The sequence below is a fragment of the Achromobacter sp. PD1 genome, assembly GCF_048541815.1.
Taxonomy (GTDB): domain Bacteria; phylum Pseudomonadota; class Gammaproteobacteria; order Burkholderiales; family Burkholderiaceae_B; genus Achromobacter; species Achromobacter bronchisepticus_A.
On sequence record NZ_CP183349.1, the window covers coordinates 1,015,556 to 1,072,316 of the forward strand.

Below are 56,761 nucleotides of genomic sequence, written 5' to 3' on the forward strand. Positions count from 1 at the left end.
GGTGCTTTCCTAGGGCTCGGTCGAGCCTTGCAAGTTGTTAGGGTCGCCAGCCGGGTGTCCGGTGTCCCGCCAGCCTGGTGAACCCGTCGACATGCGGATCGGGTTTGCCCAGCGGCCGGATACTCGTCGACTATTCCAGCCACGTATCCAAAAAGTAACCCCAAATTCTAGCATGGGAATTTTGGCCAGGCCAAGAGGAAAGGACTCGCCGCGTAGCGAGGCGGTCCTTGCCAGAAATTGGGGTCGGATTGTTTCGGCGCTTAGAGATCCGTGCGCAGCTTCCAGATCTCGGGGAACAGCACCACTTCCAGCATGCGCCTCAGGTAATCCACCCCCGACGTGCCGCCGGTGCCGCGCTTGAAGCCGATGACCCGTTCGACCGTGGTGACGTGGCGGAAGCGCCACAGGCGGAACGCGTCTTCCAGGTCGGTCAGCTTTTCTCCCAGCTGGTACAGGTCCCAGTAGCGGTCGGGCTGGCGGTAGACCGTCAGCCAGGCGGCTTCCACGCCAGCCGACGATTGGTAGGGCTGGGTCCAGTCGCGCTCGAGGTGGTCGGCCGGCACGTCCAGGCCGTGGCGCGCCAGCAGCCGCAGCGCCTCGTCGTACAGCGACGGGGCTTCATAGGCGCTGCGCACCTGGGCCAGCAGGTCCTCGCGGTGCGCGTGCGGCTTGAGCATCGCCGCGTTCTTGTTGCCCAGCAGGAATTCGACCTGGCGGTACTGATAGCTCTGGAATCCGCTGGAACGCGCCAGATAGGGGCGCAGCGCCGAATACTCGGGCGGCGTCATGGTCGCCAGCACGTCCCAGGCATGGACCAGCTGTTCCATGATCTTGCTGACGCGGGCCAGCATCTTGAAGGCGGGCTGCAGCCGGTCGGCGGCCACGTTGGCGATGGCGGCGCGCAGTTCGTGCAGCATCAGCTTCATCCAGAGTTCGCTGGTCTGATGCTGGATGATGAAAAGCATCTCGTTGTGCTCGGGCGACAGCGGATGCTGCGCGCCCAGCAGTTCGTCCAGATGCAGGTAATCGCCGTAGGTCATGTCGCGCGTGAAATCCAGCTGCGCTTTTTCCTGGCGGACGATGTCCTCGGGGCGTTCGGAGTGGCTCATGCGCGGCCTCCCTTGCAGGGCGGGGCGGCGCGGCGGGCCGAGGCGGGCAGGGCGCGCCACGAGGGCGCGTGGGGGCGGACGCAGGCAAGCGCCGCATGCAAATCGGAATGGTCTTTCATGGTCGTGCTTCCAGAACCGGCGGCCGACTTCGGATCGGCCGCCATGGCCAGCGGACCAGCCTACAGTTCGCGCAAGACGGCGCGAACCGGGCTGGCATCGGCCTGGACCAGCGCCAACGGCAGTGCGATCAACTCGTAATCGCCTTCCGGCACATCGTCGAGCACCAGGTTTTCCAGTACTCGCATGTCGTGCCGCAAGATCGTGTGGTGGCTGTCCAGGGTCTTGCTGGAGGCGGGGTCGATGCTGGCCGTATCCAGGCCGATCAGCATGACGCCGCGTTCGGCCAGCCATTCGATGGTCTGGGGCGCGTAGGCGGAGAAATCGTCGGTCCACCAGTCCTGCGCGGCGTGCTTGGCGGTGCGGACCAGCACGCGGGGCGGCAGGTTCAAGGCCGCATGGGCCAGGTGGTCCACCGTGATGAGGGGGCCGCAGTCGACGGCGTGGATGACGCGGCAGGGCCCGAGGAACGGTTCGAGGGACACCGCGCCGATGGCGGCGGCGCCGTTCTGGTAATGCAGGGGCGCGTCAGCATGCGCGCCGATGTGCGGCGACATGGTGATTTCGCTGACGTTGACCGGGCAGCCGGGCGCAAGCGACCATTTCCATTGCTGGCGGTACGGCGTGTCGCCAGGAAAGACTGGCGACGCCGTGGAGACGGGCGGGGAGATGTCCCACAAGCGTTTCATGTCAGGCGGGGTGGGTCGAGAGATGCGTTAAGCCTAAAACAATTGCGGGCGCTAGTCTAACGAATTCGGGCGCCGGCCGCAGCCCCTAAAGGCCGCCGAGTTCGGCCATGGACACGACGGTGCCGGCGGCCACGATCAGGTGGTCCACCAGCCGGATGTCCACCAGGGCGAGCGCCTGCTTCAGGTGCTGGGTGAATCCGCGGTCCGCGGCGCTGGGCTCGGCCAGGCCGGACGGATGGTTGTGGGCGATGATCAGGGCCGCCGCGTGGTGGCGCAGGGCTTCGCGCACGACCTCGCGGGGATAGACCGATGCCTGGGACAGGGTGCCGCGCGCCAGTTCGCCCGTGGCGATCAGGCGCAGGCGGTTGTCCAGGTAGAGCGCAATGCAGTGTTCCACCTGGCGGTGCCCCAGCGCCATCTTGCAATATTGTTTTACCTGCAGCGGATGATCCAGGTTGCTGTTGCGGGCCAGGTCTTCCTCGATGGCGCGGCGGGCCAGTTCCAGCAGGGCGGCCAGCATGCACGCCTTGGCGGTTCCCAGGCCGGGAACCGCGGTCAGCTCCTCGGGCGTCGTGCCCAGGAGGCCCCGCAGGCCGCCGAATCTGGCCAGCAGCCGGTTGCCCAATTCCACCACGTCCAGGCCGGGAACGCCGGTGCGCAGGGCGATGGCCAGCAGTTCCGAGTCCTGGAGCGCGGCGGCGCCGTGGCGCAGCAGTCGCTCCCTGGGACGCTCGTGTTTGGGCAGCCGGTCGGACAATTTCATAAGAGGCTCTAAAATCAAGGTTTATTCAATTGCATATACGGTGGCAGATCTTGAGCATCGCCTCTAATGAAGTGAACGTTTTGGTCCGTCCGGATTCCTACCTGACGCTGCACTACCGCATCACGCTGGCCTCGGGACCGGGCAAGGATTCCGTGTTCGCCGATACCTTCGACGGCCGTCCCGGCACGCTGCAGATGGGTAGCGGCCAATGGGCGCCCGGGCTGGAAGCCGCGCTGGTCGGCCGCGCTGAAGGCGAGCGCTTCAGCGTCACGGTGGAACCCGCCAATGCCTACGGCGAACGGAACCCCGAACTGATCCAGCGCGTCACGCGCGCCATGCTGGCCGAGCATGCCGGCGCCGACGCCGCCTTCGAGCCGGGCGACCTGGTGGAATTCACCGCGCCCAATGGCGGCCGCTATTCGGGCGTCCTGAAGGAAATCAACGACGAATCGGCCCTGTTCGATTTCAACCACCCGCTCGCGGGCATCAGCTTGCGGGTCGACGTGGCGCTCTTGGGAGTCCTCTGATGAGCCAGGTTGTCACCGCCGCCGACGCCGAAGTCCTGCTGGCGCAGCCGCGCGGCTTCTGTGCCGGCGTGGATCGCGCCATCGACATCGTCGAGCGCGCGCTTGAACTGCACGGCGCGCCCATCTATGTGCGCCACGAAATCGTCCATAACCGCTACGTGGTGGAAGACTTGCGCGCCAAGGGCGCCATCTTCATCGACGAGCTGGACGACGCGCCTGCCGGCGCCATCGTGGTGTTTTCGGCGCACGGCGTGTCCAAGGCGGTGCGGGCCGAAGCCGAAGCCCGCGGGCTGCGCGTGTTCGACGCCACCTGCCCGCTGGTCACCAAGGTCCACATCGAGGTGGCCCGCATGCGCGCCGCCGGCCGCGAGATCATCATGATCGGCCACAAGGGCCATCCCGAGGTCGAAGGCACGCTGGGCCAGGCCCAGGGCGGCATGTACCTGGTCGAGACCGTCGAGGACGTCGCCGGCCTGCAAGTGACCGATCCCGAGAACCTGGCCTACGTCACGCAGACCACCTTGTCGGTGGACGACGCGGCGGCCGTGTCGCGGGCGTTGAAAGAGCGCTTCCCCAATATCGTCGAGCCCAAGAAAAGCGATATCTGCTACGCCACCCAGAACCGCCAGGACGCGGTCAAGGTGATGGCGCCGGATTGCGACCTGGTGCTGGTGGTGGGCAGTCCCAACAGTTCCAACTCCAACCGGCTGCGCGAAGTGGCCGAACGCAAGGGCGTCGCTTCCTATCTGATCGACGGCGCACAATCGATCGACCCTGCCTGGCTGGTGGGCCGCAAGCGCATCGGCGTGACCGCGGGCGCGTCCGCGCCCGAGATCCTGGTGCAGCAGGTGATCGACCGCGTCAAGGAATTGGGCGCGGTCTCGGTACGCACCATGCCCGGCCTGGAAGAGAATGTGGCGTTCCCGCTGCCCAAGGGCCTGTCCCGCAAGTCGGCGCAGACGGAATCGCTGGAATAAGCAGGCGGACGCCGCGCGCATGCGCGGCGCCGCAACAGAAAATCAAGGAGACTTCATGCAGTTGTACAGCTACTTTCGCAGCTCGGCCGCGTACCGCGTGCGCATCGCCCTGAACCTGAAGGGCTTGCCCTACGAATACCTGCCCGTGCATCTGCTGAAGGACGGCGGCCAGCAACTGTCGGCGGATTACCGCAAGGTGAATCCGACCGCGCTGGTGCCCACGCTGGTCGATGGCGACGCCGTCATCGGCCAGTCGCTGGCCATCATCGAATACCTGGAAGAAACGCATCCCGAAGTGCCGTTGCTGCCGGCGGACGCGGTCGGCCGCGCGCGGGTGCGCGACCTGGCGCTGGGCATTGCCTGCGACACGCATCCCTTGAACAACCTGCGCGTGCTGAAGTACCTGAAGCACACCCTGGGCGTGGACGAGGCGGCCAAGACCGCCTGGTACAAGCACTGGGTGCATCAGGGCCTGGAAGCCCTGGAGGCGCAACTGGCGGGCTCTTCCGCCACCGGCCTCTTCTGCCACGGCGATACGCCCACGATCGCCGACCTGTGCCTGGTGCCTCAGGTGGCGAACGCCCAGCGTTTCGACTGCGACCTGTCGGCCATGCCCAACGTCGTGCGCATCGATGCCGCCTGCCGTGCGTTGCCGGCATTCGACGCGGCCGCGCCGGGCAAGCAGCCCGACGCGGAGTAGCGCCTAGCCGGGTGTGGACCGGCTCAGCCGATCTGCACCGGCACGAAGATCTTGTCTTCGCCGCGCTGCACCAGCAGGGCGACCGTCTTGCCCGCCTTGGACAGCGCGTCCTTCACCTGCGCGACGTTGTGCACCGGCACGCCGTTCAGCGACAGCAGCACGTCTCCCGGTTCGATCCCGGCCTTGGCGGCCGGTCCGATCGAGCGTTCGATCAGCAAGCCCTCGGTGCCCGCCGCCTGCTGCTCCTGCGGACTCAATGGCCGCAGCGCCAGGCCGAGCTGACCGCGCTGCACCTCCTGGTCGCCCGCCGAGGCCTGCGTCTTGTCCTTGGGCACGCCGCCCAGGGTGGCGACCAGCTCCTTCTGCGAGCCGTTGCGCCAGACGTCCAGCTTGATCTTCTCGCCCGGCGTGGCCAGCGTGATGGTGGAGGCCAGGTCGCCCGAGGACACGATGGTCTTGCCGTCGATCTTGCGCACCACGTCGCCGGGCTGCAGGCCGGCCTTGTCGGCGGCGCTGCCTTTCTCCACGCTGGAAACCAGCGCGCCCGAGGGCGTATCCAGCTTGAAGGAGTTGGCCAGGTCCTGGTTCACTTCCTGCACCGTCACGCCCAGCCTGGCGTGCTGCACCTTGCCGTGTTCCAGGATCTGGTCCTTGATCTTGTAGGCCACATCGATCGGGATCGAGAACGACAGGCCCTGGAATCCGCCGGTGCGGCTGTAGATCTGCGAATTGATGCCCACGACTTCGCCGCGGTCGTTGAACAGCGGGCCGCCCGAGTTGCCGGGGTTGACCGCCACGTCCGTCTGGATGAAAGGCACCGAGGTGTCGTCGGGCAGCGAGCGGCCCTTGGCGCTGACGATGCCGGCAGTGGCCGTGTTTTCCAGGCCGTAGGGCGAGCCGATGGCCAGCACCCATTCGCCCACCTGCAGCTGGTTGACGTCGCCCACCTTCACCACCGGCAGGTTCTTGGCGTCGATCTTGAGGACGGCCACGTCGGTCTGGGGATCCGAGCCCAGCACCTTGGCTTTGTATTCGCGGCGGTCGGTCAGCTTGACCGTGACTTCCTTGGCGTCCTGGACCACGTGCGCATTGGTCAGGATGATGCCGTCGGCGCTGACGATGAAGCCGGAGCCTTCGCCGCGCATGGGTACTTCACGCGCAGGCCGCTGGCCGCGCGCGCCGGGAATCTGGCCGAAGAACTGGGCGAAAGGATCGCCTTCGTCGGCCGACACCTTGCGCGTGCCGCTGACGCTGATGTTCACCACGGCCGGGCCGAAGTCGCGCGTGATCTGCGCGAAATTCGGTGGGCTGGACGTGCCCGGCGTTTGGATGGAGGAGGTGATGGCCGGCGCGTTGGCCGCCATCGAAACGCCGCCGGTGAAGGCGGTTGCGCCCGCGCCGCCTATGGCGCCGGCAGCCAGCAGCGCCAGCACCAGGCGCGAGGGTTTCATTTGGGTGGTCTTCATGTCGGCTCCTGCGTTCATGTTGAAGGACATGGCGCTATCTTCGGGCCTGACACTTAGGCGAGCCTTAAGTCGGAAAAACCACCTTCACGCGCAGGCCTGAGCCAGCCGGCGTGTCCTGCAGTTCTATGGTGGCGCCGTGCTGGTCGGCGATGCTGCGCGCGATCGCCAGCCCCAGGCCGCTGCCGTGCTGCGCATTGCCTTCGACGCGGTAAAAGCGGTCGAACACGCGCTCGCGTTCTTCAGGGGCGATACCCGGGCCTTCGTCGTCGATCAGCAGGGCGGCTTCAGCGGAAGTCTGTTCCAGATGGAGGTGGATGCGCTTGCCGGCGGGCGTGTATTTGATCGCGTTGTCGAGCAGATTGCGGACCAGCAGCGTCAGTGCGTCGCGGTGTCCCTGCACCCAGGCTTGCGGCGCGCCGTCCAGATCGATGCCGAGTGACTTGGCGTTGGCCTGGGGCAGCATTTCAGAGAGCGCCTGGCGCAGCACGTCGGCCAGGTCCACGGCTTCGGCGGGCGCCTGTTCTGCCGCGCTTTCGTGGCGCGCCAGGGAGAGCAGTTGCTCCACCAGGCGCGTGGCGCGGTCGATGCCCGCGGCCAGCCGTTGTTCGGCAAGCCGGCGCGCATCCGCATCGCCCGCGCGTTGCAGGGCCTGCAACTGCAGGCGCAGCGCCGTCAGGGGCGAACGCAGTTCGTGCGCCGCATCGCCGACGAACTGTTTCTGCTGCGCGAAGGCGCCGCGCATGCGTTCCAGCAGCAGGTTCAGTTCCAGCACCAGTGGCCGGATCTCATCGGGCAGGCCCTCCACGCTGACGGGCGACAGGTCTTCGGGCTGGCGCGCCGCAACCTGGGAGCGCGCGCGCTTTACCGGCCGTAGCGACCAACTGACCACGCACCAGACGATCAGCATGAGCAAGGGGGCTGCTGCGGCGATGGGGGCGATGGTGCGCAGCGCCAGCGCGCGCGCCATGCTGGTGCGCACGGCCATGTCCTGCGCCACCTGGATGACCTGGAAGGGCGTGGCCAGCGAATACACGCGATAGGTGCTGCCCTCCATCTTCGCGTCGGAGAAGCCGAGGATGATCTGGTCCGGCAACGGCCGGCGGGATCGGGAATTGAAGACGCGCACGCCGTCGGGTGTCCAGATCTGGATGATCAGGTCGTCCGCCACGGGCGATCCCGCGCCGCGCGCGTGCGCCGGGCCTGTGCTGAGCAGTCCGTCGCCCGTGCCCAGCGACAGGGCGGTGCGCTGCAGCAGCGAGTCGAAGATATCGTCGGCCTGCGCCAGGGTGCTGCGGTAGGCGATGGCGCCTTGCACCAGCGCGCCGACCATGATGGCGGCCAACAGGAAGAAAAGCAGCCTGGCTCTCAGTGAGTAGCTAAGCGGAATGCTCATGTTTTGGGGATGACATAGCCGACGCCTCTGACGTTCTGGATCAGGTTCTGACCCAGCTTCTTGCGCAGGCCATGAATATAAACCTCAACCGCGTTGCTGCTGATGCCGTCTTTCCAGCTATACAGCTTTTCTTCCAGCTGGGCGCGCGAAAAAATCATGCCCGGGCGCGCGATCAGCGGTTCCAGCACCGCCCATTCGCGCGCGGTCAGCGTGACCGGAGCGCCGTCCACCATGGCGGCGTGCGACTGGGGGTCGATGGTGATGCCCTCGTGCTCGAACACCGGTTCCGCGCGGCCCGCGCTGCGGCGGATCAGGGCGCGCATGCGGGCCAGCAGTTCATCCACGTCGTAGGGTTTGACCACGTAGTCGTCGGCGCCGGCGTCCAGTCCCGCGATCCGGTCGCTCACCGCGTCGCGGGCGGTGGCGATCAGCACCGGCGTGCGGTCCTTGCGCGTGCGCAGATCGCGCAGCAGCGACAGGCCGTCGCGCTTGGGCAGGCCCAGGTCCAGGAGTATGAGGTCGTAGGTATCGGTGCGCAGCGCGAGTTCCGCGGCATTGCCGTCCTTGACCCAGTCTACGGCGTAGTGCTCGGCGCGCAGGCAGTCCAGCACGCTCTCGCCTATCATGAGGTCGTCTTCGACTAGAAGGATGCGCATGGTGATGTCCGCCAGGATGGTCCAGCAGGTTGGACGCATGGCGGCGGGCGGGAGTTCCCGGGCGGAGCGGGGGAGGGGTGGTGCGCGAACCGGCACGGAAATGAAAAAAGCAGCCCGAGAGGGCTGCTTTTTGGAATCTGGTGCCGGCAATAGGAGTCGAACCTACGACCTTCGCATTACGAATGCGCTGCTCTACCAACTGAGCTATGCCGGCAAGACCATTTGCTCCGCTCTTCTCTTGTAAGAACCGCAAGCAAAACATCTTTGTTTTTTCCGGTCCGTCACCCTGTTTATGGGGGCCGATCTGGAAAGACCGAGATCATATCAGAGTTTTTTTGCGATGGGAAACCAAGCAGGCCAAACAGACGAAAAAATCAGCGATTTGCACAGTTCGAATTTTTAGTTCATAATCTCGTTTCTTAGCAGTTCCCCGATAGCTCAGTCGGTAGAGCGACGGACTGTTAATCCGCAGGTCGCTGGTTCGAGCCCAGCTCGGGGAGCCAAAGAATTCAGGGTCATTCACGCAAGTGAATGGCCCTTTTGGTTTTCTTCATCGGAATGGCTTGCATGGAAGGTCGGGTATGGACGACAAGCGCATAGGCGTGACGGTGATTTCCGGTTTCCTGGGCAGCGGCAAGACGTCGCTGCTCAACCGGTTGCTGCGGGATCCGTCGTACGCCGATAGCGTTGTCATCGTCAACGAATACGGCGAGGTGGGCGTCGACCATCACCTGGTGCGCCAGGCCCGCGACAACATCGTCCTGATCGAGGGCGGCTGCCTGTGCTGCGTCGTCAGCGGCGCGGTGGTCGAAGCCTTGCGCGAGTTATTCATGTTGGCGCTCAGCCGCAAGATCAAGCCCTTTCGTCGCGTGATCATCGAAACCAGCGGCTTGGCCGATCCCGCGCCCATCCTGTTCACCCTCAAGCACGACCGCTTCCTCGCCGAGCGCTATGCGTACCGGGGCGCGATCGTCCTGGCGGACGCGCGCGGCGGATCGGACCAATTGGAACGGCAGCCCGAAGCGTTGCGGCAACTGGCCCTGGCGGATGTCGTGGTGTTCAGCAAGCCCGATCTGGCGGACGCGGCGAGTCTGGATCTTCTGGAGCAGGCGGTGGTCGCCATCAATCCAGGGGCGCGGCGCTGCGTGCAATGGCCCGATGCGCCGCTTGCGGATCCGCTGCGCGCGGGTTTCGATCTGCAGGCCAGGCGCGATGGCGTCGCTCTGGCGAATTGGTTGCGGCCCTTCGCGCAGCCGCGGGGCGCCGTTCATGGGGATGTGGGCAGTTTCTCGCTGGTGCTGGCCGCTCCCGTCGGGCGGGCGGCGTTTCTTGCCGGCATGTCGCGGGTTCTGGAGCGCTATGGGCAGGGCTTGCTGCGCGTGAAGGGGCTGGTGTGCTTCGAGGGCGAGGCGCTGCCGTGCGAGGTGCATGGCGTGCATGGCGAGCTCTATCCGATCAATCAGCTGGAGCGATGGCCGGACGAGGAGCGGGCGTCGCGGCTGGTCTGCATCTTGCGGGGGCTTGAGGCGGGCGAGGTCCGTGCTGCCCTGAGCGTCGCGCTCGGGCAGCCGACCTCTTGAACGCCTGCGTCTGAACGTCTGGCCCGGTCGGGGTTCGCGGGCGGCGGTCTCGATTATGGTGTCGATGTTGCGCCGAAATACGGTATAACCGGAGCGGTCTGGTGCAAGAATCGAGACAATCATGGATCGTTTGAAAGCCATGCAGGTATTCGTGGAAGTCGCTGACAGGGGCAGCCTGTCGGCGGCGGCGATTCATCTGGACATGTCGCGCGCCATGGTGTCGCGCTATCTCGCGGAAATGGAGCAGTGGGTGGGGGTGCGCCTGTTGCATCGCACGACGCGGCGTCTGAGCCTGACGCCCGCTGGCGCCGAAACGCTGCCGCGCTGTCGGCAGATGCTGGACATGGTGGGGGATCTGCGCAATGCGGTATCGACCCCGGACGATACGCCCCGCGGCCTGCTGCGCATCACCACCAGCATGTCGTTCGGCTCGCGCCATCTGGCCAGCGCCATTACCGACTACGTCAAGCTGCATCCGGGCACCTCGGTCGACCTGATGTTGGTGGATCGCGCCGTCAATCTGGTGGAAGAGCGCGTGGATCTGGCTGTACGCATCACCAACGACCTGGATCCCAACCTGATTGCCCGCAAGCTGGCGGTCTGCCGCTCGGTGGTGTGCGCCTCGCCCGAGTATCTGCAGCGCGAAGGCGTGCCGGCGCGCATCGAAGACCTGTCCTTGCGCAACTGTCTGACCCATTCATATTTCGGCAAGAGCCTGTGGCGTTTCGAGCGCGATGGCGAGCCGGTGGATGTGCCCGTCAGCGGCAATATCAGCGCGAACGAGGTCTCGGTGTTGGCGCGCGCGGCGCTGGAGGGCGCGGGCATTGCGATGTTGCCGACCTACTATGCCGCGGACGACATCGCATCGGGCCGCCTGCGGGCCATCCTGACCCAAAGCAAGCCCCAGGAGTTGGGCATTTACGGCGTTTATGTCTCGCGTCGCCAGATGCCCCTGATCTTGAGATCCATGCTGGATTTTCTCGTGAGCCGCCTGGAGTCCACGCCATGGGACAAGCCTGCTCCGTAGTTTTTGCGCCGCGCAAGGCGCCGTGCGGGCTTGAGGGTGGGGTATATGGCGGTATAATGAAACAACTGCTTGAATATGTTGGGCGCGGTCGGCGGATGCCTGCTGTGTGTAGTTAGAAAACATCCAAGAATCGTGGTTGCGGCTCGGGTGAGCCGCGGCATCGCGGAACCGGTTTTTCGCGTGCGCCAGGGGAAACATATCGGGTTTGTGGGGTGCGGCGGTCTGTCCGTGGCGCCCGAGCCTCGATGATTCAGGTCCTTGATATCGATTGCCGCGGGAAAGCGGCGCCGGGTTGCCGGCGTGCTCCGCGGGCTGGCTGGCGATTTGTGCCGGCTTTTCCAGAATTTGCTTGAGTGTTTGCTGCGCTAGGCGCGGCAGGCATCCCGCTCAATCCCGATTGGCGCGGTCGTTTCGGCACATGTCCAGGGTACCTCTACCCGGGGCGCATGGCGGTAAACACAGGAATCCCGTGAGAACTACGCAAACCAATGCTGTCTGTTGCTGGCGAGCCGCCGAGGCTGCCGGCGCGGCGGCGGGTGTCTGCGCTGGCGCGCCGCGCGCGCTGGTGCGGTCGGGTTTGCCGGACTCGCTGATTTTTTCCGGCGCCGCAAATGAAAAAGGCCCGGCGAAATCGCCAGGCCTGAATCAATTTGGTTGCGGGGGCAGGATTTGAACCTACGACCTTCGGGTTATGAGCCCGACGAGCTGCCAGACTGCTCCACCCCGCGTCTGAGAAATGAATAGTAGCCTTATTTTCAACCTAGCGCAAGTTAGCCCTTTTTGAATTTGAATGTCGATGAACGATAGCGAGGCAATACTCGTGTTGGAAACCGCGCTGCTTTGCGCGGCGCAGCCGATGCAACTGTCCGATATGCGCAAGCTGTTCGGGGACGATGAACAATTCGACAACAGCGCATTGCGCGCGCTTCTGGAAACGCTGCAGGCCAATTGGGCCGATGGCGGGCTGGAGCTGGTGCAGTTGGCCACCGGATGGCGCTTTCAGAGCCGTCCGCGCATGCAGCGCTACCTTGAGCGCCTCAATCCGGAAAAGCCGCCCAAGTACTCGCGCGCCGTGATGGAGACGCTGGCCATCGTGGCCTGGCGCCAACCGGTGACGCGTGGCGACATCGAGGATATCCGCGGCGTCACCGTGTCTTCGCAGATCGTGAAGGCGCTGGAAGACCGCGGTTGGATCGAGGTCATCGGTCACCGCGACGCGCCGGGCCGTCCGGCGCTGTTCGGCACGACACGCCAGTTTCTCGATGACCTGGGCCTGCGCGCCCTGGACGAATTGCCGGCGCTGGAATCCGCGCAGGCCGCTGCGGCGCTCGCCGGGCTGGACCTGGGCGAAGTGCAGCAGGTGCTGGGTGGGGAAGCGCCCGCCGCAGAGGCTGATGCGTCTGCCGAGGGCGCCGAGGCAGCCGATCAAGCCGTTGCCGAGGTCGAGCAGGGTGCCGAAGGTGAGGTAAGTGTCGAGGGCGGGGCTGGCGGCGAAGCCGAGGCTCGTCCCGAGGGCGAACCTGCGGCCACGGCAGGCGAGCCCGACGCGTCCGAAAGCAGTATTCCGGTTGCGGAATTGTCTGTTTCGGAACAGGATATACCCATCGCTCCCGTCGATAGCGTAGAATCCATGCTTTCGCGCACAGAAGAAGGCGCGGATCCCGCCGACGAATCCACCGTCCGGGAGCAAGCCGAAGGCTTGTCCAATACGTCAGCCACGTCCGGTTTTCCCGACGATACGGCTGACAACGACATTTCCGATATGGCCGCCGATGCCCCAGAAGCCGGCGCTGCAAAGGAAAACGTCGAGAACGCAAAACACGCGGAACCGACCGACCCGATTGACGAGACCGATACCGCGGCGCCTGACGCCGCCGGGCATGAGCCCGCTTCCGGTCTTGCCGATCCTGTTCGGCCTGGCCCGGATGCCGCCTCTCCGGAATCGGACGAGGCAGGCTTCGAGCGGCCCGAGACCGATCGAGAGCCGGCGTCCCCAGATGATGACGAGCCTGCCGCAGGCAGGCCCACCCAAGTTTGAAATTCGGAGCTGTCCCAGTGACAACGAATACAGCAATGCAGGACGACAATCCCCGTTCGGATGATGCCGTTTCCAACGGCCAGCCGGAATCCGCCGCGCGTGAGCCGGCGGCTGAAGGCGAGACGGGAGCCCGCGGCAGGGGCCGCAAGCTGAGAACGCCGTTCCGCCGCCGCCGCGGCGATACCGCCGCCGAGCAGGCGCCGGCCGGCGAGGCGCAGCCCGCGGCGGCCGCCGCCCCTCAGGCCGAGCCGCAGGAATCGCGCGGCACCGAGCAGGAAGCCGAGCAGGCGCTGTCGTACCTGGAAACCGCTGACCGCATGGAGCAGCGTCTGGGCAAGTACCTGAACAGCGATTCGGTCATGCCCAAGCTGCACAAGGTGCTGGCGGACGCCGGCATCGGTTCGCGCCGCGAAATGGAAGAACTGATCGTCGCGGGCCGCGTGTCGGTCAATGGCGAGCCGGCCCATATCGGCCAGCGCGTGGCGCCCAATGACCAGGTGCGCGTCAACGGCAAGCCCATCATGCGCGTCAACACGAAAAAGCCGCCGCGCGTGATCCTGTATCACAAGCCCGCCGGCGAGATCGTCAGCCACGACGACCCGGGTGGCCGCGCAAGCGTTTTTGCCCGTCTGCCCAAGCTGCGCACGGGTAAATGGCTGTCGGTCGGCCGTCTGGACCTGAATACTGAAGGCCTGTTGATCTTCACGACCTCCGGCGACATGGCCAACCGCATCATGCATCCGCGCTACGGCACGGAGCGCGAGTACGCGGTGCGTGTGCTGGGCGAGATGGACGAGGCCCAGCGCCAGTCGCTGGTCGACGGCATCGAGCTGGACGACGGCATGGCTGCCTTCGGCGCCTTGGACTACCTGGGCGGCGACGGCAGCAACCGCTGGTATCGCGTCACGCTGCAGGAAGGCCGCAATCGTGAGGTCCGCCGCATGTTCGAGGCCGTGGGCGTCACGGTCAGCCGGCTGATCCGCACCCGTTTTGGCGACGTGGTCCTGCCGCGTACGTTGCGCCGCGGCCGCTGGGAAGAGCTGGATTCTTCCCTGGTCACGGCCTTGATGGTGCAGTTGGGCCTGGTGCGCGACGACGATGAATCCGGCGGCAACCGCCGCCGCTCCAAGCAGCCGCAATCTCATGACAGCGCGCTGCCCCCGGGTTTCGGCACCATGGACCGCAACGGCATGAACGGCGCGCGCATCGGCCGCCGCGGCAAGCTGCAAGGCGGCCGCTTGGGTAGCGCAGGCCAGGCGGCCGCGTGTCCGTCGGATCCTTTTGGCACGGGCTTGATGATTGCTGGCGGTTATGCCAATGGCCACCCCCTGTCGGGAGAGGGCGCTGGCGGCAACCGCAAGGGCGGCAAGCCTGGCGGCGGCCGTTCCGCAACGGGAACGGGCGGCGGCAAGGCTGGTGGCAAGCAGGGCGGGGGCAAGCCTGGCGGCAAGTCCGGCGGCAAGCCGCGCGGTCCGCGCGCGGCTGCGGCAGGCGGTCAGCCTGGCAATGCCATGTCGGTCGAGGCTGGCGCCGGCAACGTCACGGAAGCGCCGGCCGGCGGTCGTCGGCCGGCTGGCGGCAAGCCTGCCGGCGCGCGTGGCAATAGCGGTCGCGGCGGCAAGCCGGCAGGCGCTGGTGGCGGCCGTAGCGGCAATAAGTCGGGCGGCGCCGGCGGCAACAAGGGGCCGAACGCTGGCGGCAAGCCGCGCGCACCCCGCAATGCCTCGTCGTCTCCGCGTGGCGATGATTGGCAGCCGCGCGGCGCTTCGGCGCACGAATCCCGTCTCGGTGTGATGGGCGGGCGCGGTCGTCAGGGGCGCTGAAGGTCCGCGGGCGGCGCGCCGGACGCGCCGCCGCGCGGGATATGTCCCGCATAAGCGTAAGCCCGCGACGAATCAGGCGTTTTTCCAGTTTATCTGGTAAAATCAATGGTTTTCATGGCTTCGCGCCGTTGTCTTTTGCGTGCCCGCAAGGAAAAAGCACGCAAATACAGGGGGCGGCGAGAGCCTGGCAGTTTGCATCGGACTTTGCGCCTGGTGCTGCCTGGCCCGAATTGCGGGTTGGGGCGGCGGTCTTAATGGCCTGGGCGGCGCAAGCCAAATTTAGGTCGCAATATAGGGCACTGCCCAGCATTGCTCCTTACGTGCAGTAGGGTGGCGGCTGGGCGCTGTGCAATACGGTGGGCTGGGCGTGCAGCCCATTTTTTTTGAGTATATGGCTGATTTATTCGCATTGACCAAAGAGGCTCTGGCCGGCATGGACGTCGAACTCGTGGACGTCGAGCGTGCCGCCCTGGGCCTTTTGCGCGTCACGATCGATCGGGTCGGCGGTGTGCGCATCGAAGACTGTGAACAGGTGTCCCGCCAGTTGTCGCGGGTGTTCGAAGTCGAGAACGTCGACTACAAACGACTGGAAGTCGGTTCGCCGGGCGTCGACCGCCCGCTGCGCAACGAGGCCGACTTCCGCCGGTTCGCAGGCGAGCGCATCGAAATCAAGCTGCGCGAGGCATTGGACGGCCGCAAGGTCTTTGCCGGCACCCTGACGGTGCCCGAAGACGATGCCGCAGCCTCCGACGCGGCTGCTGGAATGCAAAAGACCGTGTTCGGTCTCGAATTTGAGGCAAAAAAGAACGAAGTCCAGGTGTTGAATTTCACGGTCGACGATATCGAACGTGCAAAACTGGATCCCGTTCTGGATTTCAAGGGCAAAAAGCGATGAGTCGCGAAATTCTTCTGTTGGTCGATGCCTTGGCGCGTGAAAAGAACGTCACGCGCGACGTCGTGTTCGGAGCGTTGGAAAGCGCGCTGGCCTCGGCGATGAAAAAGCGCTTCAAGGATGATGCTGACATCCGTGTCGCCATCGATAGGGACACGGGCGATCACGAAGGCTTCCGCCGCTGGCTGGTCGTGCCCGATGAGGCAGGCCTGCAAGAGCCCGACAAGCAGGAAATGCTGTCGGACGCGCTGGAAATCGTTCCCGGCATCAAGGAAGGCGAGTACATCGAAGAGCCGCTCGAACCCATCGAGTTCGGCCGCATCGGCGCGCAGGCGGCCAAGCAGGCCATTCTGCAGAAGATCCGCGACGCCGAGCGCGAACAGGTGCTGAACGACTTCCTGGACCGTGGCGAAACCATCGTGTCCGGAACGATCAAGCGCATGGACAAGGGCGACGCCATCGTCGAAACCGGCAAGATCGAAGCGCGCCTGCCGCGTTCCGAAATGATCCCGAAGGAAAACCTCCGGGTGGCCGACCGCGTTCGCGCCTTTGTGTTGCGCGTAGACCACGCCGCGCGCGGCCAGCAGGTGATCCTGTCGCGCACCGCGCCGGAATTCATCCGCCAGCTGTTCGAGAACGAAGTCCCCGAAATCGAGCAAGGCCTGCTCGAGATAAAAGCCGCGGCCCGCGATGCCGGCGTGCGTGCGAAGATCGCCGTGGTGGCATACGATAAGCGCATCGACCCGATCGGCACCTGCGTGGGCATGCGCGGTTCGCGCGTGACCGCCGTGCGCAACGAGCTGGGCGGCGAACAGGTCGATATCGTGCTGTGGTCGGAAGACCCCGCTCAGTTTGTCATCGGCGCCCTGGCGCCGGCCAACGTCGAGTCCATCGTCGTTGATGAAGACAAGCACGCGATGGACGTCGTGGTGGACGAGGAAAACCTGCCCAAGGCCATCGGCGCCAAGGGTCAGAACGTCCGCCTGGCTTCCGAGCTGACCGGCTGGCAGATCAACATCATGACGCCGGAAGAAAGCCTGAACCGCCAGGAAGTCGAGCGTTCGGGCCTGCGCGCCACGTTCATGAGCAAGCTGGACGTCGACGAGGAAGTCGCTGACATCCTGATCGACGAAGGTTTTACCGGTATCGAGGAAATCGCCTACGTGCCCATGCAGGAATTGCTGGAAATCGAGGCCTTTGACGAAGACACCATCAATGAGTTGCGCGCCCGTGCCCGCAATGCGCTGCTGACCGAGGCGATCGCCCAGGAAGAGCGCCTTGAGACCGCGCAGGATTTGCTCGAACTCGAAGGCATGACGCCCGAACTGGCTGCCAAGCTGGCCGAGCGTCAAGTGCATACGCGTGATGATCTGGCCGAACTGGCGACGGACGAACTGGCGGAAATTGCCGGTCTGACCGAGCAGGAAGCCAGCGATCTCATCATGCGTGCCCGCGCCCATTGGTTCGACGAGGAATAACCAAAAGGACACGGGTCCGTGGCGGGCGGAATATCCGCCGCCGCGAGTTCACGTTGTTTGTAATAGCTGCATATAGGGAAGAGAGAGCCTAATGTCGAGTAATACCGTCGCGCAGTTCGCTACCGAGCTGAAAATGCCTGCCAATGTGCTGCTGGATCAGCTGCGCTCGGCTGGCGTTGACCTCAAATCGGTCGACGATTCCGTCACCGACAGCGACAAGGCGAAATTGCTCGAATCGCTGCGTCGCGCCCACGGCGCGACCGAAGGCAAGAAGATCACCTTGACGCGCCGCCAGACGTCCGAGATCCGCCAGGCGGATGCCACCGGCCGTTCGCGCACGATTCAAGTCGAAGTGCGCAAGAAGCGCGTGTTCGTCAAGCGTGATCCCTCCGAAATCGCCCTGGAACAGGCCGCGTCCGCGCGTGCCGAAGAGGAAGCAGCCGCCGAAGCGGCGCCGCAGGAAGTGTCGGCGCCCGTCGCGCCCGAGGCTCCCTCTGCTGCCGCTCCTCGCGAGACCGCTCCCGTCCAGGCCGAGGCTGTTGCCCCGGCCAAGGCTGAAGAGCCCGTTGCTGCAGAAGCGCCCGCGCCGGTTGAAGCGCCCGCGCCTGTTGAATCCGTCGCGGCCGAAGCGCCCGCTCCCGTCGAGGCGAAAGCCGCCGAAGTCCAGGCCCAGCCTGAACCCGAACCGACGCCGGCGCCTGCTCCTGCCGAGCCCGTGGCCGAAGAGGCCAAGCCCGAAGTCAAGACTGAATCCACCGAGCCCCAGGCTGAAGAAGCCAAGCCGGAACCCGTTGTGCTAGCCAATAAGTCCGAAACATCTTCCTCCCAGGCCACCGCGCCTGTCGCCCAGGCTCAGCCTGCTGCGAAGTCCGAACCCGTCAAAACCGCCGCGAAGCCCGAGCCCGCCGCGCCCGCCGTCAAGGTTGGCAACCGCGCGGACAACCGCCGCGCCGGCCCGCCTCTCGCGGCTTCCGCCCAGCCGGCGGCCCGCGATGAAGCTCGCCGCAAGGCCGAGGCTGAAGCCGCCGCTCTGCGCGAGATGCTGAACCGTCCGCGCAAGGTGCTGCGCGCTCCCGAACCGGAAGCGCCCGCCGCTGCCGCGCCGATCTCCGGCACGCTGCACAAGCCGGCTGGCAAGCCGGGCGCCGCTCCTGGCGCCAAGAAGGACGCCAAGCCCGCCGCTCCCGGCGCGAAGAAGACCATCAAGACCGCCGAAGTCGCTTCGACCTGGTCGGATGACGCCTCGCGCAAGAAGCCCGCGGACAAGCCGGCAGCCCCGGCCAGCCGCGACGGCTGGCGCGCTGGCGGCAAGGGTGGCGGCAAGGGCGGCCGAGGCGGCCGCAACCAGCAGAACGATCGCCGCAACGAGCCGGCGCCGCAGGAATTCATCGCGCGTGAAGTTCACGTGCCGGAAACCATCAGCGTGGCCGACCTGGCTCACAAGATGTCCGTCAAGGCCGCCGAAGTCATCAAGCAATTGATGAAGCTGGGCCAGATGGTCACCATCAACCAGGTGCTGGACCAGGAAACCGCCATGATCGTGGTCGAGGAACTGGGCCACGTGGCGATCGCCGCCAAGCTGGACGACCCGGAAGCCTTCCTGGACGAAACCGCCAGCGTGTCGGAAGCCGAACAGCTGCCGCGCGCGCCGGTCGTGACCGTCATGGGCCACGTCGACCACGGCAAGACCTCGCTGCTGGACTACATCCGCCGCGCCAAGGTTGCCGCAGGCGAAGCCGGCGGCATTACGCAGCACATCGGCGCCTACCACGTTCAGACCGAACGCGGCATGGTGACCTTCCTTGACACCCCGGGCCACGAGGCGTTTACCGCCATGCGCGCCCGCGGCGCCAAGGCGACCGACATCGTCATCCTGGTCTGCGCGGCCGACGACGGCGTGATGCCGCAGACCCGCGAAGCCATTCACCACGCGAAGGCCGCAGGCGTTCCGATGGTCGTGGCCATGACCAAGATCGACAAGCCCTCCGCCAACCCCGAACGCGTCAAGCAGGAACTGGTTGCCGAGGAAGTGGTGCCGGAAGAATACGGCGGCGACGTGCCGTTCGTGTCCGTGTCGGCCAAGACTGGCGAGGGCATCGACGATCTGCTCGAAAACCTGCTGCTGCAAGCCGAAGTGCTGGAATTGAAGGCTCCCGTCGACGCGCCCGCCAAGGGCCTGGTGATCGAAGCCCGTCTCGACAAGGGCCGCGGCCCGGTCGCGACCATCCTGGTGCAAAGCGGCACCCTGCACCGTGGCGACGTGGTGCTGGCCGGCGCAAGCTTTGGCCGCGTGCGCGCCATGCTGGACGAAAACGGCAAGCCGATCCAGGAAGCCGGTCCGTCGATCCCTGTGGAAATCCAGGGCCTGACCGAAGTGCCGGCCGCTGGCGACGAGCTGATGGTGCTGTCCGACGAGCGCAAGGCGCGCGAAATCGCGCTGTTCCGCCAGGGCAAGTTCCGTGACGTCAAGCTGGCCCGCCAACAGGCCGCCAAGCTCGAGTCCATGTTCGACAACCTGGGTGAGGGCACGCAGACCCTGGCCCTGATCGTGAAGACCGACGTCCAGGGTTCGCAGGAAGCGCTGGTGCAGTCCCTGGTCAAGCTGTCGACCGACGAAGTGCGCGTGCAGGTCGTGCACGCCGCCGTGGGCGGCATCTCGGAAAGCGACATCAACCTGGCCATCGCCTCGAACGCCGTCGTCATCGGCTTCAACGTCCGCGCCGAAGCCAGCGCCAAGAAACTGGCGGAGAACAACGGCATCGACGTGCGCTACTACAACATCATCTACGACGCCGTGGATGAGGTGAAGGCAGCCATGTCGGGCATGTTGGCGCCCGAGAAGAAGGAAGAAGTCATCGGCTTGGTCGAGATCCGCGAGGTTTACAGCATTTCCCGCATCGGCAACATCGCCGGTTGTATGGTGCTGGACGGCCTGGTGCGTCGCGATTCGCAAGTCCGCCTGCTGCGCAACAACGTGGTCCAGTGGACCGGCCAGCTCGATTCGCTGCGCCGCTTCAAGGACGACGTCAAGGAAGTCAAGTCGGGTTTCGACTGCGGCCTTACGCTGCGCGGCAACAACGACATCCAGGTGGGCGACCAGCTGGAAGTCTTTGAAATCAAGGAAATCGCGCGTACGCTGTAAGGCGACCGCGAGGCATTTTTTCCAATGAGCCGTCACAAGTCCAAAGCCATCCCCGGCCGCAATCTGCGGCTGGCCGACCAGATCCAGAAGGATCTGGCCGGGATCATCCAGCGCGAGATCGACACGACCCGCGCTGGACTGATCACGCTCTCTGGTGTGGAACTGTCGACCGATTACGCGCATGCCAAGGTGTATTTCACGGTTCTGGGCGCCGAGCCCGAAGCCGCGACCGCCTTGCTGAACGAAAAAGCCGGTTGGCTGCATTCCCAGCTGTACAAGCTGCTGCACATACACACTGTCCCCACTTTGCGCTTCTTCCACGACGAGCAGATCGCCCGTGGCATCGAAATGTCGATCCTCATCGACCGCGCAAACCGGCCCGGCCCGCACTCGGGCGTGCCCGACGAACCTGAAGACCAGTCCTGATCGGGCTGTCGTCACTGCTTTAAACCGGATTCCGACGATGGCTAAACGACGCGGGCTTACGCTCGACGGTGTGCTGTTGCTCGACAAACCCGTGGGTTTGTCGAGTAACCACGCCCTGCAACGCGCCAAACGCGCCATGGACGCGGCGAAAGCCGGCCACACCGGCACGCTGGATCCCTTTGCCACCGGCCTGCTGGTGTGCTGCATGGGACGCGCAACCAAGATTTCCGGCGCGATGCTCAACGCCGACAAGGCATATCGCGCTACGCTGCAATTTGGCTCCGAAACCGATTCTGGCGACCTGACCGGCAATGTCGTGTCCACCGCCGAGCCGGGCTTTACCGTGGATGAGCAGGCGCTGCGCGACGCGCTGTCACGTTTCTCGGGCACGATCGAGCAGATTCCGCCCATGTATTCGGCGCTCAAGCGCGACGGCAAGCCCTTGTACGAGTACGCGCGCGCCGGCATCGAGCTGGAACGGCCGCCGCGCCAGATCACGATTCACCGCATCGAACTGCTGTCTCTGAACGGAACCGAGGCAGAGATCGATGTGGCATGCAGTAAAGGCACATACATCCGGACGCTGGCCCAGGACATCGGGCGCGTGCTGGGCTGTTACGCCCACCTGACGGCGCTGCGGCGCACGCACGTCGGGCCGTTTTCCCTGGAACGCGCCGTTGCGCTGGATGCCTTGCAGGCCATGCCAGACCCCAAGCAGGCATTGCTTGCATTGAACGAATTGCCGGAGGGCTTGCTGCCCTCCACCCTGACCTTAAAGGACTCGCTATGACTCGCGCCTTGCGCAACGTCGCCATCATCGCCCACGTGGACCACGGTAAAACCACCCTGGTCGACCAGCTGCTGCGCCAATCCGGCACCTTCCGCGAAAACCAGGCGCTGACCGAACGGGTCATGGACTCGAACGACCTGGAAAAAGAACGCGGCATTACGATTCTGGCCAAGAACTGTGCCGTCGAATACGAAGGCACGCACATCAACATCATCGACACCCCGGGACACGCGGACTTCGGCGGCGAAGTCGAGCGCGTGCTGTCCATGGTCGACGGCGTGCTGCTGCTGGTGGATGCGGTTGAAGGCCCCATGCCCCAGACCATCTTCGTGACCCGCAAGGCGCTGGCCCTGGGCCTGAAGCCCATCGTCGTGGTCAACAAGGTCGACCGTCCGGGCGCCCGCACCGATTTCGTCATCAACGCCACCTTCGACCTGTTCGACAAGCTGGGCGCCACCGACGAGCAGCTGGACTTCCCGGTGATCTACGCCTCGGGCCTGTCGGGCTACGCCGGCCTGAATCCTGACGTGCGCGAAGGCAACATGCGTCCGCTGTTCGAAGCCATCCTCGAACACGTGCCGCAGCGCGACGACGATCCCAACGGTCCGCTGCAGATGCAGATCATCTCGCTGGACTACAACAGCTACGTCGGCAAGATCGGCGTGGGCCGCATCAACCGCGGCCGCATGCGTCCCGGCATGGAAGTGGCTTACAAGTTCGGTCCCGAAGGCCAGGGCGGCCGCGGCCGCATCAACCAGGTGCTGAAGTTCCACGGCCTGGAGCGCATCGTCGTGGACGAAGCCGAAGCCGGCGACATCGTGCTGATCAACGGCATCGAAGAACTGGGCATCGGCTGCACGGTGACCGACACCGCCAACCAGGACGTGTTCCCGATGCTGCGCATCGACGAGCCCACCCTGACCATGAACTTCATGGTGAACACCTCGCCGTTGGCCGGCCGCGAAGGCAAGTTCGTGACCAGCCGCCAGCTGCGCGACCGCCTGGACCGCGAACTGAAGTCCAACGTGGCGCTGCGCGTGCGCGACACGGGCGACGACACGGTGTTCGAAGTGTCGGGCCGCGGTGAACTGCACCTGACCATTCTGCTGGAAACGATGCGCCGCGAAGGCTACGAGCTGGCCGTGTCGCGCCCGCGCGTGGTGTTCAAGGATATCGACGGCGTGAAGTGCGAGCCGTTCGAATCGCTGACCGTCGACGTCGAAGACGCCCACCAGGGCGGCGTGATGGAAGAACTGGGCCGCCGCAAGGGCGACCTGCAGGACATGCAGCCGGACGGCCGCGGCCGTACCCGCCTGGAGTACCTGATCCCGGCCCGCGGCCTGATCGGCTTCCAGAACGAGTTCCTGACGCTGACGCGCGGCACCGGCTTGATGAGCCACATCTTCCATGAATACGCGCCCATCAAGGAAGGCTCGATCGGCGAGCGCCGCAACGGCGTGCTGATCAGCCAGGATCACGGCGACGCCGTGGCCTACGCCCTGTGGAAGCTGCAGGATCGCGGCCGCATGTTCGTGAGCCCGGGCGATGCGCTGTACGAAGGCATGATCATCGGCATCCACAGCCGCGACAACGACCTGGTCGTGAACCCCATCAAGGGCAAGCAGCTGACCAACGTGCGCGCCTCGGGCACCGACGAAGCCGTGCGCCTGGTTCCGCCGATCCAGATGTCGCTGGAGTACGCCGTGGAATTCATCGACGACGACGAACTCGTGGAAATCACGCCCAAGTCGATCCGCCTGCGCAAGCGTTTCCTGCTGGAAAACGAGCGCAAGCGCGCCGCGCGCGAATCCGCCGTCTGATAATTGCGCGCAGCCTTGCTGCGCGGGACATCAAAAAAACGCAGCCCGTGGGCTGCGTTTTTTTTGCCCGGCGACGCGCCGCGCTGTTCCTTACTCGGTCGCACACGTCGCTTCGGTCGTGGCTGGCCTGCCTGAATGAATCCGCATTGGGGGCCGGCATGGCCCGCCTGAGCGCGCCCGGCCTGCCTTCCGCCAACATGCCTGAACAGCCCGCCCTGATGGAACGGCTGAGGGATCTTATGGCCGCGAGGAAAAGCAACGATGCCGTGGGCGCGGTGCTGCGCACCATCTGGGACGGGAACGCCCACCGAGATTTGCAGAGCTAGAACCTCAGTGGCTGGAAGCGGCCGCCGCGCCGGGCAGGCGCTGTACCGCATCCAGCAGCCGGGCGGCGAACTCTTGCGCGGCGCGGCTGCGCGAGGCTTCCTTGCGCCACAGGATGGCCGCGCGGCGGATGGTGGTCGGGTCGGTGAGCGCGATGCTCTTGAGCCCCGATCCGGCCGCGCCCGCCGCATGTTCGGCGGCGATGGTGGCCAGCTCACCTTGCCGGCACAGGTGGATCAGGGCGTCCACCGACTCCATTTCCACCCGCACGTCGGGCATCAGGCCCGCCTGGGCGCAGGCCGCGTCTATCATGCGGCGCGTGGCGAAGCTGCGCGGTAGCAGCGCCAGCGGCACGCCCGCGAGATCGCGCATGCGCAGGCTGCGCCGCGAGGCCAGCGGGTGGTTCTTGCCGACCACCACCTGCAGGCGCTCGTCGAACAGGGGTTGCGCCTCGATTTCTTCGCGCAGCGCCGGATGGAAGGAAATGCCCAGGTCCAACTGGCCGCTGACCAGCAGGTCTTCGATGGGGCCTGCCCGCAGATCGCGCACCTGAATCTGGACCTTGGGAAAGGCCAGGCTGAATCCGGCCACCGCGTCCGGCACGAAATGGGTCAGGAAGGTGGGAATGACGCCTATGGTCAGGGACCCCGCCTGCAGGCCGGCCAGATCCGCCAGGGCCATCTTGCCGGCTTCGATTTCCTGTAGCGCCCGGCTGGCGTGGTCGCGCAGCACCCGGCCCGCCTGCGACAGGCGCAGCCCCCGGCCGATGCGGTCGAACAAGGGCATGCCGAGTTCTTCTTCCAGTTGCCGCAGGCCGTGCGACAGGGTGGATTGCGTGACGTGCAGGGCGTCGGCCGAGCGGGTCAGGTGCTCGGTGTCGGCGACGCTGAGAAAGTAGCGCAACTGGCGCAGTTCCATCGAGAGACTCCTGGCGACCAGCCGGTCTTGGCGGTCGATGACTACAAGTATATTGTTCGATGATATCGAATGATAAATGCAATATAAATCATTGGATGCAAAACCAGCCGAGCCCTAATCTTGCCGCATCACTCACGCAGGGCTTCAGGCTTTATGACATCCGTTTCGACCCCGGCTCCGATCACGGCAGACGACGCCACCTGGCGCATCGAGCGCATCCACGCAAGAATCGTCGACATCCCGACGATCCGGCCGCACAAGTTTTCGTTCGGCGCCATCAACCGGCAAAGCCCGGTGATCGTGCAGCTCTGGCTTGCCAACGGTGCCTGCGGTTTTGGCGAGGCGGCCACGATAGGCGGGCCGTCGTGGAACGAGGAATCGCCGGAAACCATCCTGCATGCGATCCAGAACTACCTGGCGCCGGCGGTGGTTGGCGCGGATGCGCGCCGGTTCGCCGAACACCTCAACCGTTTCGATGCCGTCTGCAAGGGCAATGCCTTCGCCAAGAGCGCGGTCGAGATGGCGTTGCTGGACGCGGTGGCGCGCAGCCTGGGCGTGCCGGCCTGGCAGTTGCTGGGCGGCAAGCGCATCGAACGCCTGCCGCTGGCCTGGACGCTTGCCAGCGGCGATTCGCAGCGCGATCTGGAGGAGGCCGAGCAGATGATGCAGGCGCGCCGCCATCGCCTGTTCAAGCTCAAGATCGGCGCGCGCAGTCCGGCGGATGACGTGGCGCACGTGACCCGCATCGCGCGCGGCCTGGACGGCCGCGCCGACATGACGGTAGACGTCAACCAGGCCTGGGACGGCAACACGGCGCGCCGCTATCTGCCGCAGCTGGTGGAGGCCGGCGTGACCCTGATCGAACAGCCCGTGGCGAAGTGGGACGTGCAGGCCTTGCGCGAAGCGACACAGTCGCTGGGTTCGGCCGCGCTGATCATGGCGGACGAAACCGTGTGCTCCGCGCAGGACGCCTACATGCTGGCCTCGCAGCGCGCCTGCCATGTGTTTTCCCTGAAGGTCGCCAAGCATGGCGGGCTGCTGCGCACGCGCGAGGTCGCGGCCGTGGCGCAAGCCGCCGGCATCGGCTGGTACGGCGGCACCATGCTGGAAACCTCGCTGGGAAGCGCGGCATCGGCGCACGTGTTCGCCACGCTTTCCGACCAGCACCACGGTTGCGAACTGTTCGGCCCGCAGTTGCTGGTCGACGATATCGTCGAGCAGCCCATGGCCGTGCGCGACTTCGAACTCCATCTTCCCGACGGCCCCGGCTTTGGCGTCGTCGTCGACGAAAAACGGCTGGAACGCTTTGACCGCGCAAGGGCTGGCCTGACGCCCGCCACGGTCGACTTCGGCCGCCGCGGCGAGACCGCCGCGACCTGACCCACCACTTTCCCGATCATTCCAAAAAGCAGGAGACGCATCATGGCTGAATATACCCAGCAACAACTACTGGACCTGGTCAACAACTCCCAGGTCAATCCGGGCAACGACCGCGTCCGGCAGATCACGCAGCGCATCGTGTCGGACCTGTTCCGCGCGATCGACGATCTCGACATCAAGCCCGACGAATTCTGGGCGGGCGTGGACTGGCTGGCGCGCCTGGGCGCCAGCGGCCAGCTGGGATTGATCACGGCCGGCCTGGGCTTTGACCGCCTGATCGACATCCGCGAGGAAGAAGCCGACGAGGCCGCCGGCCGCGCCGCCGGCACGCCGCGCGCGATCGAGGGGCCGCTCTACATCGCGGGCGCGCCCTTGTCCGACGGCGAGGCCCGTCTGGACGAAGATCCCGCAGCCGGCACGGTGCTGGTGATGGAAGGGCAGGTGCGCGACGTGGATGGCAATCCCGTCGCCGGCGCGCTGGTGGACGTCTGGCATGCCAACGAGCTGGGGCGCTATTCGCACTTCGATCCCGATCAGGCGGACTACCACCTGCGCCGCAAGATCAAGACCGACGCGCAAGGCCGCTACCGCTTCCGCAGCTTCATTCCGCCGGGCTACGCGATTCCGCCGAACAGCCCCACGTCCGAACTGTTCGTGGCGCTGGGCCGCCATGGCAACCGGCCGGCCCACATCCACTTCCTGGTCGCCGCCGAAGGCCAGCGCACCTTGACCACGCAGGTCAACATTCCGGGCGACACCTTCCTGGACGATGACTTCGCCTTCGCCACGCGCGACGGCCTGGTGGTCGAACTGCAGCCCAATACGCCGGCCGCCGGATATGAGAGCCTGGGCGTGAACGCGCCGTTCACACGCGTCTGTTTCGACTTTGTGGTGCAGCCGGCGCTGGACGCCGACGAGGCCCGTCCGCAAGCCCGCATGGACCGCGCCACCGCCTGACCGATGCCTGGGCGGCGCCCGCTAGCGGCGCCGCCATTTTTTCCCCAAACCACCTAGAACAACCCGCAGGCGCGAGGCCGGGTTCGGCCGCGCCATGGAGACAACCATCATGACCGCGACTTCCAGTTGGTCGATCCCCACGCTGATCGACCAGGAACGGCTGGGCGCCTTTCAATGGCGCGTGCTGATCCTGTGCTTTCTGATCGCGCTTTTCGACGGCTTCGATACACAGGCGATCGCCTTTACCGGACCCGCGATCCTGGCCGCTTTCGATTTGAAGGCGGGTGCCCTGGCGCCCATTCTGACCGCCGGCATCGTCGGCATGACGGTCGGTGCGATGACCCTGGGCCTGATCGGCGACCGCATCGGCCGCCGTCCGGCCATCATGCTGGGCCTGGCCCTGTTCGGCCTGTCCACGCTGGCCACGGCCTGGGCCACCGACACCACCCACATTCTGGTGCTGCGCTTCATTGCCGGACTGGGCATGGGCGGCTGCACGCCGGTGCTGCTGGCGCTGGCCGCCGAGTACGGTCCGGCCCGTTTGCGCGGCGCCATCATGACCGGCGTGCTGCTGGGCCTGCCGGCGGGCGCCATGCTGGGCGGCCTGCTGGCCGCCCGCATGCTGCCCGTGATCGGCTGGGAAGGCATCTTCATCGTTGGCGGCCTGGCACCGCTGGTCCTGCTGGCCGTGGCCTTCGTGATGCTGCCCGAGTCGCTGTACTTCAAGGCCACGCGCCGCGATCCGGAAAGCCAGCGCTATATCGCGCGCGTCCTGTCGGCGATATCGAGCCGCAAGCTGGGCGCGGACACGCAGTTCACCGTGCCGGAGGAATCCGTCGCGCGGGCCGGCGTGGGCGCGCTGTTCTCGGACGGCCACGGCGCCAAGACGGTGGCGATCTGGGCGGTGTACCTGCTGAATTGGGTGGCGTGGTTCATGCTGCTGTCGTGGCTGCCCACGGTGCTGAAGGCCGCGGGCCTGCCCGCCGAGCAGGCGCCCATGGGCACCGTCATCGTCAATGCCGTCTTCATCATCTGCGCGATTCCGCTGTCCTTCGTGCTGCCGCGCGTCAACACCCGGCGGCTGCTGGGCGGCATGTTCGCGCTGGGCATCGCGGTGGCCGTCGGCCTGAGCCAGGCCGGCGACAACTGGACGCTGGTCTTCATCCTGGTCGGCGCGGCCGGCTTCGGCATCGGCGGACAGCAGATCGCGCTGAACTACCTGGTCGTGGGCGCTTATCCGACCGCCTTGCGCGCCACCGCCACCGGCTGGGCCATCGGCATGGGCCGCGCGGGCGCGATCGCGGGTTCGGCCATTGGCGGCAGCTTCCTGGCCTGGGGCGGACCGTCGGGATTCTTCATCGCGCTGGCCATACCCCTGGCGGTCGCGGCTTTGGCGGTGCTGAGCCTCAAGCTCAAGCATGCGCGGCCGGACGGCGCGCTTTCGGCGGCGCATTGATACCGCAAAGGACGATACAAGCATGAGCACACATCTACGTTTCGAGGGCCAGGTGGCCCTGGTGACCGGCGCCGCGCAGGGCGTGGGCCGGGCAACGGCGCGGCGCCTGGCGGCCGAGGGCGCGCACGTCGTCGTGGTGGACCGGGCGGAGGAGCAGGGCGCCGCCGTGGCCGAGGAAATCCGGGCCGCGGGCGGACGCGCCAGCTTTGCCCAGGCCGATCTGGAAACCCATGCGGGCGCGCAGTCCATGGTGCGCGCGGCGCTGGAAATCAACGGCCGCATCGACGTGTCGGTGCACAACGTGGGCGGCACGATCTGGACCCGGCCGTTCTGGGAGTACACGCCCGAGCAGATGCAGCGCGAGGTCAACCGCTCGCTGTGGCCGACGCTGTGGTCCTGCCGCGAAGTCATACCGGTGATGCGGGCGCAGGGTGCGGGCGCCATCGTCAACGTGGGTTCCAACGCCACGCGCGGCATCTACCGGGTGCCGTATTCGGCCTCCAAGGGCGGCGTGCACGCCGCCACCGTCTGCATGGCCCTGGAGTTGGCGAAGTCCGGCGTGCGCGTCAATTGCGTGTCGCCGGGTGCGCTGGACAATGGCGTGCGGGCCATCCCGCGCAACCAGGAGACGCCGTCCGAGCAGGAGACCGCCTGGGTGGGCGAGATGTATGCGTCATGCCTGCGTGACACGCCGCAGGACCGGCTGGGGCAGGCCGAGGAAGTCGCCGCGGCGATCTGCTTCATGGCCGCGCCCGAGGCGTCCTACATTACCGGGCAGATCATGTACGTGGCGGGCGGCGACATAGGCTGACCCGCTGGGCTGGCGGCTCGGCGGGCGTTTTTTCAGGCCGCCAGCCAGTCCAGGAAATCGCGGCCAGGTCCCTGGTCGCGCACGATCGCGCCGATGGGCTGGAATGAACCCGGCGATTCGATGCGCAGGCGCTGGAAATGCCCGTGCTGCATGTACCAGTTGCCCAAGGTCTGCGGCACCATGACCAGGGCCTGCTGCGCCTGCATGACGGCGATGAGCAGCGGCATGGGCGGGGCGGCGCTGCTCAGCCTGCACAGCCGCGGCACCACCCCGGCGCGTTCGAAGAAGGCCTTGAACACCGCATGGATGGCCAGTTCCGGACGGGGTTCTATCCACAGTTGGGACGCCACCTGCGCCAGCGTGGGCGCGCCGTCCGCATCCAGCAGCGGGTGGCCGGCAGCGGCCACGATCACCGCCGCGTCCTCCTGCAGCGGCACGAATTCCAGGCCGGCGGGCACGGCTTCCGGACGCCGGCACAGCAGCATGTCCAGGCTGCCGCTGGCAGCCTGGGGCAGTAGCTGTTCGCGGCTGCCTTCCACCACCTCCACTTGCAATCCCGGGCGCGCGTTCAGGTAGGCGGGCAGGCGCTCGGCCAGCAGGCCGCCCGTGGCTGCCGGGATGGCCCCCAGGCGCAGATTGCCCGTGGCGCCCTGGCGCAGGGCCGCCACCGAATCCGTGGAGGCGCGCAGCGTCGTCAGCATGCTGCGGGCGCACTCCGCCATGAGCTGGCCGCTGCGCGTGGTGCGCATGCCGCGGGCATGGCGCTCGAATAGCTGCACGCCCAGCAGATCCTCTATGTCGGCCAGCGCATGGGTGGCCGCCGGCTGGCTCAGGCCGATATGGCTGGCCGCCTGCTGGATGCTGCCCAGGTCGGCGATGCTGGCCAGCAATTGCAGGTGGCGCAGGCGCCCCTTGGCGAGCAGGCGGGACAGCAGGGTGGCGGGAGCGACGTCCATGGCGCAGGCAGGAAAGATATTCAAAACACGAATATATCCACGCATTAATGTATTTGAAATAAGGATATGCCCTGGACACAATGCTGCGATCCCTTACATCGCTTCCGTTCCCCAGGAGTGGCTGGTCCATGAAGTCCCGTCTGCTGCACGCGCTGGTATGCGCCGTAACTTTCAGTGTTTCGTCCCTGGCCGCCGCCCAGGACGCCTATCCCTCCCAGCCCCTGCGGCTGATCGTGCCGTTCGCGCCCGGCGGGTCCACCGACGCGCTGGCACGCGCGGTGGCCGAGGGCCTGCGCAAGGAACTGGGCCAGAGCGTGGTGGTGGAGAACCGCGCCGGCGCGGGCGGCCTGCTCGGCACCGAGGCGGTGGCCCGGGCCGAACCCGACGGCTACACGCTGGGCATGGCCACGGTTAGCACCATGGCCGTCAATCCGCTGCTGTACGGCACCAAGCGCGTCAATCCCGAAACGCAGCTGAAACCGGTGGCCTCGGTGGCGACGGTGCCGGTCGTGTGGATGGTGAATCCGGCGTTTCCGGCGCAGGATTTTGCGCAATTCCTGGCCGAGCTGCGGGCCCATCCGGGCAAGTATTCCTATGGTTCGCCCGGCGTCGGTTCGCTCGGCCACCTGAACCTGGCGGCGATGAACGCGGACCTGAAGGTCGATGTGCTGCACGTGCCGTACCGCGGCATGGGGCCGGCGCTGACGGCCGCGGTGGGCGGCGAGGTGCAGGTGCAGCAGGACCAGTACGCGTCCGCGCAATCGCTGGTCAAGGCCGGCAAGCTGCGCGCCATCGCCGTGTCGGCGCCCGCCCGGATGCCCGACATGCCGGACCTGCCGACCATGACGGAACTGGGTTATCCGCAACTGAACGCGCTGGGCCAGACCTGGTTTGGCTTGGTCGTGCCGGCCGGAACGCCCGATGCCGTGGTGCAGCGCCTGAACCAGGCCGCGGTGCGCGCGCTGGCCGATCCCGCGCTGGTGCAGCGCCTGGCGGGCATGGGCGCGCAGCCCGACGCGGGCACGCCGCAGGCCTTTGCCGAGCGCATCGCGCAGACGCTGGCCGCCAACCGCAAAATCATTGAAACTGCCGGCATCAAGCTCGAAGAGTGACCTGACCGGTTTTTTCCCCGCCATTACAGCCACAGGAGAAACAATGGGTGCCATCGATAAACTTGCGCCGTTCATCGACGCGCGCAGCGAGCGCTACGCGGAACTGAGCGACCGCATCTGGAGCCTGGCCGAACTGCGCTACGACGAGCACAAGTCCGCCGAGCTGCACATTGCCATGCTGGAGGAAGCCGGCTTTCGCGTCACGCGCGACGCGGCCGGCATTCCCACCGCCTTCGTGGCGGAGGCCGGCAACGGCGGTCCGGTGATCGGCATCCTGGGCGAGTACGATGCGCTGTCCGGCTTGAGCCAGGAAAGCGGCGCCTACGCCTGCCAGCCTTCGCCGGAGACGCCGAACGGCAACGGCCACGGCTGCGGCCACCACCTGCTGGGCACGGCCGCGCATTTTGCGGCGGTGGCGGTCAAGGAGTTCCTGGAGGCCAACGGCCTGCCCGGCACCATCCGCTTCTACGGCTGTCCGGCGGAAGAGGGCGGCTCGGGCAAGACCTTCATGGCGCGTGCCGGCCTGTTCGATGACGTGGACGCGGCGTTGACCTGGCATCCCGCATCGCACACCGGCATCTTCCACCAGTCCTCGCTTGCGAACATCCAGGCTTATTTCCGCTTCCGCGGCGTCGCGGCGCACGCGGCCAATTCGCCGCACCTGGGCCGCAGCGCGCTGGACGCGGTCGAGTTGATGAACGTGGGAGTGAACTACCTGCGCGAACACATGGTGCCCGATGCGCGCGTGCATTACGCCGTGACCAACAGCGGCGGCATTTCGCCCAACGTGGTGCAGGCCCGCGCCGAGGTGCTGTACTTGGTGCGCGCGCCCATCAATTCGCAGGCCGCCGAACTGTACGAGCGCGTGCAGAATGTGGCGCGCGGCGCGGCGCTGATGACGGGCTGCGAACTGGAGATCGTGTTCGACAAGGCCTGCTCGAACTACATCCCCAACGGCGTGTTGAACCAGATTATGTACGCCAACATGCTGGCCTTGCAGGGTCCCGACTACACCGCGGGCGAGCAGCAGGCCGCGCGCCGCATGTGGGACGCGATCTCCGCGGACGACATCGACAACGCCGGCAAGAACCTGGGCGCGGTGCTGCGCAATCCCACGCCGCTGTTTGCCGGCGTGGCGCCCTACGAGCCCGGCCGAGCCGAGATCACCTACGGTTCCACCGACGTGGGCGACGTGAGCTGGGTCGCGCCCACCGCGCAATGCTGGGGCGCCTGCTACGCCTACGGCACGCCGTTCCATTCCTGGCAGATGGTGGCGCAGGGCAAGATGTCCATGGCGCACAAGGGCATGGTGCACGCGGCCAAGATCATCGCGGCGACCGCCGCCGATCTGTACACGCAGCCGGAGGCGCTGGCGCGCGCCAAGGAAGAACTGATGGAGACGCGCCGCGGGCAGCCCTATGTCTGCCCGATACCGGCGGATGTCTTGCCGTCGTTCATGCGCAAATAGAGGAAGGGCCCCCACGCCGCGCGCGCTTTGCGCGCTTGCTGCCCCCCGAGGGAGGCGGCGGCGCGGGCCCCCACGCCGCGCGCGCTTTGCGCGCTTGCTGCCCCCCGAGGGGCGGCGCCGCCTTAGGGCGGCCTGGCGGCGGCGCGGACCCCCACGCCGCACGCGCTTTGCGCGCTTGCTGCCCCCCCCGAGGGGGCGGCGCCGCCTTGGGGCGGCCTGGCGGCGGCGCGGGCCCCCACGCCGCACGCGCTTCGCGCGCTTGCTGCCCTCCGAGGGGGCGGCGCCGCCTTGGGGCGGCCTGGCGGCGGCGCGGGGCCTCAAGCTACATACGATTTCAGGCCGGCAGGGACGGCGCGTATTGCGCGTCCGAAATGACCTTGGCGTGGAATTCCACCACCTTGCGCACCACCTTCATGGGATCGTCCTCGATGATGAAGAGATCCAGGTCGTGCGCGCCTATCATGCCGTTGGCCAGCACCTGGCCGCCCAGCCATTCGACCAGTCCGGACCAGTACTCGCTGCCCACCAGCACGATGGGAGCGGGCGGGACCTTGCCCGTCTGGATGAGCGTCAACGCTTCGAAGAGTTCATCCAGGGTGCCGAAGCCGCCAGGCATCGCCACATAGGCGAAGCTGTGCATGAAGAAGGTTGCCTTGCGCGAGAAAAAATACTCGAATGACAGGCTGATGGTTTGGTATTCGTTGTTGTGCGCTTCGTGGGGCAGGCTGATGTTCAGACCGATGCTGGTGCCGCCTGCTTCGAACGCGCCCTTGTTGGCTGCCTCCATGATGCCGGGACCGCCGCCGGCGATCACCGCGAAACCGGCGTCGGCCAGCGCGGCGGAAATTGCGACGGTGGTTTCATAGTGGGGGGAATTACGGCTGACTCGTGCACTGCCGAAGACGCTGACAGCAGGCCCGATGTTCGCGAGCTTGTCTGCCGCCGTCCGTATCTCTGACATAATCAGCGGAATTTGTTTGTTGGCGGGTGTTTCCGCAGCTATTGCCATATCTGCCTTTGTAACCATGAAAAAAACCTTATTACTGGTCGACGGTTCAAGTTACTTGTACCGCGCTTTCCACGCTATGCCTGATTTGCGCAACGCGCAAGGCGAACCCACGGGGGCGCTTTACGGCGTGGTGAATATGCTGCGCAAACTTGTCTCTGATCATAAGGCAGAGTATGCCGCATGTATTTTCGATGCCCGCGGCAAGACCTTCCGTGATGATCTCTATCCGGAATACAAGTCGCATCGCCCGCCCATGCCTGAAGACCTGGCCGCGCAGATCGAACCCATCCACCGCGCCGTGCGCGCGCTGGGCTGGCCGGTGCTGGCCATCGAAGGGGTCGAGGCCGACGATGTGATCGGCACCCTGGCCAAGCGCGCCGCCGAGCATGACGTGCACACCATCGTGTCGACCGGCGACAAGGACCTGGCGCAGCTGGTCAACAGCCACGTCACCCTGGTCAACACCATGACCGGCGAAGTGCTGGACGAGCCCGGCGTGGTCAACAAGTTCGGCGTGCCGCCCGACCGCATCGTGGATTACCTGATGCTGGTGGGGGACGCGGTGGACAACGTTCCCGGCGTGACCAAGGTGGGCCCGAAGACGGCGGTCAAATGGCTTACGGAATTCGGCTCGATAGACAAGCTGGTGGAAGGCGCGGAAGGCGTCAAGGGCGTGGCGGGCAGCAACCTGCGCGAGGCCATTCCCAACTTCCCGCTGACGCGCCAATTGCTGACCGTGAAGTACGACTGCGACCTGGCCGGCCATGTGGACAGCGTGGACGACCTGACGCCGCGTCCGCGCGACGACGCGACGCTGACCGAACTTTATGAACGCTATGGTTTCCGCACCTGGCTGCGCGATCTGACTGGCGACGCCGAGCGTGTGCCCACGGGCGACGCCCGCGTCGCGCACGAGGCGCCGGCCGCGCCGGTGGAACTGGATTATCAGATCATTTCCGATTGGGCCGCGTTCGACGCCTGGATGGAAAAGCTGAAGGACGCGCCCCTGGTCGCGGTGGACACCGAGACCACCTCGCTGGACGAAATGCAGGCCAGGATGGTGGGCATGTCGCTGGCGGTGGCGCCCGGCGTGGCGTGCTACATCCCGGTTGCGCACCGCGGCCCGGACAATGCGCCGCAGTTGCCCAAGGCCGAGGTGCTGGCGCGCCTGAAGCCCTGGCTGGAAGACGCGTCCCGCGCCAAGCTGCTGCACCACGCCAAGTACGACGCGCACGTGTTCGCCAACGAAGGCATCAAGCTGGCCGGCATCGCCGAAGATACGATGCTGCAGGCCTATGTGCTGGAATCGCACCGCGGCGTGGGCCTGAATGACCTGGCCCAACGCTATCTGGGCCGCAGCGGCGTGTCCTACGAGGACCTCTGCGGCAAGGGCGCCAAGCAAATCGGCTTTGACGAAGTGGCGGTGGACAAGGCCGGCCATTACGCCGCCGAAGATTCGGACTTCACCTTGCAGCTGCACCAGGTGCTGCGCCCGATGGTGGCCGCCGACGCAGGCCTGAACCGCATCTATCTGCTGGAAATGCAGGTGTCCTCGGTGCTGACCACGGTCGAGCGCAACGGCGTCAAGGTGGATGCCGCGGAACTCGGCCGCCAGAGCCACAAGCTGGGCCAGGAGATGCTGCAGCTCGAACAAAAGGCCTATGAGTTGGCAGGCCAACCCTTCAACCTGAATTCCCCCAAGCAGCTGGGCGAGATCCTGTTCGGCCGCATGCAGCTGCCGGTGGTGCGCAAGACCGCCAGCGGCGCGCCATCCACCGACGAAGAGGTGCTGAGCAAGCTGGCGCTGGACTATCCGCTGCCGCAGGTGCTGCTGGAATACCGCGGCCTGTCCAAGCTGAAGTCCACCTATACGGACAAGCTGCCGCGCATGATCAACCCGGACACGGGGCGGGTGCACACGCACTATTCGCAGGCCGCGGTGATCACCGGCCGCCTGGCCTCGTCCGATCCCAACCTGCAGAACATTCCGGTGCGCACCGAAGCCGGCCGGCGCGTGCGCGAGGCGTTCATCGCCGAGCAGGGCATGCTGCTGTCGGCGGACTATTCCCAGATCGAACTGCGCATCATGGCGCACGTGTCGGACGACGCCAACCTGCAGCGCGCCTTCGCGGCGGGCGAGGACATCCACCGCGCTACCGCCTCCGAAGTGTTCGGCGTGGCGCTGGCCGACGTCTCCACCGATCAGCGCCGCGCCGCCAAGGCCATCAACTTCGGCCTGATCTACGGCATGGGGGTGTTCGGCCTGGCGTCCAACCTGGGCATCACGCGCGATGCCGCCCAGGCCTACATCGACCGCTATTTCGCCCGCTATCCCGGCGTGGCGATGTACATGGACGATACCCGCCGCCGCGCGCGTGAACAGGGCTACGTGGAAACCGTCTTCGGGCGCCGCCTGCAGCTGCCGGAAATCCGCGGCGCCTCGGGTCCGCGCCGCCAGGCGGCCGAACGCGCGGCCATCAACGCGCCCATGCAGGGCACGGCGGCCGACCTGATCAAGATGGCCATGGTGGCGGTGCAGGACTGGCTGGAGGCCGAACAGCTGCAGACGCGCATGATCATGCAGGTGCACGACGAACTGGTGCTGGAAGCGCCCGACGCCGAGCTGGAGCTGGTCAAGGAAGCGCTGCCGCGCCTCATGTGCAACGTTGCGGAACTGCGCGTGCCGCTGGTGGCGGAAGTCGGCATGGGCAAGAACTGGGAGCAGGCCCACTAGGGCCGGAATCACCCCGTCCCAAGACACATGGGCTGCCTTCGGGCAGCCCATTTCCGTTTTTGGTATTGAAACAATATAATGTTTCGCTTCCCTCCGCCTTAAAGCGTCCCCCCAAAAATGTTGCTGCTCTGGATCTTGCTCGCCACCGTCACCGGCGGGCTTATCGCCGTCCTTGTCGCCAGCTGGCTGGCCTACAAGGTCTTCGCGCAATACCTGCACCACATGGTTAGCCTGTCGGTGGGGGTGCTGCTGTCGGTGGCGCTGCTGCACCTGCTGCCCGAGGCCTTCGAGACCGGGGTGGGCGATGCTCACGTGCTGTTCGGCCTGATGCTGGCGTCGCTGATCGGATTTTTCGTGCTGGAGAAGATCGCGCTGCTGCGCCACAGCCATCACCACGAGGGCGACGGCCATCACCACCACAAGGGACATGACCGCCACGAGGCGGGCCGCGGCGGCGTGCTGATCCTGATCGGCAGCTCGCTGCACAATCTATGCGACGGGGTGCTGGTGGCGGCGGCGTTCCTGACCGACCCCCTGCTGGGCGTGCTGACTGCGGCGTCCATCATCATTCATGAAGTGCCGCACAAGCTGGGCGACTTCGTGGTGCTGCTCAACGCGGGCCTGGCGCGCCGCCGCGCCTTCTCGCTGATCCTCTTCACCAGCTTGTGTTCAGCCGTGGGCGGCATAATAGGGTACTTCGTGTTGCAGCAGGCGCAGCAATGGGTGCCGTATGTCCTGGTGGTTGCAGCCAGCAGCTTCCTCTATATCTCGGTGGCCGACCTGATGCCGCAGATGCACGAACGGGTATCCCTGGCCGATGCCGTCCCGCAATTGCTGCTGGTCGGCGTGGGCGTGGCGCTGATCTACAGCGTCACCACGGTCATGCACCACGGGCACGACCACGAGGCCGAAGCCGGCCTGGCCGCGCCGCAAGCGGAGCATGGCCACCGGCATTAGGATCGGCGCGAGGCCATGCAGGCGCTGGCGGGATATCCGGCTTGGTTGATCATCCCTACACAGGAGTTCTTCATGAGTTTTTCCGCCGCAGCCGGCAATGTCGCGCCCACCGTGATCCACACGGACACCCAGGGCCTGGTCCACGGGGATTTCAAGCTGCCCGTGGCCGACGGCACGATCGCCGCCTATTACGCCGCGCCCGAAGGCAAGCGCGACCTGCCCATCGTGCTGGTGGTGCAGGAGATCTTCGGCGTGCACGAGCACATCAAGGACCTGCGCCGCCGGGTCGCCAAGGCCGGCTACCTTGCCGTCGCCGCCAATCTCTACGAGCGCCAGGGCGACGCCTCGGTCTATACCGACATCCCGAAACTCATCGCCGAACTGGTCAGCAAGGTGCCGGACGAGCAGGTCTTTGCCGACCTGGACGCCAGCGTGGCCTGGGCCGCCGCGCATGGCGGCGATCCCAAGCGCGTGGCGGTGACCGGCTTTTGCTGGGGCGGCCGCCTGACCTGGATGTATGCCGCCCACAATCCCGACGTGAAGGCGGCGGTGGCCTGGTACGGCAAGCTCAGCGTGGGCCATGGCCCGCTGATCAAGCGCTTTGCCTTCGACGTGGTCAACGAGTTGCACGCGCCGGTGCTGGGCCTGTACGGCGGCAAGGACGCCAGCATCCCGCTGGCCGACGTCGAAACCATGAAATCCAAGCTGGCCGCCGGCAACGACAACGCCCGGCGCTCGGAGTTCGTGGTGTATCCCGAGGCCGACCACGCCTTCCTGGCCGACTACCGCGCCAGCTACAAGGCCGAGGCCGCGCAGGACGGCTGGAAGCGCATGCTGGAGTGGTTCAAGCGCTATTTGTAGGATGCGGGGGGCAGTGAAAACTGCCGGAGAGCACAGTTGAAAAAAGCCGACCACATAAGGTCGGCTTTTTCGTTCCGCTCAGTTCCCCGCTTCGCGCAAGCGGCTGGGCAGCAGTTCGCCGTGACGCGCCAACAGAGGATAGGCCGCCGCGCCGACCAGATGGGAGTTGATGCCCTTCATGTCGCGCAGGATATCCAGGTAGAGCGCGCCCACCTCGGCGGCGTCGACCTCGCCCCCTTTGATTTTCTGCAGGTGCGTGTCCGCCGCATTGGTCTCGATCGAGCGGAAGCGGGCCTTTTCTCCTGCCAGCGCGCGGGCCTGGCGCAGGTCGTCGTTGACGAACAGGGCGGCGGCGGTGCGCTGGTTGGCGATGAGCTGGCCCAGCGTGTCGTCCAGGCTGGCGCGCTGTTCCGGAGAGAAGACCCAGCCCTGCTTGCGCAGCTTGGAAATGTGGCTGAGCAGACCGTGGTTGGCGATGTCGCCGGCGTGGCCGATATTGCTGGTGAAGGCCAGGATGGCGTCCAGGCGCTGGATGTCCTCGCGTGTCATGTTCTCCTGGTCCAGGGTCGCCAGGTAGGTGGTGATGGCGTTTTCCAGCTTGTCCAGCGCGGCGTCCAACTGGCGCGCCTGCACCATGCGGTGGCGGTTGTCACGCTTGAAGCCGGCGCGGGCGTAGAGCAGCAGGGTCTGCAGCATGTCGGCCATGCGCAGGGCTTCGCGCGCGGCGTTGCCCAGGGCCACGGCCGGCACGTCATGGGCCCATTCATCCAGGTACTGGGGGCGCGACGGGTCGTTCGGATCCGCGCGCTTGGGCAGCCAGCGGGTCAGCAGGGCGGCGTAGGGCGTCAGCAGCGGCAGGAACACCAGGGCGATGACGGCGTTGAACAGGGTGTGGAAGTTGGCCACCGCGCGGGCCGGGTCGGACGCCAGGTCGCTCATCATGGGCTGCAGATAGGGCAGCAGGATCAGGCCGGCCAGCACGCCCAGCACCCGCGTCAGCAGGTTGCCCAGGGGCAGGCGGCGGGCGGCGGGATCGTCCCCGGTCACGCCTTCGATCATGGGGTTGATGGCGGTGCCGAGGTTGGCCCCCAGCACCAGCGCAAACGCGACGTGCGGCGCCACCATGTGATGGCTGGCCAGCGACATGACCAGCACCACCACGGCCACGCTGGAATGCGCCGCCCAGGTGAAGGCGGCTGCCAGCAGCACGGTGGCCACCGGCTGGGTCGACAGCGCGTCCAGGATCATGCCCAGCATGGGCGCGGTCTGGAAAGGCTGGAACAGTTCGACCAGTTGGTGCAGCGATAGCAGCAGCAGCCCCAGGCCGATGAAGACGCGGCCGAGGTCGCGCGTGCGGCCGGGCGGGTAGCGGCGGAACATCCACACGCCCGCGAGGATCAGGATGGGGGCGAGCGAGGTCAGGTCGAAGGACAGCAACTGGACGATGAGCGTGGTGCCGACGTTGGCGCCCAGCATGGCGGCCAGGGCCGGCGCCAGGCCGACGACGCCGCCGGCCGCGAAGCCCGTGATCATCAGGCCCGTGGCGGTGCTGCTCTGCAGCGCGGCGGTAATGCCCAGTCCGGCGGCGAAGGCCCGCAGCCGGGTGCCCAGGGCCTTGCCCAACGCGGCGCCCAGGGCGGCCCCGAAGGCGCGCTGTACGCCTGTTTGGACCATGTGCACGCCCCAGAGGAGCAGGGCGACGTAGCCGGCGAAGTCAAGCAGGGTAATGAGTCCGGACATCCTGGCGTGTTTCCATTCTTTTATGACAAGTAATAATTCTGTAATGATCGCATGCGCGGCGCTGCCGGGGGAACCTGTCCCCGCAATACAGCATACGCTTGCCGGGCCTGCTGCGCGCGGGCTGGCCTACGCGTATCATTGCCTCATCAATCCCAGATGCAATGGAGTTTTGCGTGGCCGTTTCCGTATTCGACCTGTTCAAGATAGGCATAGGCCCGTCTAGCTCCCATACGGTGGGCCCCATGCGGGCCGCCCTGTTGTTCGCGCAAGGCCTGGAGCGCGATGGACTCATGTCCAGCGTGGCCACGGTGCGCGCCGAGCTCTACGGCTCGCTGGGCGCCACGGGCAAGGGCCACGGCACCGACAAGGGGGTGCTGCTGGGCCTGATGGGCGAAGCCCCCGACACCGTCGACCCCGCCGCCATCGCCGGCATGATCGCGTCGGTGCGGGCCAGCCGCCAATTGCCGCTGCTGGGACGCTATCCGGTTCCTTTCGTCGAAAAGGAACACATGATGTTCTACCGCCGCGAAGCCATGGCGGAACATCCTAACGGCATGAAGTTTCACGCCTTTGACGCCAATGGCGAATCGCTGCGCGAGGCCCGCTACCTGTCGGTGGGGGGCGGCTTCGTGGTGACGGCCGGCGCGTCCAACAGCCAGGTCATCGCCGCGCACGACCAGTTGCCGTACCCGTTCCGCATGGGTCGAGAACTGATGGCCATGTGCAGCGAGAGCGGCCTGTCGGTGGCGCAGCTGATGATGAAGAACGAGCTGACCTGGCGCGACGAGGCCGAGGTGCATGCCGGGCTGGACCGCATTTGGCAGGTCATGCAGGACTGCGTGTCGCGCGGCTGCGGCATCAACTATCCGGAAGCGGACGGCGAACTGCCCGGCCCCTTGCGCGTGCGCCGCCGCGCGCCCGAGCTCTACCGCAACCTGACCCAGCGCGCCGAGCGCACCCTGTCCGATCCCCTGTCCGTGATGGACTGGGTCAATCTGTACGCCATGGCGGTCAACGAAGAGAACGCCGCGGGCGGGCGCGTCGTGACGGCGCCGACCAACGGCGCGGCCGGCATCATCCCGGCGGTGCTGCATTACTACGACCGCTTCGTGCCCGGTTCCAACCGCGAAGGCGTGCGCGACTTCCTGCTGACCGCGGCCGCCGTGGGCTTGCTCTACAAGTACAACGCCTCGCTGTCGGGCGCCGAGGTCGGCTGCCAGGGCGAGGTCGGCGTGGCCTGCTCGATGGCGGCGGGCGGCTTGGCCGCCGCCCTGGGCGGCACCGTCGAACAGGTCGAGAACGCGGCCGAGATCGGCATGGAGCACAACCTGGGCCTGACCTGCGACCCCGTGGGCGGCCTGGTTCAGATTCCCTGTATCGAGCGCAACGCCATGGCGTCCATCAAGGCCGTGAACGCTGCCCGCATGGCGCTGCGCGGCGACGGCCAGCACTACGTGTCGCTGGACTCCGTCATCAAGACCATGCGCGAAACCGGCGCCGACATGAAGACCAAGTACAAGGAAACCGCGCGCGGCGGGCTGGCGGTGAACATCGTCGAGTGCTGACGGGGGCGGGGTGACGACGATGCAGGAGGGCGAACGGATGTCAGGGCCTTGGGGGTCCTTTCCGAAGCAAGGGAAGAACGCAGGCCGGCGAGGAAATGGCAAACGGCACGCCTGCAGGCTGCAGCTGGCCGCTGTCCGGGTCTATGCGCATGCAGGAAATGCGGTGCTCGTCCTGGCTGGCGACCAGCAGGAAGCCGCCGTCCGGGGGGATGGCGGCGTCGCGCGGCGTGCGCCCGCCGGCGGGCCACAAGCCTATCGGCTCAAGCCACGGGGCGGATTCCAATAGCCGAAATCCCGCGATGCTGTCGTGGCCGCGGTTGGTCGCGTAGAGCCAGCGTCCGCTCGGATGCAGGCAGAGCGCGGACGCGGAGTTGGCGTTGTGCCAATCTGCGGGCAGCGTGCCGATCCGGGTGAGCGCCTGTGCATGGGGATTGCGTGCCGTGGGCAGTTGAACGACGGTCACGCTATTGGACAGTTCGTTGAGCACGAAGGCGCGGGTACCGGCCGGATTCAGCCGCAGATGGCGCGGCCCGGAACCTGGTCCGATCTGCAGCTGCAGGTCCGGGAGCAGATCCAGCGCGGCGCCCCGCAGGGCATGGCGGGCGACGCTGTCGGTACCCAAGTCACACAGGTAGACCGCATCGCCGGACGGGGTCGGCTGGGCGCAATGCACATGGGGGCTCGCCTGGCGGTCGCTGCGCGGACCGCTGCCATGGCGCACGATGATGTCGGGCGGGGAGATGGGCAACCCCTGTCCGTCGAGCCGGTAGCTCAGGAGTTCGCCGCTGCCATAGTTGGACACGAAGAGGCGGTCCGCCGCAGGGGTCAGGCAGATGTGGCAAGGGCTGGCGCCAGGGGTAGGCACATTGAGCAAGTGCCGCAGCGTGGCCGCGTCGTCGACCGCGTAGACGTCGATGCTGGCGCCTTCTTCCTGCTCGCTCACGCCATACAGCAGGCCGAGGGACGCGGAATGGCACAGGTAAGAGGGATTGACGCTATGGCTGTGCACCCGCAATTCACGCAGCGCGGCCGTCGCGGAGTCGAAACTCAGCAGGTGGATGCCGCGCCCTATGCCATGCACATGCGGCATCGGCCGCGTATACGTGCCCACGGCAATCAGCCAGCTGCCCGTTCCGCGGGCCGGGGAGTGCGTATTCGATTCAGCCATGGTCTGCCCTCGACATCACGTCTATCCATACGGCCAGGACCGGCGCCAGGCCCCTGAAGTTATGCCCCCACCCCATTTAAGCAGGAATATCTGATCGTCAATCGTCCTCGGGGGGCCCGCCTCGCATCCTTGGGGCGGTTTTTCTTTTGGACGGAGCCGGAAAAGACGATGGCCCGCGCAGGCGGGCCATCGAGTCAGGGTGACGGGCGCGCGGCCCGTCTGAGCGAAAGGCTTAGATCACGCGTGCATTTTGCAGCGCGGCGATGCGGGCCGGAATCGGCGGGTGCGAGGCGAACATCGCGGCCAGGCCGCCCTTGCCGGTGATGCCCGAGGCCTCGAAGGACTTGGGCAGCTCGCCCGGTTCCAGGCCGCCCAGGCGGGCCAGGGCGCGGATCATGGGTTCGCGGGCGCCCATCAGGTGGGCCGAGCCGGCGTCGGCGCGATATTCGCGCTGACGCGAGAACCAGGCCACGATGATCGAGGCCAGCACGCCGAAGATGATTTCACAGACCAGCACGGTGATGTAGTAGCCCGGGCCGATGCCGCGTTCGTTCTTGAACACCACGCGGTCGATGAAGTAGCCGACCACGCGGGCCAGGAACACGACGAAGGTGTTCACCACGCCCTGGATCAGCGTCAGCGTGACCATGTCGCCGTTGGCGATGTGCGCGACTTCGTGGGCCAGCACGGCGGCGACTTCTTCCTCGCTCATGCTTTCCAGGAGGCCGGTGGACACCGCGACCAGGGAGTCGTTCTTGAAGGCGCCGGTGGCGAAGGCGTTGGGGGCGCCTTCATAGATGGCGACTTCCGGGCGGCCGATGCCGGCGCGGTCGGCCAGTTGGTGCACGGTGTCGACCAGCCAGGCTTCGCGCTGGTTGCGGGGCGAGTTCGGGTCCAGCACCTGGGCGCCGGTGCTCCATTTGGCCATGGGCTTGCTGATCAGGAGCGAGATGATCGCGCCGGTGAAGCCGACCACCACCGAGAAGATCAACAGGGCGTTCAGGTTCAGGCCGTTGGCGGTGATGTAGCGGTCCACGCCCAGGATGCGCAGCGTGGCCGACAGCACCAGCATGACAGCCAGGTTGGTCAGGACGAACAGGACAATGCGTTTCATGTTTTTTGTGTTCCTCTGCGAGCAGGATATGCCGGGATTCGACACTGCTGCGGGCCGCCAGTTCCCCGACTCGCGGCGCCGCTTCCGGTGACGGAGAGTATAGTATCGCTTTCCCTTATTCCTCTTCACTTTTCCCTTAGCGTAGACCCCCATGCAGGCACTCTGGATGTTGCTGGCGTCCGCCATGTTCGCCATCATGGGTTCGTTCGTGAAGCTCGGCACCGAACACGGCGCCTCGCTGCCGCAAGTCGTTCTGTTTCGTGGACTGCCGTCGGTCATCCTGCTGCTGATCTGGGCCCGCGCCGGCCGCCAGTCCATCATTCCCGTCAGCTGGAAACTCCACCTGTGGCGCAACCTGTCCGGCGTCACCTCGATGTGGCTGGGCTTTTTCGCCATCGCCCATCTGCCCCTGGCCACCGCCACCAGCCTGAACTACACCGCGCCGCTGTTCATCGCCTGCTGGATGCTGGGCTGGGGCGGCGCGCAGCGCGACCCCGTGCGCATCGTGGCGGTGGCGCTGGGGTTCCTGGGCGTGATCGCGGTGCTGCGGCCCAGCATCAACGAGGACCAGTGGCTGGCCGCCCTGTTGGGGATGACCGCAGGCGCCATGTCGGCCATCGCCATGATGCAGATCCGCCAGCTGGGCCGGGTTGGTGAACCTGAATGGCGCACCGTGCTGTTCTTCTCCGTGGCCGTTTGCGTGTCCAGCCTGGCCGGACTGCTGTTCGAGGGCTGGGGCCACGCCGACTGGACCGGCTACCTGTCGCTGCTGGGCGTGGGCGTAACGGGCCTGTTCGGCCAGTTGGCCATGACCCGCGCCTTCGGCCTGGGGTCGGCGCTGCTGACGGCGGCGCTGCAGTACAGCACCATCATCTTCGCGGCCTTGCTGGGCATGGGCTTCTGGGGCGAACAGCTGGACGCCCTGGCCTGGGCCGGCATGGGCCTGATCATTTTCGCGGGCCTGTTGTCGATCTGGCGCACCATGCGCGATCCGAAGCCGGCCTGAGCCGCGGTCGCCCCACACCCTTACAGGAGCACACCGAATGCCGATGACCCTGATTTCCGCCGCCGAACTGGCCGCGCGCCTGGATGCGCCGGACGTGCGCGTGTTCGACGTGCGCCACGATCTGACCAACCACGCGGCGGGCCGTCAGGCCTATGACGCGGGCCACATCCCCGGCGCGCGCTACCTGGACCACGAAACCGAGCTGTCCGCAGCCCGCACCGGCAAGAACGGCCGTCATCCGTTGCCGTCGCGAGGCGCGTTCGGCGCGCTCATGGCCGCCCACGGCGTGACGCCCAAGACCCTGGTGGTGGCCTACGACGCCAGCGGCGGCATGTACGCCGCGCACCTGTGGTGGATGTTGCGCTGGCTGGGCCACGACCAGGTGGCGGTGCTGGACGGCGGCTGGCAGGCCTGGACCGCGGCCGGCCTGCCGACCACGACCGAAGCCGGCGCCGCCGTGCGCGCGGGCCAGCCGGTGGAGCCGGGCGCCTCGCTGGCGGGTTCGGTGGATGCGCAGGCGGTGCTGGACAACATCGCCCATCCGGCCTTCACCGTGATCGACGCGCGCGCGGCCAACCGCTACCGCGGCGAGGTCGAACCCATGGACCCGGTGGCCGGCCACATTCCGGGCGCGTTGAACCGTCCCAACGGCGAGAACCTGCAGGCCGACGGCCGTTTCAAGCCGGCCGCGCAGTTGCGCGAGGAGTTCGCCAGCCTGCTGGACGGCCGCGATCCGGCGGCCATCGTGCACCAGTGCGGCTCGGGCATCACGGCTTGCCACAACCTGCTGTCCATGGAAATCGCGGGCTTGTCAGGTTCGCGCCTGTACCCGGGTTCCTGGAGCGAGTGGTGCAGCGATCCGTCCCGCCCGGTGGCCACGGGCGCTCAGTGACCTGACGCCTGGACCTGATGCCCGGGCCTGGACGCCCGGGCGTCCGTGAAGACCCGGGCACCCAGAAAGTCCACCAGCGCCCGGACTTTCGGCGACGGGTGCTTGCTGGCAGGCCACAGGATGTGGAAGACGTTGGTCCGCTCCGATTTGCCTTTCAGGACCTGCACCAGGCGGCCATCCGCCAAGGGTTCGCGGATGGCGAAGTCCGGCAGGTAGGCAATACCCAGTCCTTGCAGCGCGAAGCAGGCGCGCGTCTCGATGTTGTTGCAGATCATCGAGACGGGCAGCTGCAGCTCTGGCTCGCCTTCGGCTTGCCGCAGAGCCCAAGTCTCCAGCTTGCCGCTGCTGGGAAAGCGGTAGTGCAGGCAGCTATGGCGCAGCAGGTCGGCCGGCGTTTTGGGCGTGCCGCGGCTGGCCAGGTAGGCGGGGGAGGCGACCAGCAGGATCTGGAACGCGCCCAGGCGGCGCGCCGACAGGCGCGAGTCGGCGGGTTCGCCCGTGCGCACCACGGCATCGAAGCCTTCTTCGATCACGTCCACCATCCGGTCGGTGAAATCCAGGTCGAGTTCGATCTCGGGATACTCGCGCATGAACTCGCCCAGCACCGGCAGCACCAGTCCGCTGACCAGCGGCAGGCTGACGCGCAGGCGTCCGCGGGGCGCGGCGGCGGCCTGCGACAGCTCCAGTTCGGCCGCTTCGATCTCGGCCAGGATGCGGCGGCTGCGTTCCAGGAACAGCGCGCCCTCGGCCGTCAAGGTGACGCTGCGCGTACTGCGGTGGAACAGGCGCACGCCCAGCTTTTCTTCCAACCGCGCCACGCTCTTGCCGATGGCGGATGCCGACACGCCCAGCAGCCTGCCGGCGGCGACGAAGCTGCGCGTTTCCGCAACCTGCACGAACACGACAAAGCCATTGAGGCTATCCATCTGGTTTCCTTGATTGCGGACATCTGGTTCCGCAGAAGAAGGAAATGTAGCCTACTTTTTCTTTAATCTCCGGGCCTATATCGTCTCGGCACCAAGCTGCAACCGAGGTGCCTGAGATGAAAAAACCTACGAATTCCCCGCGTCCGCGCACTGCGCCGGCGCTTCCCCCCGCCGGCCGCGACCGGCTGCCGCTGGGCGCCTTGCTGGCGCTGGCGATGGCCGGCTTCATCACCATCCTGACCGAGGCGCTGCCGGCCGGGCTGCTGCCGCAGATGGCGCAGGGCCTGGCCGTGTCCCAGACCAGTATCGGCCAGACCGTCACCATCTATGCGATCGGGTCGCTGGCGGCGGCGATCCCGCTGGTCGCCGCGACCCGGGGCGTGCGGCGGCGTCCGCTGCTGCTGGCGGCGATCGCCGGGTTCGTGCTGGCCAATACAGTGACCGCGTTGTCTTTCAGCTATGTGCTGACCCTGGCCGCGCGCTTCCTGGCCGGCATGTCGGCGGGATTGTTGTGGGCGCTGCTGGCGGGTTACGCCGCGCGTATGGTGCCCGCACATCAGCAGGGCCGCGCGATCGCGGTGGCGATGCTGGGCGCGCCGCTGGCGCTGTCGCTGGGCGTGCCTGCCGGAACTTTTCTTGGGGCGCTGTGGGGGTGGCGCATCGGCTTTGGCATCATGAGCGCGCTGGCAGTGCTGCTGATGGTCTGGGTGCGCTTGCGGGTGCCGGACTTTGCGGGACAGGCCCGGGGCAAGCAACTGCCGCTGCGGCATGTCTTCCTGCTGCCCGGCGTGCGTCCGGTGCTGTTCGCGGTGCTGGCGTTCGTCCTCGCGCACAACATTCTTTACATCTACATCGCACCGTTCCTGGCATCGCTGGGCATGGCCGCAAGCACCGAGCTGGTGCTGCTGGTGTTCGGACTCAGTTCCCTGGCCGGGATCTGGCTGATCGGGACGTTGATCGACCGCCATTTGCGGGTGCTGACTTTGGCTTGCGTCGCCCTGTTCGGCCTGGCCGCGTTGGCGCTGGGTATCGCGGGCGGCATGCCGGCCATGCTTTATCTGTCGGTGGGGGCTTGGGGCGTGGCGTTCGGCGGTTCGCCGACGCTGTTCCAGACCGCGCTGGCCAAGACGGCGGGCGACGCCGCGGACGTGGCGCAGTCCATGCTGGTGACCGCGTGGAACACGGCGATTGCCGCGGGCGGCATCGTTGGCGGCGCGTTGCTCGAACGCCTGGGCGTGGGCGCGTTCGTGCCGGCCCTGCTGGCGCTGCTGGCGGCGACGCTGGCGGTCGTCTGGGCCGCTAGGACGCATGGCTTTCCCGCCAGCCCTACCAGATGGCAGCCAGCTTGACCCGCCCCGAGATGCTCTCGGCGATCTCCAGGAAATGGTCCAGGGGCGGCGTCGCCAGCCCCGGAACCTTGGCCATGTCGTCCCACCGCCTCAGGCGGATCGCATCCGGCGCGCCCGGCATGCTCGCGAATTCCACCGCCTGGCTCGCATCGAAACTGCCCCCCTGCAGCGCCAGGCTGCGTTTCGAATCCTCCGAGAGCGACGCTTCATATTGCGGTTCCACATAGCAGAGGTAGCGCTTGGCTTCCACATGCAGCCGGATCGGGTCCAGCACCGCCGAGCTGAACAGGCCGCGCAGGAAGGGCAGGACGAAGTACTGGTGCTTGTCGTCGATGCCGCGCAGCGTGGGCGTGCCGGGCCGGTCGGCGATGAGATGGCCCAGGTCGTGCAGCAGGCTGGCGGTGATCAGGTGGGCGCCGGCGCCGTTGCGTTCCGCCAGCGCCGCGGTCTGCAGCGCGTGCCGCAGGTGGCTGACGGATTCGCCGTCATAGGAGCGGTGTCCGCGCTCCAGGAAAATCTGCTCGATATCTTGCAAGGTCAAGGCCATGGTTGTCTCCTGGGTGGCCGCATAGGGGAGGGCGGCGCTCAGCCGGCGGCTGGCGCCATCTCCAGAAAGCGCGCGATCAACTGCACCGGTTGGCGCTCGCGCAGGCAGTACAGGTATTCGTGCATCACGATGTCGGCGCCCTCGATGTCCAGGGCCGCCAGGTCGGGATGGGAAGGGATCTCGCGCGAGGGGATCAGGCTGATTCCCAGGCCGCACAGGGTGGCTTGGCGGATGGATTCACGGCTGCCGATTTCCAGCGTGCGGCGCACCGTGACGCCAGCCGCCAGCAAGGCGTCCTCCGTCAGTTGCCGCGTCATGGAGCCGGGTTCGCGCAACAGCAGCGCGTGGTCGGCCAGGTCGGCCAGTCGGACCCGGCCACGGCGCGCCAGGGGATGGTCGCGATGCGCCACTACCCGGATGGGGTCGGCGGCGATCATGCGCCGGTACAGGTGCTTGTCATCCATCAGAAACGACGACGTGGCAATCTCGATGCGATAGTCATGCAGCGCCTGGAGCATGCTTTGCGAGTTGCCGATAGCCAGCGTCAGATCTATGCCCGGGTAGCGCTGGTTGTAGGCGCGCACCGTGTCCATGATGTAGTAGGGGCCGGTGGCGCCGATGCGCAGATTGCCTTCGCGCAGGTCGCTGGCGTCGCGCAGGCGGAAGTCGATCTCGGTTTCCTGCTGGACCAGTTTTTCCACCATGGGCATCAGGCTGTGGCCCGCGTCCGACAGGCGCATGCCGCGCCCCTGGCGGTGGAACAGTTCGACGCCGTAACGCGACTCCAGCTGGCGCAATTGCCCGGTCACCGTGGGCTGGCTGACGCCCAGCTGGGCGGCGGCCTTGGTGACGGTGCCGCAGCGGGCCACGGCGTAGAAGGATTTGAGTTCGGCGACAAGCACGGTGCAGGGGGCGGAATAGGGCGCAATGCGCAAGACCGCCAGTACACCAAAATAATTTGATGTTTTTATTACTGCATTTGCGCGAAGTGTCATAAACACTCAATACGCGTCTTCCATACTGCCTTCGTTCCCAAACCGGAGGCCCCATGGCCGAACGCGATACCGCATTTCTCTCTGTCAGGCATCTAGTGAAGCGCTTTGGCAGCCATACCGCGCTGTCGGACGTCTCGCTCGACATCCGCGCCGGGGAGCTGGTGTGCCTGCTGGGCCCCTCGGGCTGCGGCAAGACCACCTTGCTGCGCGCCATCGCCGGCCTGGAACGCCAGGACAGCGGCACCATCGTCCTGTCCGGGCGCGACATCTCGCACGCCGAACCGCAGGCGCGCGACTACGGCATCCTGTTCCAGTCGTACGCGCTGTTTCCCAACCTGACCGTGGCCCAGAACGTGGCCTATGGCCTGAGCGGCAAGCGCGCCCACCGCAACCACGTCGCCAACCGCGTCGAGGAAATGCTGACGCTGGTCGGTCTGGCGGGCGCGGCGGATAAATACCCGGGACAGATCTCTGGCGGGCAGCAGCAGCGCGTGGCCCTGGCGCGCGCGCTGGCGCCGTCGCCGTCCCTGCTGCTGCTGGACGAGCCCATGTCGGCGCTGGACGCCCGCGTGCGCGAGCATCTGCGCATCGAGCTGCGGGCCTTGCAAAAGCGCCTTTCCATCACCACGCTGATGGTCACGCACGATCAGGAAGAGGCCATGGTGATGGCCGACCGCATCGCCGTCATGAATGGCGGGATCATCGAGCAGTACGGCACGCCGCGCGAACTCTACCGCCAACCCGGCTCGGCCTTCATCGCCGATTTCGTGGGCGAGGCGAACTGGCTGCCGTTCGAGCGCCTGGATGCGCACCGCGCCCGTGTCGGACGCCAGGAGCTGGCCGTGGATGAGGCGCTGGATGCCGCCAGCGGCAAGCTGTTCGTGCGCCCGGAAGCCGTGCGCGTCAGCACCGCGCGCCCGGACCAGCCCAACGCCATGCTGGCGGATGTGCTGGACGGCGTGTTCCTCGGCCGCGGCTATCGCCTGGCCCTGCGCCTTGAGGGCGTACCCGGCAGCACGGTGCATTCCATCGTGTCCCCTGAAATCGGAGACGCCCTGCTGGGCCCTCACGCCGCCAGCCGCTGCTGGGTGGAGCTGCCGCGCCATGCGATACGCGCCTACGCTTGATCCGGCCATGACCCGTTCCTCCAACGCCGCCGCGCCGGCAGCTGGAAACTTCGCAACGCCTGCGCCTGCGCCAGCGCTGGGCCGCCGCCCGCTGCCGGCCTGGGTTGGCGCCTTCGGCCTGGCCACCGGGCAGGGCGCCCTGGCGCTGGGCCTGCTGCTGTTCCTGGCGCTGCCCTTGGCCGCCATCTTGCTCAAATCCGTGACCGACAGCGACGGCGCCTGGGCCGGGCTGTCGGTGCTTGCGGACATCATCGGCGGCGACGGCTTCATGGCCATGGTCGCGCGCAGCCTCGCGGTGGGCGTCGTGACGACGCTGCTGGTCGTGCCCTGCGCGTACGGATTCGCCTACGGCCTGACCCGCACGCGCTTGCCGGGCAAGGGCCTGCTGCGCACCGTCGCCTTGCTGCCGCTGCTGGCGCCGTCGCTGCTGCCGGGCATCGCGCTGGTGTACCTGCTGGGCAACCAGGGCCTGCTCAAGAGCCTGACGGGCGGCGCGACCATCTACGGTTTCTGGGGCATCGTCGTGGGCGAGGCTTTCTATACCTTCCCGCACGCGCTGATGATTCTGCTGACCGGTCTGGCGTTGGCCGATGGCCGTCTTTATGACGCCGCGCGCGCCATGGGCGCCGGCCCCTGGCGCACCTTCCTGACCGTGACCCTGCCGGGCACCCGCTACGCCGTGTTTTCGGCCTGCTGCGTGGTGTTCACGCTGACGGTGACCGACTTCGGCGTGCCCAAGGTCGTAGGCGGCGACTACAACGTGCTGGCGATGGAAGCCTACAAGGCCGTGGTCGGCCAGCAGAACTTTCCCAAGGGCGCGGCCATCGGCATCCTGCTGCTGCTTCCCGCGATCCTGACCTTCGCCCTGGACCGGCGGCTGCGCGCCCGCCAGGGCGCCCAGCTGAGCGGCCGGGCCCAGCCCTATGCCGCCGGCGTCAACCGCCGCCGCGATGCCGCGTTCCTGGCGCTGGCCGGCGTGCTGGCGGCGTTCCTGCTGCTGATCATCGGCGTGGCGGTGTGGGCGTCCTTCGTGAAGATGTGGCCCTACAACCTGTCGATGTCGCTGCGTTCGTACGACTTCGACAATATGGACGGCGGCGGCTGGCTGGCCTGGCGCAACAGCCTGCAACTGGCGTTCTGCACCGCCCTGGCCGGCACGGCGGTGGTCTTCACCGGCGCATGGATGATGGAAAAAGTGCCTGCCCGCAGCTCGCTCACGCGAGGTCTGCGCGGCATGGTCGGCATGCTGGCGCTGATGCCCATGGCCGTACCCGGCCTGGTGCTGGGCCTGGGCTACATCTTCTTCTTCAACAGTCTGTCGAACCCGCTGAACCTGCTGTACGGCACCATGCCGCTCCTGGTCCTGTGCACCATCGTCCACTTCTACACCAGCGCGCACCTCACCGCCGCCACCGCGCTCAACGCGCTGGACCCCGAATTCGAGGCGGCCTCCGCGTCGCTCAAGGTGCCGCGTTTGACGACCTTTGTCCGCGTGACATTGCCGATGTGCCTGCCGGCGGCGCTGGACGTGGCCCGCTACCTGTTTGTTTCCGCCATGACCACGGTGTCCGCGGTCGTGTTCCTGTACAGCCCGTCGACGGTGCTGGCCGCGGTCGCGGTGCTGAACATGGACGACGCCGGCTTCATCGGTCCTGCCGCCGCCATGTGCACCGTGATCATGGCCAGTTCGGCCGCGGCCGCCCTGGTCCTGCACCTGGCCAGCCGCGCACTGGTGGCGCGCAGCCAGGCCTGGCGCCGCCCCGCGGCCCATTGAACGATTTCTCAAGGAAGACCCTCATGACTGTTTCGCCTTTGCCCGTTCGCCTGGAAGCGGTGATTTTCGACTGGGCCGGCACGCTGGTCGACTTCGGCTCCTTCGCGCCCACCAAGGTGTTCGTGGACGCGTTCTCGCAGTTCGGCGTGGAGATGTCGCTGGCGCAGGCCCGCGGCCCCATGGGCATGGGCAAGTGGGACCACATCCGCACGCTTTGCAACGATCCCGTGATCGCCAGCCAGTACCAGGCCCAGTTCGGCCGCTTGCCCACCGATGACGACGTGACCGCCATCTATGAGCGCTTCCTGCCGATGCAGCTGGACAAGGTCGCCCAGTATTCGGCGGCTATCCCCGGCGCGGCCGAGTTGCTGCGCGCCTTGCGCCAGCGCGGCCTGAAGATCGGCTCGTGCTCGGGCTATCCCGCCAGCGTCATGCGCCGCGTGGTCGAACGCGCCGCCTCCGAAGGCCTGGAACCCGATTGCATCGTCGCCAGCGACGACGTGCCGCGCGCGCGGCCGGCGCCCGCGATGGCGCTGAAGAACGTGGTCGAACTCGGCCTGTCCGACGTCGCCGCCTGCGTCAAGGTCGACGACACCGCGCCCGGCATCGAAGAAGGACGCCGCGCCGGCATGTGGACCGTGGGCCTGCTGCTGTCGGGCAACGCCGCCGGTCTGACGCTGGAGGAATACCTGAGCCTGGACGACGCGGGCCGCCAGAAGGCCCGCACCGCCGCCAGCCTGGAGCTGTCGCCCGCCGCGCCGCACTACCTGATCGACACCGTCGCCGACCTGCCTGGCGTGATCGCCGACATCGAATCCCGCTTGTCCGCAGGCCAGCGCCCTTAACCCTCAACCACCTGTCTGCATCGCTTGCCGGGGCCGGTTCGCGCCAGCCCTGGGGGCTTCCCTCAGCCTTTTTCCGCTTACCCACGGAGTACTTCATGAATCGCTACAAGCTGCTTGCACTGGCCGCCGCCCTGACGGGCGTGATGGGCGCCGCCTCCGCCGAGACCACGCTGACGGTCTACACCGCGCTCGAAGCCGACCAGATCAAGGCCTATCAGGCCGCGTTCGAGAAGGCCAATCCCGACATCAAGATCCAGTGGGTGCGCGACTCCACCGGCATCATCACCGCCAAGCTGCTGGCCGAGAAGAACAACCCCAAGGCCGACGCCATCTGGGGCCTGGCCGGCACCTCGCTGGGCCTGATGGACAAGGAAGGCATGCTGCAGCCCTACGCCCCCAAGGGCCTGGACCAGATCGCCGCCAACATGCGCGATGCCAAGGCCGAGCCCAGCTGGGTCGGCATGGACGGCTTCGCCGCCGCCATCTGCTTCAACACCATCGAAGCCGAAAAGCAGAAGCTGCCCAAGCCGACCTCGTGGCAGGACCTGACCAAGCCGGTGTACGCCGGCAAGATCGTGATGCCGAACCCGGCGTCGTCGGGCACCGGCTTCCTGGACGTCAGCGCCTGGCTGCAGATCTTCGGTGAAGAGAAGGGCTGGGCCTACATGGACGCCCTGCACAAGAACATCGGTTCGTACACGCACTCGGGCTCCAAGCCGTGCAACATGGCCGCCGCCGGCGAATTCCCGATCGGCGTGTCGTTCGACTACCGCGCCGCCAAGCTGAAGGCCGACGGCGCGCCGGTCGAAGCCGTGTTCCCCTCGGAAGGCCTGGGCTGGGAAGTGGAAGCCACCGCCATCATGAAGGGCACCAAGAACCTGGAAGCTGCCCGCAAGCTGGCCGACTTCTCCGCCAGCCGCGAAGCCAACGAGCTGTACAAGGCGAACTTCGCCGTGCTCGCCATCCCGTCGATCGCCACGTCCAATCCGAACCTGCCGGCCGACCTGATGCAACGCATGATCAAGAACGACTTCACCTGGGCCGCCACCAACCGCGACCGCATCATCGCCGAGTGGACCAAGCGCTACGACGGCAAGTCCGAGCCGAAGAAGAAGTAAGTCCGTTTGACCGCGGCGGCGCAGGACGCCGCCGCGCCCCGGGAGCGCCCGCCAGGGCGGCTTCCGCCGCATTTCCCTTTGCAATGTTCCACAGATGAAAAATTTCGACGTAGTCGTGGTGGGCGCCGGCATGCTGGGCATCGCCCACGCCTGGGCCGCCGCCAAGCGCGGCCTGTCGGTGGCCGTGATCGAGCGCAGCCGCCAGGCGCATGGCGCCACCATCCGCAATTTCGGCCAGGTCATCGTGACGGGCCAGGCCCCCGGCATGATGCTGTCGCACGCCCAGCAGGCGCGCGAGCTATGGCTGGAACTGGCGGGGCGCGCGGGTTTCCATGTGCGCGCCAACGGCGCCCTGGTGCTGGCGCGCAACGCCGAAGAGGCGGACGTGCTGCAGGAATTCGCCGACACGCGCATGCGCCAGGAAGGCTATCGCGCCGAACTGCTGTCGGGCCGCGAGGTGGCCCGCTTGTACGGCGGCCAGCTGGCGCATCACTGCGCCGGCCTGCAAGGCCATGACGATCTGCAGATCTATTCGCGCGAGGCGCTGCCGGCCATCACGCGTTACCTCGCGGAGTCGCTGGGCGTGACGTTCATCACCGGCACGCTGGCGCGCGCGGTCGAGGGCGGGCTGGTGTGCACCTCGGCGGGAGAATTCAAGGGCGGGCACGTGTTCGTCTGTCCCGGGCACGACTACCTGACCTTGTTGCCCGAGCGCTTCGCGCCGATGAACCTGGAGGTCACGCGCCTGCAGATGCTGCGCGCCGCGTTCGAGACCCAGCCCATCGCGCTGGACCGCCCCTTGCTGACCGGCCTGTCCTGCGTGCATTACGGCGCATTCTCGGACCTGCCGTCGGCGCTGGCATTGCGCGACGTGATCCAGGCGCGCACGCCCATGCTGCTGGAGAACGGCATCCACCTGCTGATCAGCCCCACGCCCTATGGCGAACTGATCATCGGCGATTCGCACCGCTACGGCCAGGACGCGCCGCCGTTCAACGACGAAGCGGTCGACAACGCCATGCTGGACCTGGCGACCCAGGCGCTGGGTGCGCGCTTGCGCGTGCTGGAGCGCTGGCAGGGCGTCTATGGCGCGCACGGCCCGGCGCCGTTCTCGGTCATGCCGGTGGACCCGGCCACGACGGTGGCGGTGATGCACTCGGGCGTGGGCATGACGGTGGGTCTGGCCATCGGCGAGCGCACGGTGGCGGGCGCGCTGGGCCGCTGATCGCGGCAGCCGGAAAGAAGAAAGGCCTCGCATATGCGAGGCCTTCTTGCATGGGAGAGGCGCCGAAGCCAGGCTTCAGACCCGCTCCTGCATGATGCGGCGATACCATTCATGGAAGTGCTGCATGCCGTCTTCCATGGGCGACTGGTAGGGACCGGTTTCGTTCACGCCGCGCAGCATCAGCGCCTTGCGGCCCGCGTCCATGCGCTCGGCGATCTCGTCGTCCTCGATGGCCGTTTCCATGTAGGCGGCGCGCTGCGCCTCGACGAATTCGCGCTCGAAGGCGGCGATTTCCTCGGGGTAGTAGAACTCGACCACGTTGACCGTTTCCTGCGGGCCCTTCGGGTACAGCGTGGAGAGCACCAGCACGTGCGGATACAGCTCGATCATGTGGGTCGGGAAGTACGTGACCCAGACCGCGCCGAAATCCGGCGCATCGCCTTCGCGGAACGCCAGCAGGCGGTCATGCCATTGCTTGTAGACATCGGAGCCCGGCTGCGCCAGGGCGTTGTGCACGCCGACCTTCTGCAGGCTGTACCAGTCGTTGAACTCCCAGCTCAGGTCGTCGCAAGTGACGAAGCGGCCCAGGCCCGGGTGGAACGGACCGACGTGGTAATCCTCGAGGTAGACCTCGATGAAGGTCTTCCAGTTGTAGTTGCACTGGTGCACTTCGACGTGGTCCAGCACGTAGTCGCCGAAGTCGAATTCCGGACGCGAGAACAGCGGCGCCATGTCGGCGGCCGGATCGCGCGGGCCTTCGAACAGCAGGCCATGGCAGTCGCGCAGGCGGAACTTCTGCAGGTTCATGCAGGGCGTGGTGGCGAACTGGGGCGCGCCCAACAACTCGCCCTGGTTGTTGTACGTCCAACGATGCAAGGGGCAAACGATATTGCCGCCGGTTGCCTTCAGATTGCCATGCGTATTGCAGTTGCCGGCCACATTGCCGGTCTCGCCGCCAAGCATCAGCGCCTGGCGGTGGCGGCAGACATTTGAGATGAGTTCGACGCCTTGCTG

General features: G+C 66.6%; 48 protein-coding genes and 3 tRNA genes (1 of these 51 only partly in view). 33 read left to right on the forward strand and 18 right to left on the reverse strand.

All coding sequences use genetic code 11. The features are described from left to right. Positions 1–260: 260 nt before the first annotated feature. The 3 genes from kynA to radC form a co-directional block, all read right to left on the reverse strand. Positions 261–1,109 carry a tryptophan 2,3-dioxygenase gene (kynA, locus tag ACM1PE_RS04660; RefSeq protein WP_054450977.1) on the reverse strand — a complete coding sequence of 283 codons (849 nt, stop codon included), beginning with the start codon at positions 1,107–1,109 and terminating at the stop codon, positions 261–263. 179 nt (positions 1,110–1,288) lie between these two features. Next, positions 1,289–1,915 (reverse strand): arylformamidase, encoded by a 627-nt coding sequence (kynB, locus tag ACM1PE_RS04665; protein ID WP_059379291.1) that lies wholly within the window; start codon positions 1,913–1,915, stop codon positions 1,289–1,291. Positions 1,916–2,000: 85 nt separating this feature from the next. Further along, positions 2,001–2,678, reverse strand: a complete 678-nt coding sequence (radC, locus tag ACM1PE_RS04670; protein ID WP_059379290.1) for a RadC family protein — start codon at positions 2,676–2,678, stop codon at positions 2,001–2,003. 50 nt (positions 2,679–2,728) lie between these two features. Here radC and ACM1PE_RS04675 point away from each other — a divergent pair, with 50 nt between their 5' ends. Genes ACM1PE_RS04675 through maiA form a run of 3 tightly spaced genes read left to right on the forward strand, consistent with a single transcriptional unit; the run spans position 2,729 to position 4,882 of the window. Beyond that, the gene (locus ACM1PE_RS04675; RefSeq protein WP_118934218.1) at positions 2,729–3,205 is read left to right on the forward strand and encodes an FKBP-type peptidyl-prolyl cis-trans isomerase; all 477 of its coding nucleotides are present in this window, start codon (positions 2,729–2,731) and stop codon (positions 3,203–3,205) included. Continuing rightward, positions 3,205–4,182 (forward strand): 4-hydroxy-3-methylbut-2-enyl diphosphate reductase, encoded by a 978-nt coding sequence (ispH, locus tag ACM1PE_RS04680; RefSeq protein ID WP_118934220.1) that lies wholly within the window; start codon positions 3,205–3,207, stop codon positions 4,180–4,182. Before ACM1PE_RS04675 ends, ispH begins: the two co-directional genes overlap by 1 nt. A 55-nt stretch (positions 4,183–4,237) precedes the next feature. Then, complete coding sequence (maiA, locus tag ACM1PE_RS04685) at positions 4,238–4,882, forward strand: maleylacetoacetate isomerase (RefSeq protein WP_054450982.1); 645 nt, start codon at positions 4,238–4,240, stop codon at positions 4,880–4,882. Positions 4,883–4,905: 23 nt separating this feature from the next. Here the strand turns inward: maiA and ACM1PE_RS04690 are convergent, their stop codons facing one another. From ACM1PE_RS04690 to ACM1PE_RS04705, 4 genes are all read right to left on the reverse strand, one after another. Continuing rightward, positions 4,906–6,348, reverse strand: a complete 1,443-nt coding sequence (locus ACM1PE_RS04690) for a DegQ family serine endoprotease (protein WP_059379342.1) — start codon at positions 6,346–6,348, stop codon at positions 4,906–4,908. A 64-nt stretch (positions 6,349–6,412) separates the two neighbouring features. After that, positions 6,413–7,741, reverse strand: coding sequence for an ATP-binding protein (locus tag ACM1PE_RS04695; RefSeq protein ID WP_419342617.1), 1,329 nt, complete (start codon positions 7,739–7,741; stop codon positions 6,413–6,415). Further along, positions 7,738–8,397: a response regulator gene (locus ACM1PE_RS04700; RefSeq protein ID WP_059379341.1), complete on the reverse strand. Its 660-nt coding sequence runs from the start codon at positions 8,395–8,397 to the stop codon at positions 7,738–7,740. The genes ACM1PE_RS04695 and ACM1PE_RS04700 overlap by 4 nt, the downstream gene beginning before the upstream one ends. A 138-nt stretch (positions 8,398–8,535) precedes the next feature. Next, a tRNA-Thr gene (locus ACM1PE_RS04705) sits at positions 8,536–8,611 on the reverse strand. 213 nt (positions 8,612–8,824) lie between these two features. Here ACM1PE_RS04705 and ACM1PE_RS04710 point away from each other — a divergent pair. From ACM1PE_RS04710 to ACM1PE_RS04720, 3 genes are all read left to right on the forward strand, one after another. Next, positions 8,825–8,900 (forward strand) — tRNA-Asn (locus ACM1PE_RS04710). A gap of 78 nt (positions 8,901–8,978) precedes the next feature. After that, positions 8,979–9,977 carry a CobW family GTP-binding protein gene (locus ACM1PE_RS04715; RefSeq protein ID WP_419342618.1) on the forward strand — a complete coding sequence of 333 codons (999 nt, stop codon included), beginning with the start codon at positions 8,979–8,981 and terminating at the stop codon, positions 9,975–9,977. A 121-nt stretch (positions 9,978–10,098) separates the two neighbouring features. After that, complete coding sequence (locus ACM1PE_RS04720) at positions 10,099–11,004, forward strand: LysR family transcriptional regulator (RefSeq protein WP_251877233.1); 906 nt, start codon at positions 10,099–10,101, stop codon at positions 11,002–11,004. Positions 11,005–11,655: 651 nt separating this feature from the next. Here the strand turns inward: ACM1PE_RS04720 and ACM1PE_RS04725 are convergent. Beyond that, a tRNA-Met gene (locus tag ACM1PE_RS04725) sits at positions 11,656–11,732 on the reverse strand. Between the two features lie 62 nt (positions 11,733–11,794). Between ACM1PE_RS04725 and scpB the strand changes: the two genes are divergently transcribed. From scpB to ACM1PE_RS04770, 9 genes are all read left to right on the forward strand, one after another. After that, positions 11,795–13,042 (forward strand): SMC-Scp complex subunit ScpB, encoded by a 1,248-nt coding sequence (scpB, locus tag ACM1PE_RS04730; RefSeq protein WP_059379283.1) that lies wholly within the window; start codon positions 11,795–11,797, stop codon positions 13,040–13,042. A 35-nt stretch (positions 13,043–13,077) separates the two neighbouring features. Next, on the forward strand, positions 13,078–14,865 hold the full coding sequence (locus tag ACM1PE_RS04735) for a pseudouridine synthase (RefSeq protein WP_419342619.1): 1,788 nt from the start codon (positions 13,078–13,080) through the stop codon (positions 14,863–14,865). Positions 14,866–15,256: 391 nt separating this feature from the next. Next, the gene (gene rimP / locus ACM1PE_RS04740; RefSeq protein ID WP_059379281.1) at positions 15,257–15,760 is read left to right on the forward strand and encodes a ribosome maturation factor RimP; all 504 of its coding nucleotides are present in this window, start codon (positions 15,257–15,259) and stop codon (positions 15,758–15,760) included. After that, entirely contained in the window at positions 15,757–17,235 is a 1,479-nt protein-coding gene (gene nusA / locus ACM1PE_RS04745) for a transcription termination factor NusA (protein ID WP_059379280.1), read from the forward strand. The genes rimP and nusA overlap by 4 nt, the downstream gene beginning before the upstream one ends. Before the next feature lie 91 nt (positions 17,236–17,326). Then, the gene (gene infB, locus ACM1PE_RS04750; RefSeq protein WP_118934805.1) at positions 17,327–20,377 is read left to right on the forward strand and encodes a translation initiation factor IF-2; all 3,051 of its coding nucleotides are present in this window, start codon (positions 17,327–17,329) and stop codon (positions 20,375–20,377) included. 24 nt (positions 20,378–20,401) lie between these two features. Beyond that, positions 20,402–20,803, forward strand: coding sequence for a 30S ribosome-binding factor RbfA (gene rbfA / locus ACM1PE_RS04755; protein ID WP_006388333.1), 402 nt, complete (start codon positions 20,402–20,404; stop codon positions 20,801–20,803). Positions 20,804–20,840: 37 nt separating this feature from the next. After that, positions 20,841–21,593: a tRNA pseudouridine(55) synthase TruB gene (gene truB / locus ACM1PE_RS04760; protein ID WP_059379278.1), complete on the forward strand. Its 753-nt coding sequence runs from the start codon at positions 20,841–20,843 to the stop codon at positions 21,591–21,593. Further along, positions 21,590–23,413, forward strand: a complete 1,824-nt coding sequence (gene typA, locus ACM1PE_RS04765) for a translational GTPase TypA (protein WP_059379277.1) — start codon at positions 21,590–21,592, stop codon at positions 23,411–23,413. Before truB ends, typA begins: the two co-directional genes overlap by 4 nt. A 158-nt stretch (positions 23,414–23,571) precedes the next feature. Next, positions 23,572–23,739, forward strand: coding sequence for a hypothetical protein (locus ACM1PE_RS04770; RefSeq protein ID WP_419342620.1), 168 nt, complete (start codon positions 23,572–23,574; stop codon positions 23,737–23,739). Between the two features lie 4 nt (positions 23,740–23,743). Here ACM1PE_RS04770 and cynR read toward each other — a convergent pair whose 3' ends face one another. Beyond that, complete coding sequence (cynR, locus tag ACM1PE_RS04775; RefSeq protein WP_059379275.1) at positions 23,744–24,655, reverse strand: transcriptional regulator CynR; 912 nt, start codon at positions 24,653–24,655, stop codon at positions 23,744–23,746. 153 nt (positions 24,656–24,808) lie between these two features. Here cynR and ACM1PE_RS04780 point away from each other — a divergent pair, with 153 nt between their 5' ends. The 4 genes from ACM1PE_RS04780 (at position 24,809) to ACM1PE_RS04795 (ending at position 29,259) form a co-directional block, all read left to right on the forward strand. Next, positions 24,809–26,035, forward strand: coding sequence for a muconate cycloisomerase family protein (locus ACM1PE_RS04780; RefSeq protein WP_419342621.1), 1,227 nt, complete (start codon positions 24,809–24,811; stop codon positions 26,033–26,035). 42 nt (positions 26,036–26,077) lie between these two features. After that, positions 26,078–26,992, forward strand: a complete 915-nt coding sequence (locus ACM1PE_RS04785) for a dioxygenase (RefSeq protein WP_306633549.1) — start codon at positions 26,078–26,080, stop codon at positions 26,990–26,992. A 109-nt stretch (positions 26,993–27,101) separates the two neighbouring features. Further along, positions 27,102–28,448 carry an MFS transporter gene (locus ACM1PE_RS04790; RefSeq protein ID WP_059379272.1) on the forward strand — a complete coding sequence of 449 codons (1,347 nt, stop codon included), beginning with the start codon at positions 27,102–27,104 and terminating at the stop codon, positions 28,446–28,448. 22 nt (positions 28,449–28,470) lie between these two features. Further along, entirely contained in the window at positions 28,471–29,259 is a 789-nt protein-coding gene (locus ACM1PE_RS04795; RefSeq protein ID WP_059379271.1) for a 1,6-dihydroxycyclohexa-2,4-diene-1-carboxylate dehydrogenase, read from the forward strand. A gap of 32 nt (positions 29,260–29,291) precedes the next feature. Here ACM1PE_RS04795 and ACM1PE_RS04800 read toward each other — a convergent pair whose 3' ends face one another. Then, a complete protein-coding gene (locus tag ACM1PE_RS04800; protein ID WP_251877218.1) occupies positions 29,292–30,239 on the reverse strand; it encodes a LysR family transcriptional regulator in 948 nt (315 codons plus the stop codon). A 104-nt stretch (positions 30,240–30,343) separates the two neighbouring features. Here ACM1PE_RS04800 and ACM1PE_RS04805 point away from each other — a divergent pair, with 104 nt between their 5' ends. Further along, a complete protein-coding gene (locus ACM1PE_RS04805) occupies positions 30,344–31,327 on the forward strand; it encodes a Bug family tripartite tricarboxylate transporter substrate binding protein (protein ID WP_419342622.1) in 984 nt (327 codons plus the stop codon). Positions 31,328–31,370: 43 nt separating this feature from the next. Beyond that, on the forward strand, positions 31,371–32,795 hold the full coding sequence (locus ACM1PE_RS04810; protein ID WP_306633545.1) for a M20 family metallopeptidase: 1,425 nt from the start codon (positions 31,371–31,373) through the stop codon (positions 32,793–32,795). Between the two features lie 334 nt (positions 32,796–33,129). On the opposite strand, the gene ACM1PE_RS04815 is transcribed toward ACM1PE_RS04810, so the two are convergent. Continuing rightward, positions 33,130–33,756, reverse strand: coding sequence for a TIGR00730 family Rossman fold protein (locus tag ACM1PE_RS04815; protein WP_059379267.1), 627 nt, complete (start codon positions 33,754–33,756; stop codon positions 33,130–33,132). 64 nt (positions 33,757–33,820) lie between these two features. On the opposite strand from ACM1PE_RS04815, the gene polA reads away from it, so the two are divergent. From polA to ACM1PE_RS04830, 3 genes are all read left to right on the forward strand, one after another. After that, complete coding sequence (gene polA, locus ACM1PE_RS04820; protein ID WP_059379266.1) at positions 33,821–36,538, forward strand: DNA polymerase I; 2,718 nt, start codon at positions 33,821–33,823, stop codon at positions 36,536–36,538. Positions 36,539–36,655: 117 nt separating this feature from the next. Then, positions 36,656–37,495: a ZIP family metal transporter gene (locus ACM1PE_RS04825; RefSeq protein ID WP_059379265.1), complete on the forward strand. Its 840-nt coding sequence runs from the start codon at positions 36,656–36,658 to the stop codon at positions 37,493–37,495. A gap of 72 nt (positions 37,496–37,567) precedes the next feature. After that, positions 37,568–38,356 (forward strand): dienelactone hydrolase family protein, encoded by a 789-nt coding sequence (locus tag ACM1PE_RS04830; RefSeq protein ID WP_419342623.1) that lies wholly within the window; start codon positions 37,568–37,570, stop codon positions 38,354–38,356. 78 nt (positions 38,357–38,434) lie between these two features. Here the strand turns inward: ACM1PE_RS04830 and ACM1PE_RS04835 are convergent, their stop codons facing one another. Continuing rightward, entirely contained in the window at positions 38,435–40,096 is a 1,662-nt protein-coding gene (locus ACM1PE_RS04835; RefSeq protein WP_059379264.1) for a Na/Pi cotransporter family protein, read from the reverse strand. A gap of 173 nt (positions 40,097–40,269) precedes the next feature. Here ACM1PE_RS04835 and ACM1PE_RS04840 point away from each other — a divergent pair, with 173 nt between their 5' ends. Then, positions 40,270–41,661 (forward strand): L-serine ammonia-lyase, encoded by a 1,392-nt coding sequence (locus tag ACM1PE_RS04840; RefSeq protein WP_059379339.1) that lies wholly within the window; start codon positions 40,270–40,272, stop codon positions 41,659–41,661. 40 nt (positions 41,662–41,701) lie between these two features. Here ACM1PE_RS04840 and ACM1PE_RS04845 read toward each other — a convergent pair whose 3' ends face one another. Together ACM1PE_RS04845 and htpX are read right to left on the reverse strand one after the other, a co-directional pair. Next, entirely contained in the window at positions 41,702–42,829 is a 1,128-nt protein-coding gene (locus ACM1PE_RS04845) for a lactonase family protein (protein ID WP_419342624.1), read from the reverse strand. 232 nt (positions 42,830–43,061) lie between these two features. Further along, the gene (gene htpX / locus ACM1PE_RS04850) at positions 43,062–43,943 is read right to left on the reverse strand and encodes a protease HtpX (RefSeq protein WP_013392481.1); all 882 of its coding nucleotides are present in this window, start codon (positions 43,941–43,943) and stop codon (positions 43,062–43,064) included. A gap of 151 nt (positions 43,944–44,094) precedes the next feature. On the opposite strand from htpX, the gene ACM1PE_RS04855 reads away from it, so the two are divergent. Further along, positions 44,095–44,949 carry a DMT family transporter gene (locus ACM1PE_RS04855; RefSeq protein ID WP_054451009.1) on the forward strand — a complete coding sequence of 285 codons (855 nt, stop codon included), beginning with the start codon at positions 44,095–44,097 and terminating at the stop codon, positions 44,947–44,949. 37 nt (positions 44,950–44,986) lie between these two features. Beyond that, positions 44,987–45,841, forward strand: coding sequence for a sulfurtransferase (locus ACM1PE_RS04860; protein ID WP_059379262.1), 855 nt, complete (start codon positions 44,987–44,989; stop codon positions 45,839–45,841). Here ACM1PE_RS04860 and ACM1PE_RS04865 read toward each other — a convergent pair. Beyond that, the gene (locus ACM1PE_RS04865) at positions 45,835–46,767 is read right to left on the reverse strand and encodes a LysR family transcriptional regulator (RefSeq protein WP_419342625.1); all 933 of its coding nucleotides are present in this window, start codon (positions 46,765–46,767) and stop codon (positions 45,835–45,837) included. The two genes, ACM1PE_RS04860 and ACM1PE_RS04865, sit on opposite strands and share 7 nt — an antisense overlap. A gap of 116 nt (positions 46,768–46,883) precedes the next feature. Here ACM1PE_RS04865 and ACM1PE_RS04870 point away from each other — a divergent pair, with 116 nt between their 5' ends. After that, positions 46,884–48,116 (forward strand): MFS transporter, encoded by a 1,233-nt coding sequence (locus ACM1PE_RS04870; protein WP_419342626.1) that lies wholly within the window; start codon positions 46,884–46,886, stop codon positions 48,114–48,116. Here ACM1PE_RS04870 and ACM1PE_RS04875 read toward each other — a convergent pair. Together ACM1PE_RS04875 and ACM1PE_RS04880 are read right to left on the reverse strand one after the other, a co-directional pair. Then, positions 48,094–48,663 carry a phosphonate degradation HD-domain oxygenase gene (locus ACM1PE_RS04875; RefSeq protein ID WP_054451012.1) on the reverse strand — a complete coding sequence of 190 codons (570 nt, stop codon included), beginning with the start codon at positions 48,661–48,663 and terminating at the stop codon, positions 48,094–48,096. The genes ACM1PE_RS04870 and ACM1PE_RS04875 overlap by 23 nt on opposite strands. A 38-nt stretch (positions 48,664–48,701) precedes the next feature. After that, positions 48,702–49,565 (reverse strand): LysR family transcriptional regulator, encoded by an 864-nt coding sequence (locus ACM1PE_RS04880; protein ID WP_059379260.1) that lies wholly within the window; start codon positions 49,563–49,565, stop codon positions 48,702–48,704. Positions 49,566–49,711: 146 nt separating this feature from the next. Between ACM1PE_RS04880 and ACM1PE_RS04885 the strand changes: the two genes are divergently transcribed. From ACM1PE_RS04885 to ACM1PE_RS04905, 5 genes are all read left to right on the forward strand, one after another. After that, positions 49,712–50,785, forward strand: a complete 1,074-nt coding sequence (locus tag ACM1PE_RS04885) for a putative 2-aminoethylphosphonate ABC transporter ATP-binding protein (RefSeq protein ID WP_118933358.1) — start codon at positions 49,712–49,714, stop codon at positions 50,783–50,785. A gap of 7 nt (positions 50,786–50,792) precedes the next feature. Beyond that, positions 50,793–52,559 (forward strand): putative 2-aminoethylphosphonate ABC transporter permease subunit, encoded by a 1,767-nt coding sequence (locus ACM1PE_RS04890; protein WP_419342627.1) that lies wholly within the window; start codon positions 50,793–50,795, stop codon positions 52,557–52,559. 23 nt (positions 52,560–52,582) lie between these two features. Further along, entirely contained in the window at positions 52,583–53,404 is an 822-nt protein-coding gene (gene phnX / locus ACM1PE_RS04895) for a phosphonoacetaldehyde hydrolase (protein ID WP_251877202.1), read from the forward strand. A 95-nt stretch (positions 53,405–53,499) separates the two neighbouring features. Further along, positions 53,500–54,522 carry a putative 2-aminoethylphosphonate ABC transporter substrate-binding protein gene (locus tag ACM1PE_RS04900; RefSeq protein WP_054451016.1) on the forward strand — a complete coding sequence of 341 codons (1,023 nt, stop codon included), beginning with the start codon at positions 53,500–53,502 and terminating at the stop codon, positions 54,520–54,522. Between the two features lie 94 nt (positions 54,523–54,616). Continuing rightward, a complete protein-coding gene (locus ACM1PE_RS04905) occupies positions 54,617–55,747 on the forward strand; it encodes a TIGR03364 family FAD-dependent oxidoreductase (protein WP_059379255.1) in 1,131 nt (376 codons plus the stop codon). 75 nt (positions 55,748–55,822) lie between these two features. Here the strand turns inward: ACM1PE_RS04905 and ACM1PE_RS04910 are convergent, their stop codons facing one another. After that, on the reverse strand, positions 55,823–56,761 hold the 3' portion of the coding sequence (locus ACM1PE_RS04910) for an aromatic ring-hydroxylating oxygenase subunit alpha (RefSeq protein ID WP_054451018.1). The gene runs 210 nt beyond the window's last position; 939 of the gene's 1,149 nt are visible here — the last part of the coding sequence; its start codon lies beyond the right edge, outside the window; the stop codon is at positions 55,823–55,825.

Bases quoted from the DNA above. Each gene is read 5' to 3' on its own strand.
- rbfA (WP_006388333.1), top strand. From the start codon at position 20,402: ATGAGCCGTCACAAGTCCAAAGCCATCCCCGGCCGCAATCTGCGGCTG.
- ACM1PE_RS04795 (WP_059379271.1), top strand. From the start codon at position 28,471: ATGAGCACACATCTACGTTTCGAGGGCCAGGTGGCCCTGGTGACCGGC.
- ACM1PE_RS04900 (WP_054451016.1), top strand. From the start codon at position 53,500: ATGAATCGCTACAAGCTGCTTGCACTGGCCGCCGCCCTGACGGGCGTG.
- ACM1PE_RS04845 (WP_419342624.1), bottom strand. From the start codon at position 42,829: ATGGCTGAATCGAATACGCACTCCCCGGCCCGCGGAACGGGCAGCTGG.
- ACM1PE_RS04715 (WP_419342618.1), top strand. From the start codon at position 8,979: ATGGACGACAAGCGCATAGGCGTGACGGTGATTTCCGGTTTCCTGGGC.
- kynB (WP_059379291.1), bottom strand. From the start codon at position 1,915: ATGAAACGCTTGTGGGACATCTCCCCGCCCGTCTCCACGGCGTCGCCA.
- ACM1PE_RS04785 (WP_306633549.1), top strand. From the start codon at position 26,078: ATGGCTGAATATACCCAGCAACAACTACTGGACCTGGTCAACAACTCC.
- maiA (WP_054450982.1), top strand. From the start codon at position 4,238: ATGCAGTTGTACAGCTACTTTCGCAGCTCGGCCGCGTACCGCGTGCGC.
- ACM1PE_RS04905 (WP_059379255.1), top strand. From the start codon at position 54,617: ATGAAAAATTTCGACGTAGTCGTGGTGGGCGCCGGCATGCTGGGCATC.
- htpX (WP_013392481.1), bottom strand. From the start codon at position 43,943: ATGAAACGCATTGTCCTGTTCGTCCTGACCAACCTGGCTGTCATGCTG.
- infB (WP_118934805.1), top strand. From the start codon at position 17,327: ATGTCGAGTAATACCGTCGCGCAGTTCGCTACCGAGCTGAAAATGCCT.
- cynR (WP_059379275.1), bottom strand. From the start codon at position 24,655: ATGGAACTGCGCCAGTTGCGCTACTTTCTCAGCGTCGCCGACACCGAG.
- ACM1PE_RS04865 (WP_419342625.1), bottom strand. From the start codon at position 46,767: ATGGATAGCCTCAATGGCTTTGTCGTGTTCGTGCAGGTTGCGGAAACG.
- kynA (WP_054450977.1), bottom strand. From the start codon at position 1,109: ATGAGCCACTCCGAACGCCCCGAGGACATCGTCCGCCAGGAAAAAGCG.
- rimP (WP_059379281.1), top strand. From the start codon at position 15,257: ATGGCTGATTTATTCGCATTGACCAAAGAGGCTCTGGCCGGCATGGAC.
- ACM1PE_RS04780 (WP_419342621.1), top strand. From the start codon at position 24,809: ATGACATCCGTTTCGACCCCGGCTCCGATCACGGCAGACGACGCCACC.
- phnX (WP_251877202.1), top strand. From the start codon at position 52,583: ATGACTGTTTCGCCTTTGCCCGTTCGCCTGGAAGCGGTGATTTTCGAC.
- ACM1PE_RS04825 (WP_059379265.1), top strand. From the start codon at position 36,656: ATGTTGCTGCTCTGGATCTTGCTCGCCACCGTCACCGGCGGGCTTATC.
- ACM1PE_RS04695 (WP_419342617.1), bottom strand. From the start codon at position 7,741: ATGAGCATTCCGCTTAGCTACTCACTGAGAGCCAGGCTGCTTTTCTTC.
- radC (WP_059379290.1), bottom strand. From the start codon at position 2,678: ATGAAATTGTCCGACCGGCTGCCCAAACACGAGCGTCCCAGGGAGCGA.
- ACM1PE_RS04855 (WP_054451009.1), top strand. From the start codon at position 44,095: ATGCAGGCACTCTGGATGTTGCTGGCGTCCGCCATGTTCGCCATCATG.
- typA (WP_059379277.1), top strand. From the start codon at position 21,590: ATGACTCGCGCCTTGCGCAACGTCGCCATCATCGCCCACGTGGACCAC.
- ACM1PE_RS04720 (WP_251877233.1), top strand. From the start codon at position 10,099: ATGGATCGTTTGAAAGCCATGCAGGTATTCGTGGAAGTCGCTGACAGG.
- polA (WP_059379266.1), top strand. From the start codon at position 33,821: ATGAAAAAAACCTTATTACTGGTCGACGGTTCAAGTTACTTGTACCGC.
- ACM1PE_RS04770 (WP_419342620.1), top strand. From the start codon at position 23,572: ATGGCCCGCCTGAGCGCGCCCGGCCTGCCTTCCGCCAACATGCCTGAA.
- ACM1PE_RS04805 (WP_419342622.1), top strand. From the start codon at position 30,344: ATGAAGTCCCGTCTGCTGCACGCGCTGGTATGCGCCGTAACTTTCAGT.
- ACM1PE_RS04885 (WP_118933358.1), top strand. From the start codon at position 49,712: ATGGCCGAACGCGATACCGCATTTCTCTCTGTCAGGCATCTAGTGAAG.
- ACM1PE_RS04700 (WP_059379341.1), bottom strand. From the start codon at position 8,397: ATGCGCATCCTTCTAGTCGAAGACGACCTCATGATAGGCGAGAGCGTG.
- ACM1PE_RS04810 (WP_306633545.1), top strand. From the start codon at position 31,371: ATGGGTGCCATCGATAAACTTGCGCCGTTCATCGACGCGCGCAGCGAG.
- ACM1PE_RS04860 (WP_059379262.1), top strand. From the start codon at position 44,987: ATGCCGATGACCCTGATTTCCGCCGCCGAACTGGCCGCGCGCCTGGAT.
- ACM1PE_RS04690 (WP_059379342.1), bottom strand. From the start codon at position 6,348: ATGAAGACCACCCAAATGAAACCCTCGCGCCTGGTGCTGGCGCTGCTG.
- ACM1PE_RS04815 (WP_059379267.1), bottom strand. From the start codon at position 33,756: ATGTCAGAGATACGGACGGCGGCAGACAAGCTCGCGAACATCGGGCCT.
- nusA (WP_059379280.1), top strand. From the start codon at position 15,757: ATGAGTCGCGAAATTCTTCTGTTGGTCGATGCCTTGGCGCGTGAAAAG.
- ACM1PE_RS04870 (WP_419342626.1), top strand. From the start codon at position 46,884: ATGAAAAAACCTACGAATTCCCCGCGTCCGCGCACTGCGCCGGCGCTT.
- ACM1PE_RS04790 (WP_059379272.1), top strand. From the start codon at position 27,102: ATGACCGCGACTTCCAGTTGGTCGATCCCCACGCTGATCGACCAGGAA.
- ACM1PE_RS04835 (WP_059379264.1), bottom strand. From the start codon at position 40,096: ATGTCCGGACTCATTACCCTGCTTGACTTCGCCGGCTACGTCGCCCTG.
- ACM1PE_RS04890 (WP_419342627.1), top strand. From the start codon at position 50,793: ATGACCCGTTCCTCCAACGCCGCCGCGCCGGCAGCTGGAAACTTCGCA.
- ACM1PE_RS04830 (WP_419342623.1), top strand. From the start codon at position 37,568: ATGAGTTTTTCCGCCGCAGCCGGCAATGTCGCGCCCACCGTGATCCAC.
- ACM1PE_RS04875 (WP_054451012.1), bottom strand. From the start codon at position 48,663: ATGGCCTTGACCTTGCAAGATATCGAGCAGATTTTCCTGGAGCGCGGA.
- scpB (WP_059379283.1), top strand. From the start codon at position 11,795: ATGTCGATGAACGATAGCGAGGCAATACTCGTGTTGGAAACCGCGCTG.
- ACM1PE_RS04735 (WP_419342619.1), top strand. From the start codon at position 13,078: ATGCAGGACGACAATCCCCGTTCGGATGATGCCGTTTCCAACGGCCAG.
- truB (WP_059379278.1), top strand. From the start codon at position 20,841: ATGGCTAAACGACGCGGGCTTACGCTCGACGGTGTGCTGTTGCTCGAC.
- ispH (WP_118934220.1), top strand. From the start codon at position 3,205: ATGAGCCAGGTTGTCACCGCCGCCGACGCCGAAGTCCTGCTGGCGCAG.